This window comes from Bacillus sp. 220_BSPC (assembly GCF_001054655.1).
GTDB lineage: Bacteria > Bacillota > Bacilli > Bacillales > DSM-1321 > Peribacillus > Peribacillus frigoritolerans.
Window position 1 is genome coordinate 1 of sequence record NZ_JVPL01000100.1, and the last position, 57,671, is coordinate 57,671.

At 38.7% G+C, this 57,671-nt stretch carries 56 protein-coding genes, 2 pseudogenes and 1 riboswitch (1 of these 59 running past the window's edge); of the genes and pseudogenes, 48 read left to right on the forward strand and 10 right to left on the reverse strand.

What is annotated here, in order from left to right; genetic code table 11:
- Positions 1 to 148: 148 nt before the first annotated feature.
- Positions 149 to 1,216, reverse strand: coding sequence for an AI-2E family transporter (locus tag ADA55_RS06345; protein ID WP_048680736.1), 1,068 nt, complete (start codon positions 1,214 to 1,216; stop codon positions 149 to 151).
- 501 nt (positions 1,217 to 1,717) lie between these two features.
- Positions 1,718 to 2,986 (reverse strand): L-lactate MFS transporter, encoded by a 1,269-nt coding sequence (locus tag ADA55_RS06350; RefSeq protein ID WP_048680739.1) that lies wholly within the window; start codon positions 2,984 to 2,986, stop codon positions 1,718 to 1,720.
- A gap of 643 nt (positions 2,987 to 3,629) precedes the next feature.
- Between ADA55_RS06350 and ADA55_RS06355 the strand changes: the two genes are divergently transcribed.
- A complete protein-coding gene (locus ADA55_RS06355; RefSeq protein ID WP_034306982.1) occupies positions 3,630 to 4,718 on the forward strand; it encodes a branched-chain amino acid aminotransferase in 1,089 nt (362 codons plus the stop codon).
- A 38-nt stretch (positions 4,719 to 4,756) separates the two neighbouring features.
- On the opposite strand, the gene ADA55_RS06360 is transcribed toward ADA55_RS06355, so the two are convergent.
- Positions 4,757 to 5,443: a helix-turn-helix transcriptional regulator gene (locus tag ADA55_RS06360; protein WP_048680741.1), complete on the reverse strand. Its 687-nt coding sequence runs from the start codon at positions 5,441 to 5,443 to the stop codon at positions 4,757 to 4,759.
- Between the two features lie 138 nt (positions 5,444 to 5,581).
- Between ADA55_RS06360 and ADA55_RS06365 the strand changes: the two genes are divergently transcribed.
- Positions 5,582 to 6,469, forward strand: coding sequence for a R2-like ligand-binding oxidase (locus tag ADA55_RS06365; RefSeq protein ID WP_048680743.1), 888 nt, complete (start codon positions 5,582 to 5,584; stop codon positions 6,467 to 6,469).
- 127 nt (positions 6,470 to 6,596) lie between these two features.
- Positions 6,597 to 7,808, forward strand: coding sequence for an iron-containing alcohol dehydrogenase (locus ADA55_RS06370; RefSeq protein ID WP_048680748.1), 1,212 nt, complete (start codon positions 6,597 to 6,599; stop codon positions 7,806 to 7,808).
- 125 nt (positions 7,809 to 7,933) lie between these two features.
- On the opposite strand, the gene ADA55_RS06375 is transcribed toward ADA55_RS06370, so the two are convergent.
- Positions 7,934 to 8,188, reverse strand: coding sequence for an alpha/beta-type small acid-soluble spore protein (locus ADA55_RS06375; protein WP_048680751.1), 255 nt, complete (start codon positions 8,186 to 8,188; stop codon positions 7,934 to 7,936).
- Positions 8,189 to 8,323: 135 nt separating this feature from the next.
- Between ADA55_RS06375 and ADA55_RS06380 the strand changes: the two genes are divergently transcribed.
- The 8 genes from ADA55_RS06380 to ADA55_RS06415 all read left to right on the forward strand — a co-directional run bounded on the left by ADA55_RS06380 (position 8,324) and on the right by ADA55_RS06415 (position 19,921).
- Positions 8,324 to 9,058, forward strand: a complete 735-nt coding sequence (locus ADA55_RS06380) for a YqcI/YcgG family protein (protein ID WP_048680755.1) — start codon at positions 8,324 to 8,326, stop codon at positions 9,056 to 9,058.
- Between the two features lie 172 nt (positions 9,059 to 9,230).
- Positions 9,231 to 9,857 carry an FMN-dependent NADH-azoreductase gene (locus ADA55_RS06385; protein WP_048680759.1) on the forward strand — a complete coding sequence of 209 codons (627 nt, stop codon included), beginning with the start codon at positions 9,231 to 9,233 and terminating at the stop codon, positions 9,855 to 9,857.
- Between the two features lie 117 nt (positions 9,858 to 9,974).
- Positions 9,975 to 11,771: an oligoendopeptidase F gene (gene pepF, locus ADA55_RS06390; protein WP_048680910.1), complete on the forward strand. Its 1,797-nt coding sequence runs from the start codon at positions 9,975 to 9,977 to the stop codon at positions 11,769 to 11,771.
- A gap of 232 nt (positions 11,772 to 12,003) precedes the next feature.
- Complete coding sequence (locus ADA55_RS06395) at positions 12,004 to 14,250, forward strand: AAA domain-containing protein (RefSeq protein ID WP_048680765.1); 2,247 nt, start codon at positions 12,004 to 12,006, stop codon at positions 14,248 to 14,250.
- Positions 14,251 to 14,531: 281 nt separating this feature from the next.
- Positions 14,532 to 15,530, forward strand: coding sequence for an LLM class flavin-dependent oxidoreductase (locus tag ADA55_RS06400; RefSeq protein ID WP_048680768.1), 999 nt, complete (start codon positions 14,532 to 14,534; stop codon positions 15,528 to 15,530).
- A 93-nt stretch (positions 15,531 to 15,623) separates the two neighbouring features.
- Entirely contained in the window at positions 15,624 to 16,646 is a 1,023-nt protein-coding gene (locus ADA55_RS06405; protein ID WP_048680773.1) for an LLM class flavin-dependent oxidoreductase, read from the forward strand.
- A 93-nt stretch (positions 16,647 to 16,739) separates the two neighbouring features.
- The gene (gene pabB / locus ADA55_RS06410; protein WP_048680778.1) at positions 16,740 to 18,488 is read left to right on the forward strand and encodes an aminodeoxychorismate synthase component I; all 1,749 of its coding nucleotides are present in this window, start codon (positions 16,740 to 16,742) and stop codon (positions 18,486 to 18,488) included.
- 101 nt (positions 18,489 to 18,589) lie between these two features.
- Positions 18,590 to 19,921, forward strand: coding sequence for a D-serine ammonia-lyase (locus ADA55_RS06415; protein WP_048680914.1), 1,332 nt, complete (start codon positions 18,590 to 18,592; stop codon positions 19,919 to 19,921).
- A gap of 197 nt (positions 19,922 to 20,118) precedes the next feature.
- Here the strand turns inward: ADA55_RS06415 and ADA55_RS06420 are convergent, their stop codons facing one another.
- Together ADA55_RS06420 and ADA55_RS06425 are read right to left on the reverse strand one after the other, a co-directional pair.
- Entirely contained in the window at positions 20,119 to 20,298 is a 180-nt protein-coding gene (locus ADA55_RS06420) for a hypothetical protein (protein WP_048680783.1), read from the reverse strand.
- A 479-nt stretch (positions 20,299 to 20,777) separates the two neighbouring features.
- Complete coding sequence (locus tag ADA55_RS06425; protein WP_048680786.1) at positions 20,778 to 22,172, reverse strand: PLP-dependent aminotransferase family protein; 1,395 nt, start codon at positions 22,170 to 22,172, stop codon at positions 20,778 to 20,780.
- Between the two features lie 135 nt (positions 22,173 to 22,307).
- On the opposite strand from ADA55_RS06425, the gene pdxS reads away from it, so the two are divergent.
- The 25 genes from pdxS to ADA55_RS28290 all read left to right on the forward strand — a co-directional run bounded on the left by pdxS (position 22,308) and on the right by ADA55_RS28290 (position 46,909).
- Positions 22,308 to 23,195 (forward strand): pyridoxal 5'-phosphate synthase lyase subunit PdxS, encoded by an 888-nt coding sequence (pdxS, locus tag ADA55_RS06430; protein WP_034306956.1) that lies wholly within the window; start codon positions 22,308 to 22,310, stop codon positions 23,193 to 23,195.
- A gap of 4 nt (positions 23,196 to 23,199) precedes the next feature.
- Positions 23,200 to 23,796, forward strand: a complete 597-nt coding sequence (gene pdxT, locus ADA55_RS06435; protein ID WP_048680918.1) for a pyridoxal 5'-phosphate synthase glutaminase subunit PdxT — start codon at positions 23,200 to 23,202, stop codon at positions 23,794 to 23,796.
- A gap of 144 nt (positions 23,797 to 23,940) precedes the next feature.
- On the forward strand, positions 23,941 to 24,687 hold the full coding sequence (locus ADA55_RS06440; protein ID WP_181151560.1) for an SDR family NAD(P)-dependent oxidoreductase: 747 nt from the start codon (positions 23,941 to 23,943) through the stop codon (positions 24,685 to 24,687).
- 173 nt (positions 24,688 to 24,860) lie between these two features.
- Positions 24,861 to 25,448, forward strand: a complete 588-nt coding sequence (locus ADA55_RS06445; protein ID WP_048680793.1) for a TetR/AcrR family transcriptional regulator — start codon at positions 24,861 to 24,863, stop codon at positions 25,446 to 25,448.
- A gap of 187 nt (positions 25,449 to 25,635) precedes the next feature.
- The gene (ssuE, locus tag ADA55_RS06450; RefSeq protein WP_048680796.1) at positions 25,636 to 26,169 is read left to right on the forward strand and encodes an NADPH-dependent FMN reductase; all 534 of its coding nucleotides are present in this window, start codon (positions 25,636 to 25,638) and stop codon (positions 26,167 to 26,169) included.
- A gap of 280 nt (positions 26,170 to 26,449) precedes the next feature.
- Positions 26,450 to 26,558: riboswitch (SAM riboswitch) on the forward strand.
- A 156-nt stretch (positions 26,559 to 26,714) separates the two neighbouring features.
- Complete coding sequence (locus ADA55_RS27920) at positions 26,715 to 26,858, forward strand: YezD family protein (protein WP_072273036.1); 144 nt, start codon at positions 26,715 to 26,717, stop codon at positions 26,856 to 26,858.
- A 168-nt stretch (positions 26,859 to 27,026) separates the two neighbouring features.
- Positions 27,027 to 27,743 carry a phosphoadenylyl-sulfate reductase gene (locus tag ADA55_RS06455; protein ID WP_048680799.1) on the forward strand — a complete coding sequence of 239 codons (717 nt, stop codon included), beginning with the start codon at positions 27,027 to 27,029 and terminating at the stop codon, positions 27,741 to 27,743.
- Positions 27,744 to 27,795: 52 nt separating this feature from the next.
- Positions 27,796 to 28,944, forward strand: a complete 1,149-nt coding sequence (sat, locus tag ADA55_RS06460) for a sulfate adenylyltransferase (protein ID WP_048680804.1) — start codon at positions 27,796 to 27,798, stop codon at positions 28,942 to 28,944.
- A gap of 42 nt (positions 28,945 to 28,986) precedes the next feature.
- On the forward strand, positions 28,987 to 29,586 hold the full coding sequence (gene cysC, locus ADA55_RS06465) for an adenylyl-sulfate kinase (RefSeq protein ID WP_048680807.1): 600 nt from the start codon (positions 28,987 to 28,989) through the stop codon (positions 29,584 to 29,586).
- 16 nt (positions 29,587 to 29,602) lie between these two features.
- Positions 29,603 to 31,228: a nitrite/sulfite reductase gene (locus ADA55_RS06470; RefSeq protein WP_048680810.1), complete on the forward strand. Its 1,626-nt coding sequence runs from the start codon at positions 29,603 to 29,605 to the stop codon at positions 31,226 to 31,228.
- A gap of 20 nt (positions 31,229 to 31,248) precedes the next feature.
- Positions 31,249 to 31,464: a DUF3906 family protein gene (locus ADA55_RS06475; RefSeq protein ID WP_034306935.1), complete on the forward strand. Its 216-nt coding sequence runs from the start codon at positions 31,249 to 31,251 to the stop codon at positions 31,462 to 31,464.
- A 19-nt stretch (positions 31,465 to 31,483) separates the two neighbouring features.
- Positions 31,484 to 32,260, forward strand: coding sequence for a uroporphyrinogen-III C-methyltransferase (gene cobA, locus ADA55_RS06480; protein ID WP_048680812.1), 777 nt, complete (start codon positions 31,484 to 31,486; stop codon positions 32,258 to 32,260).
- Positions 32,260 to 33,021 (forward strand): sirohydrochlorin chelatase, encoded by a 762-nt coding sequence (locus tag ADA55_RS06485; RefSeq protein ID WP_048680816.1) that lies wholly within the window; start codon positions 32,260 to 32,262, stop codon positions 33,019 to 33,021. Before cobA ends, ADA55_RS06485 begins: the two co-directional genes overlap by 1 nt.
- Positions 33,002 to 33,634 carry an NAD(P)-binding protein gene (locus tag ADA55_RS06490; protein WP_048680820.1) on the forward strand — a complete coding sequence of 211 codons (633 nt, stop codon included), beginning with the start codon at positions 33,002 to 33,004 and terminating at the stop codon, positions 33,632 to 33,634. Before ADA55_RS06485 ends, ADA55_RS06490 begins: the two co-directional genes overlap by 20 nt.
- A 152-nt stretch (positions 33,635 to 33,786) precedes the next feature.
- Positions 33,787 to 34,686 (forward strand): sulfite exporter TauE/SafE family protein, encoded by a 900-nt coding sequence (locus tag ADA55_RS06495; RefSeq protein WP_048680824.1) that lies wholly within the window; start codon positions 33,787 to 33,789, stop codon positions 34,684 to 34,686.
- A gap of 792 nt (positions 34,687 to 35,478) precedes the next feature.
- Positions 35,479 to 35,997, forward strand: coding sequence for a mismatch-specific DNA-glycosylase (locus tag ADA55_RS06500; protein WP_048680826.1), 519 nt, complete (start codon positions 35,479 to 35,481; stop codon positions 35,995 to 35,997).
- A 743-nt stretch (positions 35,998 to 36,740) separates the two neighbouring features.
- Positions 36,741 to 37,754, forward strand: a complete 1,014-nt coding sequence (locus tag ADA55_RS06505; protein WP_048680830.1) for a glycoside hydrolase family 15 protein — start codon at positions 36,741 to 36,743, stop codon at positions 37,752 to 37,754.
- 246 nt (positions 37,755 to 38,000) lie between these two features.
- The gene (gene glgB, locus ADA55_RS06510; RefSeq protein ID WP_048680836.1) at positions 38,001 to 39,941 is read left to right on the forward strand and encodes a 1,4-alpha-glucan branching protein GlgB; all 1,941 of its coding nucleotides are present in this window, start codon (positions 38,001 to 38,003) and stop codon (positions 39,939 to 39,941) included.
- Positions 39,941 to 41,107, forward strand: coding sequence for a glucose-1-phosphate adenylyltransferase (locus tag ADA55_RS06515; RefSeq protein ID WP_048680838.1), 1,167 nt, complete (start codon positions 39,941 to 39,943; stop codon positions 41,105 to 41,107). The genes glgB and ADA55_RS06515 overlap by 1 nt, the downstream gene beginning before the upstream one ends.
- A 17-nt stretch (positions 41,108 to 41,124) precedes the next feature.
- On the forward strand, positions 41,125 to 42,231 hold the full coding sequence (gene glgD, locus ADA55_RS06520) for a glucose-1-phosphate adenylyltransferase subunit GlgD (protein ID WP_048680842.1): 1,107 nt from the start codon (positions 41,125 to 41,127) through the stop codon (positions 42,229 to 42,231).
- A gap of 16 nt (positions 42,232 to 42,247) precedes the next feature.
- A complete protein-coding gene (gene glgA, locus ADA55_RS06525; RefSeq protein ID WP_048680845.1) occupies positions 42,248 to 43,684 on the forward strand; it encodes a glycogen synthase GlgA in 1,437 nt (478 codons plus the stop codon).
- Between the two features lie 126 nt (positions 43,685 to 43,810).
- Complete coding sequence (cls, locus tag ADA55_RS06530; protein ID WP_048680849.1) at positions 43,811 to 45,316, forward strand: cardiolipin synthase; 1,506 nt, start codon at positions 43,811 to 43,813, stop codon at positions 45,314 to 45,316.
- A gap of 75 nt (positions 45,317 to 45,391) precedes the next feature.
- Positions 45,392 to 46,147, forward strand: a complete 756-nt coding sequence (locus ADA55_RS06535) for an exodeoxyribonuclease III (RefSeq protein WP_048680852.1) — start codon at positions 45,392 to 45,394, stop codon at positions 46,145 to 46,147.
- Between the two features lie 63 nt (positions 46,148 to 46,210).
- A complete protein-coding gene (locus ADA55_RS06540; RefSeq protein ID WP_048680856.1) occupies positions 46,211 to 46,615 on the forward strand; it encodes a hypothetical protein in 405 nt (134 codons plus the stop codon).
- Positions 46,616 to 46,630: 15 nt separating this feature from the next.
- Positions 46,631 to 46,909 (forward strand): HNH endonuclease, encoded by a 279-nt coding sequence (locus ADA55_RS28290; RefSeq protein ID WP_082162815.1) that lies wholly within the window; start codon positions 46,631 to 46,633, stop codon positions 46,907 to 46,909.
- 43 nt (positions 46,910 to 46,952) lie between these two features.
- On the opposite strand, the gene ADA55_RS06545 is transcribed toward ADA55_RS28290, so the two are convergent.
- Complete coding sequence (locus ADA55_RS06545; RefSeq protein ID WP_034306915.1) at positions 46,953 to 47,474, reverse strand: DUF2179 domain-containing protein; 522 nt, start codon at positions 47,472 to 47,474, stop codon at positions 46,953 to 46,955.
- Between the two features lie 241 nt (positions 47,475 to 47,715).
- Here ADA55_RS06545 and ADA55_RS06550 point away from each other — a divergent pair, with 241 nt between their 5' ends.
- The 3 genes from ADA55_RS06550 (at position 47,716) to ADA55_RS06560 (ending at position 49,434) form a co-directional block, all read left to right on the forward strand.
- Complete coding sequence (locus ADA55_RS06550) at positions 47,716 to 48,060, forward strand: hypothetical protein (protein ID WP_048680864.1); 345 nt, start codon at positions 47,716 to 47,718, stop codon at positions 48,058 to 48,060.
- Positions 48,061 to 48,087: 27 nt separating this feature from the next.
- Positions 48,088 to 48,657, forward strand: a complete 570-nt coding sequence (locus tag ADA55_RS06555; protein ID WP_048680920.1) for a histidine phosphatase family protein — start codon at positions 48,088 to 48,090, stop codon at positions 48,655 to 48,657.
- Positions 48,658 to 48,726: 69 nt separating this feature from the next.
- Positions 48,727 to 49,434 (forward strand): NAD(P)H-binding protein, encoded by a 708-nt coding sequence (locus tag ADA55_RS06560; RefSeq protein WP_048680869.1) that lies wholly within the window; start codon positions 48,727 to 48,729, stop codon positions 49,432 to 49,434.
- Between the two features lie 266 nt (positions 49,435 to 49,700).
- On the opposite strand, the pseudogene ADA55_RS06565 reads toward ADA55_RS06560, so the two are convergent.
- Positions 49,701 to 50,067: pseudogene (locus ADA55_RS06565) on the reverse strand (DUF4180 domain-containing protein).
- 500 nt (positions 50,068 to 50,567) lie between these two features.
- Here ADA55_RS06565 and ADA55_RS06570 point away from each other — a divergent pair.
- The 5 genes from ADA55_RS06570 to ADA55_RS06590 all read left to right on the forward strand — a co-directional run bounded on the left by ADA55_RS06570 (position 50,568) and on the right by ADA55_RS06590 (position 54,436).
- Positions 50,568 to 50,984: a BlaI/MecI/CopY family transcriptional regulator gene (locus ADA55_RS06570; protein WP_048680873.1), complete on the forward strand. Its 417-nt coding sequence runs from the start codon at positions 50,568 to 50,570 to the stop codon at positions 50,982 to 50,984.
- Positions 50,984 to 51,835, forward strand: coding sequence for a M56 family metallopeptidase (locus ADA55_RS06575; RefSeq protein ID WP_048680875.1), 852 nt, complete (start codon positions 50,984 to 50,986; stop codon positions 51,833 to 51,835). Before ADA55_RS06570 ends, ADA55_RS06575 begins: the two co-directional genes overlap by 1 nt.
- Before the next feature lie 72 nt (positions 51,836 to 51,907).
- Positions 51,908 to 52,336: a DoxX family protein gene (locus tag ADA55_RS06580; protein ID WP_048680878.1), complete on the forward strand. Its 429-nt coding sequence runs from the start codon at positions 51,908 to 51,910 to the stop codon at positions 52,334 to 52,336.
- A gap of 378 nt (positions 52,337 to 52,714) precedes the next feature.
- Complete coding sequence (locus ADA55_RS06585; RefSeq protein WP_048680881.1) at positions 52,715 to 53,140, forward strand: VOC family protein; 426 nt, start codon at positions 52,715 to 52,717, stop codon at positions 53,138 to 53,140.
- Positions 53,141 to 53,656: 516 nt separating this feature from the next.
- Complete coding sequence (locus tag ADA55_RS06590) at positions 53,657 to 54,436, forward strand: hypothetical protein (RefSeq protein ID WP_048680891.1); 780 nt, start codon at positions 53,657 to 53,659, stop codon at positions 54,434 to 54,436.
- Between the two features lie 233 nt (positions 54,437 to 54,669).
- Here ADA55_RS06590 and ADA55_RS06595 read toward each other — a convergent pair whose 3' ends face one another.
- Positions 54,670 to 55,323 carry a 2OG-Fe(II) oxygenase gene (locus ADA55_RS06595; RefSeq protein WP_048680894.1) on the reverse strand — a complete coding sequence of 218 codons (654 nt, stop codon included), beginning with the start codon at positions 55,321 to 55,323 and terminating at the stop codon, positions 54,670 to 54,672.
- 512 nt (positions 55,324 to 55,835) lie between these two features.
- Between ADA55_RS06595 and ADA55_RS28295 the strand changes: the two genes are divergently transcribed.
- Positions 55,836 to 56,117, forward strand: coding sequence for a hypothetical protein (locus tag ADA55_RS28295; protein ID WP_048680897.1), 282 nt, complete (start codon positions 55,836 to 55,838; stop codon positions 56,115 to 56,117).
- A gap of 30 nt (positions 56,118 to 56,147) precedes the next feature.
- Complete coding sequence (locus tag ADA55_RS30000; RefSeq protein WP_176702857.1) at positions 56,148 to 56,405, forward strand: hypothetical protein; 258 nt, start codon at positions 56,148 to 56,150, stop codon at positions 56,403 to 56,405.
- Here the strand turns inward: ADA55_RS30000 and ADA55_RS06610 are convergent.
- Positions 56,381 to 56,859: pseudogene (locus ADA55_RS06610) on the reverse strand (NUDIX hydrolase). The gene ADA55_RS30000 and the pseudogene ADA55_RS06610 overlap by 25 nt on opposite strands.
- Positions 56,860 to 57,191: 332 nt before the next feature.
- On the opposite strand from ADA55_RS06610, the gene ADA55_RS06615 reads away from it, so the two are divergent.
- Positions 57,192 to 57,431, forward strand: a complete 240-nt coding sequence (locus ADA55_RS06615) for a hypothetical protein (protein ID WP_048680902.1) — start codon at positions 57,192 to 57,194, stop codon at positions 57,429 to 57,431.
- Positions 57,413 to 57,671: the 5' portion of a hypothetical protein gene (locus tag ADA55_RS06620; RefSeq protein ID WP_142398506.1), read on the forward strand. Its footprint extends 104 nt past the window's final position; 259 of the gene's 363 nt are visible here — the first part of the coding sequence; it begins with the start codon at positions 57,413 to 57,415; its stop codon lies beyond the right edge, outside the window. The genes ADA55_RS06615 and ADA55_RS06620 overlap by 19 nt, the downstream gene beginning before the upstream one ends.

The window sequence follows — 57,671 nt, forward strand, 5'->3', positions numbered from 1 at the left end:
AACACCCCGTAAATGTTAGTTTGGTGTCTAACATTTACGGGGCAGTTCAATTCTCTTACTTAAGAGTTGGTCTACAGTCTGAAACGAGTGCTTTTTGTTTTTATTTTCAATCGTTCTTTTAATTAAGTGTGTATACAACTTTTCCTGTTTATGTAACCCTATTCCGTAACTTGTAAAACTTCCTGAAATTCCCTATAATCGTTTTTACTACGGAATAGGTAGGGATGGCGATTAAAATGCCAATGAATCCGTATATTGATCCAGCAGCAAGCAGCAATAGGATAATGGTAAGCGGGTGAATGTTAAGCCGTTTACCCATTATATTCGGTGTAACCAAGTGCCCTTCGACCTGTTGAACGACAGTAAGGACAATGAGTACCTTCACTGCCAGCCCAATGTCTTGCTGTAAGGCAATGAAAAGGGCGGGGATGATGCTTATTAATGGACCAAGGAATGGTACAACGGTAAAAATCATGGCGAATAAGGCCAATACGAGTGCATAATCGAGACCGATAATAAGGTAGCCAACATACATCAAAGTCCCTATGACGATTGATATGATGAATTGACCGATAATATAAGTTGAGAGGGCTTTATCGACGTCTTTTAAAATTGTGTTCCCCTCTGATTCTACATCGTTCGGTATGTATTTTAATAGAAATGGTCGTAATTTATCTCCATCCTTCAAGAAATAGAATAAAATGAATGGTGTAATGACCAATACTGTTAATACACTAGTTATCGTGGATAAAATGGTATTGACATTCACGATGAGTTTTTCCGAATAATCTTTCAAATGCGTGACCGCTTTTTCTTTCAACTCCTCCATATTTACCATGCCAAAATCATTTTTTTCAATCATGACTTCAGATTCTTTAGAGAATTCCTTGACTTTACTGGGGAGGTTTTCAGATAATTTTTGAAATTGGTCAACGATTACAGGACTGCCAAAGTAACCTACCATCCCAATTATGCTAAATATAATCAAAAACACGGTGAAGATGCTAGCTGACCTCGGGATAAATTCAGTTAACAAGTTAACGACCGGCCGTAATATATAGTATAAAAGCCCAGCCGCAATTATAGGAAAAAACATGGCAGCAATGATTTTTTGCAGCGGCAGCAGAACATAATCAATCTTACCCAGTAAAAAAATAATTAAAATGATCAAAATTATCGCGCAAGCATATTTGAAAAACGGTTTATTGATCCACAAGACAATCCCCCCTAATTCCATCTCTTACTTGATTCCCTGATTTAGCTTAATGTTAAACTAAATAACTTGTTCTAATTGTTTGGTGTAAAATGATCATTCAACTTTTTTCGATATGGCTGACCAGAATTAAATGGGAATACAGTCTGTTAATATAGCGGCAAGCAAACAAAAACATGACTTTCACTGAAATATGAAAGTCAACTTTTAAAAATATTTGGTCACTTTGATTTTTACCTGTCCTCACGTTCATAAGTCGATAAGCCCAATAAATGCATTTCCTAGACTACTGCGGTTAAGTTTACGCAATGCGCAAAACTGCACCAGCTAGAAATCCTGCTGGGATGATAAATCGTAAAAAGTTTCAAAAAGATATCGATCCGGAAGATATCCGAAAGTTTTTAAGAGCAGCCGCCGGTTAGGCCAAAACAAAAAAGGCATCACCAAGGTAAATTCCGGTTATGGAAGTTTACTTGATCATGCCTTTTTATAAAGGTTATTAAATTAGGATATTTTACTTAATGTGTTCGTTGCGCCTTGTTTCTGTTCTCTTTGCATTTTTTTGATGTCCAGACGCAACCAGATGGAAATGGCGAATGCTATCGCAATTAATGCTGCGAAAACATAGAATACCGGGATATAACTGTTCGTACTTTCCCTGATTGCGGTAACTAACATAGGTCCGCAAACTCCGCCTAGAGACCATGTAGTTAAAAGGTAACCGTGGATGGCCCCAATTTCCTTAGTTCCAAATAAATCCCCGGCAAACGCAGGGAGATTTGAAAATCCTCCTCCGTAACAACTCACGACCAGCAAGATGAGTCCTTGGAACAATAGTGTATTTGTAGTGGTAGGAAGTAAAAGGAACGCCCCGATTTGAATGATGAAGAAAATGACGAAAACATTTGGACGTCCAATATAATCAGATGCTGCTGCCCAGCCAAGTCTTCCTCCGCCATTAAAGATTCCCATAATACCAACTAATGTTGCTGCACCTGCTACAGACAGCCCGACAACGTCTTGAGCCATAGGTGAAGCTACCGAAATCATCATGATCCCTGCACTTGTATTGATCAGTTTCATGGACCATAACATCCAGAAGTGTTTAGTTTTAACCGCTTCTTTTGCAGTTAATTGCCTTAGGTCTTTCTTCAGTTCTTTCTTACCGGACTCAATATCTTTCTTCATTCCTTCAGGTAGCCAGTTGGCTTTTGGAGGTGCAATATAGGATGCCCCTAAGAACATCAGTATGAAATAGCCTGCGCCTAAAATATAATATGTAGTATAAATGCCAACGGATTCCATAAGGCTTGCAGCGACTGGGGCTGTAATGAGAGCTCCGGCACCGAAACCTAATACTGCCATTCCTGTTGCCAATCCCCTGCGATCTGGGAACCATTTGACTAAAGTGGATACTGGTGAAATGTACCCAATCCCCATACCAAGTCCACTTAACACCCCATATGTCAATAGGTAAAGCGGAAGTGAATCGACCATTACCGCTAAACCGGAACCGGCTTGTCCTAATCCGAATAATACGGCAGCGACCATAGCTGACTTCCTTGGACCATTTTTTTCTACGAATTTGCCAAAGAAGGCAGCAGAAGTTCCTGCAAGCGCCATCATTATTGTGAATGCTAACGTTACTTCAGTTTCTGACCACCCCATGGTCTCGACTAATGGTTTTTTGTAAACGCTATATGCGTATGCACCGCCAATGGAAAGGTGAATGGCGATGGCGGATAAAGCGATTAACCATCTGTTTTTTGTCATGTTGTTACCCCTTTTCGTTAAAGAATAAGAAAGTTGCATGCGTTTTATCTATAATATATCGTTTTGCATGCGTTTTATCTATCTCGTGGGATAAGTATATAAGAATATTATTTAGTAGTAAACTACTAAATTGAAATTCATGTAAAATTTTCCTCTGTGCTTAGAGTTGGGAAAAAACACTTTATGGATTCGGATTAAAAATGTTATATATTCTAAGGCTTTTAATATACATATAAGGTTTGCAGGTATTGCTTTGGTGCATTATTCACGAATCTGCCAAAAGTCTTTTCATTTATCGATTTTCCTGGTTACAAAAAGGGAAACGATTGAATTTACTCTTAAGGTGCGATGAACCAGAATTATTCTCATTGGCTTTATAGTGATTATTTTGATAAAATTAATCTAATATTCAAGACATATTAGCGTACCACTCGGAATTGATATTTTTAGTGGTTTCAGGAATAATTGATTCTTTTTTCAGGTATCATAGTCTGGAAATCAAAGAAAAACCAATTTATTTTAAAAAATTCCGAAAATTTCGTCTTAAAGGCTTGAACTATGATTCCTTATAGGAGTAAACTAATGAAAGATAGATTTTATGGAAGTGAAATCTTGTAAATTTAATCAACAAGGGGTTTTGGTAATGAAGGAACATGACATGCAAATCACGCTTAGTACAACAAAGAAAGAAAAACCACAAGCGGACCAGCTTGAGTTCGGTAAGCAGTTTACCGATCATATGTTTATTATGGATTACACACAAGGGCAAGGGTGGCATGATCCAAGAATTGTTCCTTATCAACCGCTCTCATTGGAGCCGTCAGCTATGATTTTTCACTATGGTCAATCCGTTTTTGAAGGATTGAAGGCATATGCAACACCTGAGGATGAAATTATCTTATTCCGTCCGGAAAAGAATTTCCAACGCTTAAATAGTTCGAATAGCCGATTATGCATACCGGATGTCGACGTTGATTTCGCGTTGAAGGCCTTAAAGACTTTAATTAGCGTTGATAAGGATTGGGTTCCCCAGGCAGAAGGGACATCTTTATATATCAGGCCATTCATTATAGCTACTGAGCCTTATCTTGGAGTATCTCCATCGAATAAGTATCAGTTCATCATCATCATGTCACCAGTGGGATCGTATTATAAAGAAGGCATCCATCCAGTTAAAATTGCAGTGGAGTCAGCTTTTACACGTGCAGTTAATGGAGGTACAGGTGAAGCCAAAACGGGCGGTAATTATGCATCGAGCCTAAAAGCCCAGGAAGTATCCGAAAAGATGGGTTATGCTCAAGTTCTTTGGTTAGACGGAGTGGAGAAAAAATATATCGAAGAAGTTGGAAGCATGAATGTTTTCTTCAAAATTAATGGTGAAATCATCACCCCTGCTTTAAATGGAAGCATCCTTCCGGGTATTACTCGTGATTCCATTATAGAATTGCTGAAACATTGGGGTCTTCCCGTGTCGGAAAGACGCATCTCGATGGAGGAAGTCCATGAAGCCTATAAATTGGGTCACTTGGAAGAGGCCTTTGGAACGGGAACAGCCGCGGTCATATCACCAATTGGTGAATTTTTGTGGAATGGTGAAGAAATGATTGTTCAAAGCGGAGAAACGGGCGAACTTTCCAGAAAGCTTTATGATACACTGACTGGTGTCCAAACAGGTAAAGTCACAGACGAGTTGAGCTGGACTACGAAAGTTGAAGAAAAAGTGACTCAATGATACTTAAAAAAACCTTCTTTGAAGGTTTTTTTTTGCTTTCAGATAATCATTTTGTGCCTTATGGCAACTGCGACGGCCTCGGTCCGATGATTCACTCCCAATTTCCTGATAGCAGAAGAAATATGATCTCTGACAGTAAATTCACTAACGCTCATTTTTGGTGCCATTTGCTTTAATCCCATCCCATTCGCTAAATATTGAAGGACCTCCACTTCACGTTTGCTTAGAAGGTAAGTGGGAGGGGCGGAATCGAATGTTGAACTGACAGCCAGTTTCAAATAATGGGAAAGCTTCATTAAATAATTCTTGGTAACGGGCTCGTTGGCGTGAATGGGGTCAACCAACACTATACCGATGGCCAAGTCATTCACAATTATCGGAATGATTGCCAATGAAGAGATGGAAAATCTTTTAACGTATTTTGCAGGGATGGAGGATTTCGCATGCTGAATGGTTAAGTATATGGGCTTGTTATGGATGACTGCTTGGTGGATCGGGTATATATCATGAATATTTTCTCTAACATTATGTAATGAAAAAGTATCTTCACTTGTACATGCACAAATTCCTTCACCCATTCCTGTTAAACATGAGTAACTGAATAAAGATGCTCGTTGAAATGAAAAAAAATCCACACAGCCCTTTACGATCATTTGTGATTTATTTGCCATATCTTTTTGTTGGGAAATCTTTTTTACATGATTCATCAGAGTTTCCTCAAGCATTCGACTTAATTCCTCCCTACATTTTCAGTACTAGGATAAATGCTACTAATATCTTACAATATAATGAAAACTCTTACAAATTTAAAAATCCTTAGAGATTCAAAAGTTTAAAGTTCATAATTTCAAGGAGGCATTACCATGAAAAGAAAGAGTTTAACGACCACAAGCAGGAGTTTTAGAGAAGATACCCTACCATTTAAACTTTACCAAAAGGCAAAGAAATTCGGTATATGGAATCCTCGAGACATTGATTTCAGCCAGGATAAAGAAGATTGGAAGTCATTTACTGACATTGAAAGGGAAGTGTTATTACGGATCATTTCCCTTTTTCAGGGCGGGGAAGAAGCCGTGACTTTGGATTTGCTGCCGCTAATAATGACGATAGCCAAAGAAGGCCGGATCGAAGAAGAAATGTACTTAACGACATTTCTGTTCGAGGAAGCGAAGCATATGGAGTTCTTTCGCTATACATTAGATCAAATTGGTGAAACGGGTGATTTGACGGTGTATCACTCAGACACTTATAAATCGATTTTTTATGAAATATTGCCTGAAACGATGGAGAAACTTTTAACCGATCAATCACCAGAAGCCTTGGCAGAAGCAGCCACTGTTTATAATATGTTTACCGAAGGCGTTCTTGCAGAAACTGGATATTTCGGGTTCTATCAGACTCTCGAAGCTAATAAAATGATGCCTGGTTTATTAAAAGGTGTGGGTTTTTTGAAGAAGGATGAATCACGCCATATTGCATATGGAACTTTCCTGCTGCAGCGAATCATTAGTGAACATCCACATATCTTTAAACAGGTTGAAAAGAGGATGGAGGAGCTTTCACCACTGGCCATCACGTTAAATACGGAGGGATATGATCGGTTAGGAAATCCTTTTGGTAATGACCAACAAGCTGTATTGAATTTTACCCTGAAACAATTATCAGTGCGGATGGAGATATTAGCCAGGGCAAAAGGGAAAGGGATTGAAGAAATCTATCAAAGTAATGAAAAGGAATATGGGGTTTTGTAATGCTGAAATAAGATACAAGCATACTGCGAGTTTACATTCGTTAATGGATGGCCGTCAGGAACTTGAATGCAGCGTATGAAGGATCTTAAACTCCGAATATTGACTATTAAATCCGAGGTGAAACGATATGAAGGTAAATGCTCATTCGAATTTTTGGTTAAGGTCTTCGGTTTACAGTGGCACTAACACTCGTTCACTCATACCGGGCCTATTCAATGGTCTCGGGGCAAGAAGGATTCTGCTCGTGAGTGATGCTGGCTTGGAAAATGCAGGCGTCGTTAAAAAAGTTGCCGAAACTTTTGAACAGCAGAAATTGGGTGCCAAAGCTGAAATAGTTGGACAGTTTCTGGGTGTAACACAAGACGCAGCGAGTAAATGTGTAAACGAAGCATTGAAATATGCACGCGAAGTTCATGCCGATGCCATCCTTGCCATTGGTGGAGGGAGCGTCATCGATACCTCAAAAGCATTGAAATACGGATTATATAAAGGAATTACGGATATAAATGATTCAATACCAAGCGGTTTTCTATATGAGGGTTTTCCAAAAGCACAATCCATGAATATCCCGCATATTTCCGTAGCCACAACAGCAGGAACCGGTTCTGAAGTGTCCCCGATCGCAGTCATATATAATGAACATAAAAAAGTCAAAATGAATATTTACAATGTTTTTTTAAGTTCGGATGTTGCGATTCTAGATCCCGAGTTAACAGTCGGACTGCCGTCTGACATTACGGCGTTTACTGGTGCCGATGCATTGACACATGCAATTGAAGCGATCATTTCACCTGCTGCGACATCAATAACCGATGCATATGCATATCAGGCCATTCGAGTTATTGAAAGAAATTTACCGAGGGCCGTAAATGATGGAACGAATATTGAGGCTAGAATGGAAATGCTGCATGGAAGCATGATGGGAATCACTGCATTTTGTAGTGCATTGAATGCGATTCCGGTTCATAATTTTGCCCACGCATATGGGGCGTTATTCCGTATTCCGCATGGACTGGCAAATGCCGTATTATTACCGGTCGTCATGGAATCAATCCCGGATTTATATCTTCAAAAGGCCCATTTGATAGCTGAAGCCTTTAGTGTGAAAATACAGGATGAAGATTCAAAAAGGATCTTAGCGAAAGTGGTAGAAAAGCTACGTGTTTTCCTATCTGGCCTTGGGCTGCCTTCCGACTTCAGCGCCTATGAAATTAACCAGTCGGATATGGAAAGAATTCTGAAAGCAGTAATGACCGATCCAGCTGCCGCTAATTACCCGATGTCGGAGGAAGTAATAATGTCAGTTGTTTCAAGAGTTTCACCCGTGAAAATTAACTGATACTAAAAAAGCCAGCCTGTAAAGGTTGGCTTTTATTGCGTTGTAACGTGTTAAGCCCCAAAATTTTTCATTCAAACAGTTCATTTCGTTATCTGATGTCTAAGAACAACAGTGATAGACTCTGGTTAATGTTTTTTTCCTAAGTTTTCCTGTGCCATCTTTATAAGTTCCTTGACCATGCCTCCGCCTAACTTTCCCCCTATTTTTCCATTCTGCTTGGATGTCAGTTCACCGTTATAGTCTTTTTTCAACGGTACGCCAATTTCTTTTGCTACTTCAAACTTTGCCTCTTCGGAATTCTTTGTACCAGCGATTTTGGCTTTTAAATCATCAAGGCCTTGTCGAGCTTCAGATACTAATATTTTCCTTCTCCTTGCCATTCAGCAACACTCCTCCTATTTTTTTCTTAGGTTATCCTAATGAAATGAAAATGATAAACCTGATTTGCAATTCGAAGAAGTTTTAGTTTATTTAAAGCGGGTAACATATAATAAAACGATTTAAGGAGAAAAATGATGCTGACTGCGAGTTCAAGCTTGTTAACAAAAGAAGATATGACAAATCCCGATCGAGTGCCGCAATGGCTGATCAAGGAATATCAAACATTCCATGAAACAGTGACCGATAAAACCTTTCCTTGTTATTTTGGTATGAAAGCTGAAAATAAAGGGGAACTTCGTTATGCTTATATCACACAGGAAGATTGGTCCAATCTCCCAAAAGCAGTGGAAAGCTTTCTTGATTTATTTCAGGAACCACCATATATAAGACATGGCCTTTTCGTTTTTATGGAGCCTGAATCGATGGAGGGTGATATAGAATTTTACCGTAAAAGGTTTTGGGAGATCCTGCAATACCTGCATCAAGAGGATGTAAAACCTTGGCCAATTGAAAAGCCGAAAGATCCGGATCATTATTTATGGGACTATCATTTTGCCGGGGAACCAATCTTTGTATTTGGTAATGCACCTGCTTATAAACAGCGTAAAACTCGCGATTTAGGAAATAGCCTCGTCCTTGGTTTCCAGCCCCGGATGATCTTTGAAGGCTTGGAAGGAACGGAAAAAGGCGGAATCATGTCGCGTGAAAAGGTCCGGGAACGAGTGGAGAAATGGGATAATCTCCCGAAGCATCCTGATATCAGTCACTTTGGCGATGTAAATCATAATGAATGGAAACAATTTTTCATAGGGGATGATATAGAACCGATAAAAGGTAAGTGTCCCTTCCATCATAAACAATTAACGTAACCGTGAGCAAATTGCTCTCGGTTTTTTTGCGTTTGAAAATAATAAACTTAATCCTTGCCTTATTGGATTTTCAGTTTTATAATGTGAAAGTAGAAATTGCAGTTAATTCGAGATATATGGATTAAATGCTATTTTTATAAAACATACAAAATTAACAATTGGGGGAACGAAAATGTCTAAAGTATTGTTTGTTAAATCAAATGACCGCCCAGCGTATCAAGCTATCAGTGTCAAAATGTATGAAACGTTTTTGAACGCATATAAGGAAGCAAATAGTAGCGATGAAATAACTGAATTGGATTTATTTGCACTGAACTTGCCTTACTACGGAAACACTGCAATCACTGCCTTATATAAACGCAACCAAGGCTTTGAATTGACTGAAGAAGAAGTGGAAATTGCTGATATCGTGCAACAATACTTGAATCAATTCCTTGCTGCCGATAAAGTAGTATTTGCCTTCCCGCTATGGAACGCAACGGTTCCGGCACCATTGGTAACTTATATTTCTTATCTTGCCCAAGCGGGAACTACATTCAAATATACTGCTGAAGGTCCAGTTGGTTTAGCTGGAGATAAAAAAGTGGCTTTACTTAATGCACGCGGATCCGATTATGCATTGCCTGGAATGGAAGCTGGCGAAATGGCTGAGAAATACGTAACGATGAATTTAAACTTATGGGGCATTAAAAACCCAGAAACGGTCGTAATCGAGGGACATAATCAATACCCAGATCGCTCACAGGATATCGTTGCAGAAGGATTGGCGAAAGTTGCTGAAACTGCAGCAAAATTCTAATTTTTAAAAAGGTAAACCAGTATGTATTTTTAGCATACTGGTTTTTCTATGCAGATTTTTCTGAAAGTCGATTATAATAAAGGGTAAGCTATAAGCATGAAAGGAAGTGCAGACGGTATGCAAACGTTTAAATCACGTGACGAAATAAAGATAGAAGAAACTTGGAATTTAAAGGATATTTACGAAGATCAGGCTAATTGGGAAAAAGATTATCAAGAAGTCATGAAGATGACAGAAAAATTAAAAACTTATGATGGCCATATTCAGTCAGCTCAAGATTTATTCGAGTATTTACGGTTAAGTGAGGAAGTTGGGTACATTTATAACAAATTATATGTATTTGCCATGCTTCAAGCCGATTTGGATACACGGGTCACCTCATCACAAGCATTGCTGGATCGAGCTGGTAAGTTAGGGCAGAAAATAAGTAATGCTTCTGCATTCTTCATGCCGTTTCTTCTAAGCTTGGAAGAACAAACATTAAAAGGGTACATAAATGAAGTCGAGGGTTTGAAATATTTTGAAGAGGATCTACTGGATTCCTTCCGCTATAAAGCTCATGTATTAACGAAAGAACAAGAAGAGGTGCTTTCCCAAATAGGCGAAGCCTTTTCAGCTCCACAAAAAACGTTCGGAATGATCAACAATGCGGATATAAAATTTGGGGAAGTTACGAATGAAGACGGCGAGAGGGTAGAGCTGACGCGAGGAATGTATTCCAAATTGATTGAAGATGATGATCGGGATAAAAGAAAAGAGGCTTATTTCGCATATTATCAGCCATATGTACAATTGAAGAATACAATCGCTTCCACACTTGCCACGGCAATCAAAAATAATGTGAATCTTTCAAAGCTGAGAAATTATCCATCTGCCTTGGAAAAATCATTATTTGGTGATCAAGTTCCAAAAGAGGTTTATGATAATTTAATTATGTCTACTAAGCAAAATATCGGACCCATGCATAAATACATTCATTTAAGAAAAAAATTGCTGGATGTAGAAGAATTGCGTGCTTATGATTTAAGTGTACCACTAGTCGAAGGGGCTAAAGAGGAGATTTCTTACGATGATGGTTTTTCTTTGATGGTGGAGGCACTAAAGCCACTTGGCGAAGAATATATCACAATCCTGAAAACCTTTAAGGATAACAGGTATATCGACGTCAGGGAAACACCTGGAAAACGTTCAGGTGCTTACAATTTAGGACTTTATGGTGTTCACCCTTTCATCCTATTAAATCACCGTGATGATTTAGACAGTGTATTTACACTTGCACATGAATCTGGACATGGCATGCATTCATACTATAGTTCAAAATACCAACCGCAAATAAGTGCTGGGTATTCCATTTTTGTCGCTGAAGTTGCTTCAACTGTGAATGAAATCCTTTTGATTCGCCATTTAATTAAGACAACAAAAGACGTACAAAAGAAAAAACATTTACTTAACCATTTCATAGATAGTTTTAAAGGAACATTCTTCACACAAGTGATGTTTGCGGAGTTCGAAAAGATTGTACATGAAAAAGCTGAAAATGAAGAACCTCTAAATGCCGAGGTTTTTAATACAGCCTATGAATCGATATTTCGTGCATATAATGGAGATGAAATAAGTTTCGATGAAGAAGTGAAGTATGGCTGGTCACGCATCCCACACTTTTATCGTCCGTTTTATGTCTATAAATATGCTACTGGTTACGTTTCAGCCATTACGATCGCTGATAAGATCCTTTCTGGGGACAAAAAAACACTTGAAAGTTATTTGACTTTCTTGAAAAGCGGGAGTTCCGATTTCCCATTGGAGCTGCTTAAGAAAACAGGCGTAGATTTAACGAAACCTGATCCGATCGAAAATGCAATGAAGATTTTCAGTGATCTCGTCGACCAATTCAGTGAGTTGACAGAAGGCTAATCTAAACCATTTCTTCCAAAAGAGCCCATGGTAGGATGTTATAAAAAATGCTATAGTTAAAACATTGGCGTATGAAAGGCCCAATCAATAGATTGGGCCTTATTTTATATGCAAAAGAAACAGGTAATTCGCGAAAAAAGTCATGATGACAGCGTTATTTTCAACATCGGAGCCTAGCCAATGGGCCAGTTTCTTTGTACTACAATGGCATATTTTGTGAGGAAAGTGGAAAATGAATTCGACAGTTAATTATATAAAAGAATGGCAGCAGGCACTTCAACTTGAAATCCTGCATTTGAAAAAATATGGCAGCACAAAATACTTGGTTTCGAACGGGCATCTGCTTACAAGCGACGGTTCCTTCAACTATTATTTTGAAACAGGTTCATCGGTAAAAATCCCTGTCGGTTCCCTCGTTCGACTTGAATGGGGAGGGATTAAACAGGATGGAAGGATCCTCTCATCGGAAGGGAAAAGTATAATCATTGTTTTTGATCGCTCGTTAGGCGATATCATCGGTGAAGCCTTTTTATTCCATGATCCCTGGGAATTGCTGGAGCAATTGATCATCCGCTTGGATGAAATCAAGAGAAGTAAAAGGAAAAGGCTTCGAATCAAGCGCCTGATGGATCCGTCCATGCCTCAAAAACATCCTTTAACTGAAAAACAAAGCAGTGTGAAAGAATTATATGCCCGCTCGAAGTTCAATCCTGTCACTTATGTTTGGGGACCGCCTGGAACAGGAAAAACCTATACTTTGGCTCGTACAGTAGCCAATCATTATTTACAAGCTAAAAAAGTTCTGGTTTTGTCCCATAGCAACCAGGCTGTCGATGTTTTGATGGCTGAAATTTCATCATTCATTAAAAAGAAAGATCGTTTCAAAGAAGGCGATGTGCTTCGCTATGGATCTCAAATCGGTGAATCACTAGCTATCCATGATGATATTGTTACGGGGCAATTATTAGGTAAACATGAACCGACATTAATTAAAGAAAAAGAAGAACTTGGCGAAGAGAAACGTCTTTTAAAATATGACTTGGCAGGTTCCTTCAGTAAAAGGGATACAGATCAGTTAATTGAGATAGAGAAAAAGCTGGCCAAAGTATTGGAGAAAATCCGCCAAAAAGAGATTCAATTCGTAAAAGAAGCAAAAGTAATCGGGACGACCTTAGCTAAAGCCGCAAATGACGAAACGGTTTATCAAAAGGAGTATGATCTGGTCATCTTGGATGAAGCGAGTATGGCTTACGTTCCTCAGGTGGCTTTTGCTGCAGCGTTAGCCAAGCATATTATCGTTTGTGGTGATTTCAAACAATTGCCGCCCATTGCTTCGGCTCGTGATTCCCTCGTGAAACTTTGGCTGAAGGAAGACATATTTCATCGGGCCGGTGTCGCCCAGTCTGTTGAAGAAGGAGAACTCCATCCCCATTTATTCCTATTAAAGGAACAGCGCCGCATGCATCCGGATATTTCGGCATTCACTAATCGTGTCGTCTATAACAATTTTGTCGGCGATCATAAAAGTGTTGCGACTAGCAGGGAGGGCATAATGCTGGCGGAACCGTTTGCCAATAGGGCAGCGGCACTTCTTGATACTAGCCTAGCGGGGGAATATTGCATCACTGAACGGACATCCCACTCGAGAATGAATTTATGGCAATTGCTTTTATCTTTTCAGTTGATTCATGAAGCTTATGTGGGCGGTTCAAGGTCAATTGGTTATGTCGCCCCATATCGTGCCCAGGCAGAATTGATGGAAAAACTATTGGATGACTTATATGAAAAAGAACGGCAAACTGCGGATATCATCGCTGCAACTGTACATCGTTTCCAGGGAAGTGAACGTGAGATGATGATCTTTGACACAGTAGATAGTTATCCGCAAAACAGGGCTGGAATGTTATTGACAGGTAGAGAAAGTGAAAGGCTGATTAACGTGGCCATAACAAGGACTAAGGGTAAGTTCGTACATGTATGTGACACTTCGTTTGTTAACAAACACGTTTATCGCAGTAAAACACTTCGTCAGCTTGTCGATCACCAAATTCAAAATGATCAGATTGTATCAAAGAAAGACATTGGAAAATGGGTTAAACATCAGCACCCGAAATTACGATGGATGCATGCCCGTAAATTGGGGGACTTTCAGGAAGATATTGAATCAACAAAACATGACATAGTTATCGCTGTACCGGATTTGAACAGTTTGTCAGAAGAATGGCAGCAATATTTAATGAGACGGAACCCTGCAGTGAAATTGACGATCATATCAGCAAAAAGAAATCCTGATATCAACTCGGATCATTTTATTTGTTCCCCTGTTTCCTTTTCGTTTATTATCTTGGATAAACGAGTTGTCTGGCTAGGTTTGCCCGTAGAGTCCAATAATCGGGTCCAGCCCCCATATATAGCGGCTCGTTTGGATTCAAAAATCATGGCAGATGAATTACTATCTCAATTCAAAAAAAGTGAATAGCTTTGAAAAGCCCCTTAAAAGGGCTTTTCTTTTTTACATATATCCCTAAAAAAGACCTCGATAGAATAAGTGACGACCATTTGAGCCACTAGCGTCCCTGATGTATTAAAACAAACACCTCGCTAGAATATACTATTCACTTATACTCCCCAATTTTAATTCAACTCCTTATATTTTTTGCTAAAGGCAGCAAACTAAAATAACTAAGCAAGCGTTTCAGGCGACTTTCAAATAGTTATGATTTACTATTAAGTTACGAAAGACAAGAAAGGGGGGATAAAATGAAACTTGGCATTTTGGATCAATCCCCGATTGCATCCGGACAATCAGCACAAGAAGCTTTGCAGGCTTCACTTCAACTAGCGCAAGAAGGAGATAGGCTGGGTTATAGCAGAATCTGGTTAACTGAACATCATGATCTGCCTGGCTTGGCCTGTTCCGTTCCAGAGGTTTTGATAAGCTATATTGGTGCACAAACAAAAAATATCCGGATTGGATCAGGGGCAGTGCTGCTTCCACATTATAAGCCATACCGAATAGCAGAGACATATAATATGCTAGCCACACTTTTTCCAGGCCGGATTGATATAGGAATGGGACGTGCTCCTGGTGGATCTGCCGAAGCAACGATGGCCTTATCCGATAATTTCCTTCAGAATGTATACAAAATGCCCGAACTTGTTCAAGAATTGTTGAATTTTCTAAGAAATGAGTTTCCGAAAGAACATCCGTTTTCAAATGTCTCTGCTGCTCCTATCCCAATGGTATCCCCTGAACCATGGATATTGGGAACAAGCGGGAAAAGTGCAAAACTTGCCGCTGAGAATGGAACTGCATACGCGTTTGGTGAATTCATGAGCGAAAATGATGGCGTGCAGAGTTTTAAACAGTACCGTGAGCACTTTCAAACAAAAGGGATACTCAAAGCACCTAAAACGATTATTACGGTATCGGCCATTTGTGCTGAAACGGAAGAATATGCGAAAGAAATCGCCCTCAGCAACACCCTATGGAAAATTCAAAGTGGACATGGGGAAAGAAAGCCGGTTCCAAGTATAGAAGAGGTAAGGAATCATGAATGGACTGAAAAAGAAAAAACACAAATGGAAACCATGCATAAAAAACTGATTTTTGGTACCCCTTCACAAGTTAAGGATCGGCTATTGAAGATTCAGGAGAAATATCAGGCAGATGAGATCATGCTGATAACCATCACTCATACGTTGGAGGATCGGCTTAATTCGTTTCGTTTGATTGCCAGGGAAATCCTTAACAGTTAATCCCCTTAAGCATTTTATGTGCATTTTTTGTGTATTTTCTATATGATGGCTTTGCGTCCGATTTATCATAATTGAAAGAAAGAAGATGAAGATATGAATGCTGATCAACATGCAAAAAAACTTGGCGACATTTCTTTTTCCGTTCTGGACCTGGCTTCTATTGTTGAGGGTGGTACAGTTTCGGGAGCTTTTAAAAATACAGTAGAATTAGCTAAACATGCGGAGCAATGGAATTACAACCGTTTCTGGGTAGCGGAACATCATAGCATGCCTGGGATTGCAAGCTCTGCAACATCAGTGCTTATAGGTTATGTTGCAGGCAGGACGGAAAGAATTCGGGTGGGTTCTGGAGGCATAATGCTACCGAATCATGCACCGCTGGTTATCGCAGAACAATTTGGAACATTGGAAGCAATGTATCCTGGCAGAATAGATTTAGGACTGGGGCGTGCTCCCGGAAGCGACCAATATACAGCAATGGCACTTCGGGGTGATGTACGTAATAACGGTCAGGATTTTCCTGAACAATTGGCGCAGCTCCGCAGCTATTTAGATGCGGATTCTAAACATAATCGTGTTCGCGCCATTCCTGGAGAAGGGCAGGACATCCCGATTTGGCTGCTTGGTTCAAGTGGGTTCAGTGCTGCATTATCAGCACAGCTGGGATTGCCATTTTCATTTGCAAGCCATTTTTCACCTGAAAATACTCAACCAGCTTTAGCCCGCTACCGCAATAATTTCCAACCATCCGACGTTCTGGATAAACCTTATGTCATGGTTGGTATCAATGTTTTTGCTGCCGATACTACGGAAGAAGCGCAAAGGATTGCTACATCTTACCAACAGCAGTTCTTGAATTTGATACGGAACACACCCGGTCAACTGGCTCCTCCAGTTGATACGATGGAAGGCCTTTGGACAGAATATGAAAAAGCCATTGTCATGAAGCAGCTGAACGCTTCCATTATAGGTAATCCAAAAGAGGTAAAAGAGCAGTTACAGGCATTTTTAAATGAAACACAGGCGGATGAAATGATTATAAACTCTGCCATTTATGATCAGGATGCACGCCTTCGTTCTTATGAAATCATTGCAGAGGTTACTGGAATGAAATAATTGTTAAAGAATGAGCTTGCAGATCCCGTGTCTGCAAGCTTTTTTATAAAAATACATACCGATTGGCTTCATTAACAAAGTTAGGAGAGAGTAATGAAACGAGAAGATCCTTTATCCTTAATATTTCACTTCACAGATAAACAAGGTGACAGCAGGCCACTATATTTTGCGAATCCGAAAAAAGTGATCACCGCCCATTCAATTGATGATGTCCTTCCCCAATTCCAAAAAGTGCAGGAAGCGATCGAACAGGGGAATTATGCAGCGGGATATGTTTCCTATGAAGCGGCACCTGCTTTTGAACAATCCTTTAAAGTAAAAGATGGAGCCAAAATGCCATTATTATGGTTCGGGATTTTTGATAAACCGGAAGAGGAAATACCTGAAAAAATGACCGGGGCTTTTAATTTAGGTGAATGGCAATCAGAAACGGATTCAAATGCCTATCGTTCTGGATTTCAAAGAATAAAATCAGAAATCAAGAAAGGCAACACATACCAAGTCAATTATACGATGCGTTTGCAATCCCAGTTCGAAGGAGATGACTTCGCTTTTTTTGAACGTTTGAAGAGAGCCCAACGCTCGAACTATAGTGCATATTTGAATGTGGGTTCACATCGAATCCTTTCGGCTTCACCCGAGTTGTTTTTCCGTTGGGAAGATGGTCAGCTGATTACTCGGCCAATGAAGGGGACTGTAAAGCGGGGAACGACACTGAAAATGGATCAGCTTAATGCAGACTGGTTAGCAGCCTCGGAAAAGAATCAAGCTGAAAACTACATGATTGTAGACCTGCTCAGAAATGATTTGGGAATGATTGCAGAACCAGGAAGCGTCAAGGTTCCACAGCTAAAGGCAATTGAAAAATATCCGACCGTTTGGCAAATGACATCCACGATTACGGCCGATACGAATCCAGGAACAACAATCATTGATATATTCAAGGCTCTTTTTCCTTGTGGATCGATAACAGGGGCACCTAAAATTAAAACGATGGAGATCATCGCTGATATCGAGAATTCACCACGTGAAGTTTATTGCGGTGCCATCGGGTTTATCACTCCTGAATCCGAAGCCGTTTTTAATGTGCCGATTCGTACGGTCGTGATCGAAAAGGAAACAGGGAAAGCCGAGTATGGGGTTGGCGGGGGGATCACTTGGGATTCCGAGTTATCGGAAGAATATGACGAAGCCTTTTTAAAAGCCAAATTATTGACGGTGGAAAGGCCTGCTTACAAACTATTGGAATCGATAAAGCTCAGCGATGGCGAATATTATTTGTTGAATGATCATATCGACCGGATGAAACAATCCGCTGAGTACTTCGATTATCGGTTCTCTGAATTGTATCTTAGAGATCAACTCCAAAAGTATGCGGAAATAAATCATGGGACGTTGCAAAAGGTAAGGGTACTACTACATGAAAATGGTGAAATTGAAGTTTTGGGACAAGCAATCAAGCCCCTTGGTCCAGAATTCACGGCCATACTGGCTGAAGCTCCAATATCAAGTGCAAATCCATTTCTATTTCATAAGACCACCAATCGTGATGTCTACGAAGGCTTTCAAATGAATAATCCCGACTTCCAGGATGTTCTGCTTTGGAATGAAGAAGGATTCATCACCGAATTCACGAACGGAAATGTAGTGGTGAAGATAAATGGTGACCTCTATACCCCTCCGGTGGAATCAGGTCTGCTTGCTGGAACATTTCGTCAAGAATTGATCAGGAAGAAGGAAATCAAGGTAAAAAACATTTCAAAGGCAGACCTCAATATTGCTGAGGAAATTTGGTTCATTAATAGTGTGCGAGGGAAATTAAAAGTGAATTTAACATTCTAAGCTGATAATTCGTAAAAAAGTGAAAAATGTAATCTTTATTGCAGTTTGTTGAGTTATAGTAGATGATGAATACTACATTTCCGGAAGGGACTGCTGTGGAGATGCATAAAATCGCAGGTTTATCGATTAACGCATGGAAAGCGAAAGATCCTGTACTTAATAATGTGATGAAGATGAATGAAGTCTTCTGGACGAATCCGCATTACGGTAACAAACAAGAAAATCCAATCGTCAAAGCTGAACAAGTTAAATCGGCTGAAGAAAGATTGAATAGATTTGCCAACTATATAATTAAAGCATTTCCAGAAACCGAACCAATGAAGGGTATCATTGAATCACCCCTAGTCGAGATTCCTTTCATGCAAAAAAACTTGGAAAAATCCTATGGAACTAAAATTGCGGGAAAACTTTTGCTGAAATGTGACAGTCATTTACCTATATCAGGTTCAATCAAGGCACGCGGAGGTATTTATGAGGTCTTAAAACGTGCTGAGGAAATAGCAATGAAGCATGGCGGTTTAAAGCGGACTGATAATTATGGAGTACTTGCGAGTGATGAATATAAGGAGCTTTTTTCAAAATATTCGATTGCTGTCGGTTCAACCGGCAATTTAGGAATGAGTATTGGAATAATAAGCGCGAAGCTGGGATTTAAAGTAACGGTCCATATGTCTGCAGATGCCAAACAGTGGAAGAAGGATAAATTAACAAGTCTGGGTGTCATTGTAAAGGAATATGATGATGATTATAGTAAAGCTGTAGAAGAAGGCCGTAAAGAAGCATCACTTGATCCCGATTGCCACTTTATTGATGATGAAAATTCCATGGATCTGCTGCTAGGTTATGCGACGGCTGCAACGCGCCTGAAGAAACAATTGAAGGATATGTCCATTACAGTAGATGAAGATCATCCTTTGTTTGTGTACTTACCATGCGGAGTCGGCGGCGGGCCCGGCGGCATAACATATGGGCTCAAGTTAGCCTTTGAAGATGATGTACATTGTTTTTTTGCAGAGCCGACACATTCACCATGCATGATGCTAGGATTGATGACAGGCCTTCATGACAAAGTTTCGGTTCAGGACTTTGGTATCGATAATAAGACTGAAGCGGATGGTCTTGCAGTAGGAAGGCCTTCAGCATTGGTTTCCAGTATGATGACGACCATGTTAAGCGGCAGCTATACCATAGAGGATAGAAGGTTATTCGAATTGCTCAAGGAAATGGCAGAGACGGAAGGCCATTATTTAGAGCCATCTGCCCTAGCAGGAGCATTTGGTCCGATACAACTTTTGTCAGCTCCAGAAGGAAGGGAATATCTTATGGATCAAAAACTGTTGGATAAAATGAACCAGTCGACGCATGTCATCTGGGCGACCGGCGGGAGCATGGTACCAAAAGATATGATGGAACTGTATTTATCTAAAAGTTAAAAAAATCCACAAGAGTGAAATTCTCAGATTGCAGGCAAACTCCTAGAAAATTGAGTATGCCTGCATTTTTTGTTTTTGAAAAACCTTTCGGTCGTTTTCAGCCATAACCGTTTTTCGTCCAACCGCGCTTTATTTGACCGCCAAGACATCATCCGGACCCCGGAGCATACTTTGCGGTCCGGATGATTCCGTTCCCTTTAGGTCGACGGCCTGCCAAAAACCCTCACCGCGAGCATCAAGCGGGGTCTTGGCTCAAGACATTCAATGCAAATTTCATCACAAAGAAAGTCTTGTATTAAAATCATGGTAATCATCCCGATACAATCGTGAGAGGGAATCAGGATGAGCCCATTCCGAACTCCTTTTGGCATTTCCATTGAAATATCTCCTAAGTTAAGAAATTGGGGCTCTACAAACCACTATGTAAAGCCACTTTTGGACCTAACCATGTCCAATTGGCCATATTCTTTAAATTAATGGCAGAAAAATAAGCAGGGTATGCATCGGCTTACAGCAGCCCTACGCATACCCTGCTTTTCTTTTGCATATACGAATACACGCTCAATCGTTTTTTTATGTTTCGCATATATAGGTTTTACATCCTAATAATGACGCTAATGATCTGCATCTTCCACGATATGCTTGTCAGAAATGTCGTGTCACTACTAAAAGCGCGTCTAGGGGAGACCCCCGCAGGCGAAGCCGGGGAGGCTCCCCGACCGCCCTCGGAAAGCGAGTGCCTGAAGTGGAAATCAACGTTCAATATGTACAAGCTAAAAAAACTGTAGACAAACTCGATTTTATTCGAAAGTTTGTCTACAGTCTGTGAAGTTCAAAACAGTGAACTTCTTTTTATTTATAACCCCCATGAGTTCAATAAAAGGTGAATGGCTTTTTCCAATTCGGATTCAGGAATCCCCGCAAAGCCCAATATAATTTTTGGAGGATGTTCGTCAATTTTCTCGATTGAATATGTTGATAATCCATAAATTTTAATATGGTCTTCGTTTGCCTTTTGAATAAGTGTCTGTTCATCCATGCCGTTCTTGACGATGAGGACGATATGCAAACCTGACCGCTCTCCAATGATTTTTATTTGTTGATATGGTTTAAATAGATCGATCACTTTATCCAACTTCCGACGGTACACTTTCCTCATGCGATTCAAATGCTTTTCGAAATCACCTTCCTTCATGAACTGTGTCAACACATGCTGATCAATCCGAGAAACGGTTGAATGGTAAAAAGACAATTCCTGTTGGTGCATTTGTAACAAAGGAGCGGGAAGAACCATATAACTGATCCGAATTGATGGCATCAATGATTTGGAAAATGACCCTAAATAAATCACCTTATCACCAGCATCCATACTTTGTAAGGAAGGAATTGTTTTTCCACTATAACGAAATTCACTATCATAATCGTCTTCGATAATATAGCGGTTTGCTGCCCCTTGAGCCCAGTTCAACAATCGCGTCCGTCTGTTAACGGATAGGATCGTCCCATTGGGGAAGTGATGTGAGGGAGTGACATACACAACGTCGATCTTTGAATCTTCAATTTGGTTCACCTTTACGCCTTCTTCATCAATTTGCAGTGGATGGACTTCATTTGGGTAGCTGCGTAAAATCCGATGAATCAAGTGATACCCAGGATCTTCAACACCATAGATGGCATTTTTATCGAATAGTAGGACAAGCTGCTGCAATAAAATTTCCATTCCTGCACCAATGATGATCTGTTCTGGAACACATTGTACACCACGTGCATGATACAAATAATGGGCAATTTCACATCGTAATTCATATTCCCCTTGAGAATCCCCAAGTAAAAGAAGATCTTGATGTGATTCATCGATTTTGCTTTTCATGTATTTTCTCCATTTTTCAAATGGGAAATGTTCCGTGTCAATTTGGCTGGGATGAAAATGATATAGCAATTCCCCTTCTTTATGATTGCTTTGTTCCAAGGATACTTGGTTAGTTTGTGTATACTCTAAATCCTCGAATGTTTGAATATAGTACCCTTTTCTTGGTATGACTTCAACGTATCCTTCAGCAGTCAATTGTTCATATGCAGTCTCGACAGTATTTTGACTTATTTGAAGGAACTCTGCCAATTTCCGTTTGGAAGGCAGTTTTGTGCCGTAAAGAAGACGGCCATCAATAATTTCTTTTTTAATATATGAATATAATTGTTCGTACAAAGGTACTTCACTTAACCGATTTAAATCACAAGAAAGCATATTCATTTTGTTGCCACCTTTTTGAAAAAAAATTACTGACCCTATTAAATTTATTAAAACTGACACTTTCAATGCGGTCAACTCTTTTTTATACTAAGCCTAACAAATCTAAAAAATGCAAATATTAGGGGGAAGAAAAAAATGGAAAAATTATTAGGAACTGACACAGTAAAAAGAGGAATGGCACAAATGCAAAAGGGTGGCGTAATCATGGACGTCATTAACGCAGAACAAGCAAAAATCGCAGAAGCATCCGGTGCGGTCGCTGTCATGGCTTTGGAAAGGGTTCCTTCCGACATCCGTGCGGCTGGCGGCGTAGCAAGAATGGCAGATCCGCGAATTGTCGAGGAAGTAATGAATGCAGTGTCAATCCCGGTCATGGCTAAAGCAAGGATTGGCCATATCGTTGAATCAAGGGTCCTGGAATCCATGGGAGTGGATTATATCGATGAAAGTGAAGTGCTGACTCCTGCGGATGAAGAATACCATATTCTAAAAAGTGATTTCACAGTACCTTTCGTTTGTGGCTGCCGTGATTTAGGCGAAGCTGCGCGCCGTATTGGTGAAGGAGCATCCATGCTTCGTACAAAAGGAGAACCAGGAACAGGTAATATTGTGGAAGCTGTGCGTCATATGAGAAAGGTACAGTCACAAATTCGCAAAGTGAGCATCATGAGTGATGATGAATTAATGACAGAGGCAAAAAATCTTGGAGCCCCTTTTGAAATTTTAAGAGAAATCAAACGCACAGGTAAATTGCCTGTAGTTAACTTTGCAGCCGGCGGAATTGCCACTCCAGCAGATGCTGCATTGATGATGGAATTGGGAGCAGATGGCGTTTTCGTTGGGTCTGGTATTTTTAAATCTGAAACTCCAGAAAAATTCGCATCCGCAATCGTTCAAGCGACTACATATTTCACCGATTATGAATTGATTGGCAAGTTGTCAAAAGAATTGGGCAGTGCAATGAAAGGCATTGATATTTCCAAACTAGCTCCGGCAGAACGGATGCAGGAACGTGGATGGTAATATGATAACGATCGGTGTTTTGGGATTACAGGGAGCGGTTGAAGAACACTTGAACCAAATCAAAGCTGCCGGCGAACAAGCAATTATAGTAAAAAAACCGGAGCAGTTGCAGGAAATCGATGGCTTGATCATTCCAGGCGGAGAAAGCACGACGATGAGGAAGCTAATGGATCGTTATGGATTTATGGAACCGGTCAAAACTTTCTTCGAAGATAAAAAACCAATTTTCGGTACATGTGCTGGGATGGTATTGGCGGCAAATGAATTGACTGGCGATGAGAAGGCCTATCTTGGACTAATGGACATTTCCGTGAAAAGGAACGGATTTGGACGTCAAAAGGATAGTTTCGAGGCTGAACTTTCAATCAAAGGAATGGAAACCCCTTATAAGGCAGTTTTCATCCGGGCGCCATTTGCTGATGGAATTGGAGAAGGTGTAGAAGTATTGGCTGTTTATGAAGAGAATGTAGTGGCTGCAAGACAAGACCATGTCCTCGTTAGTGCGTTTCATCCAGAATTAACAGGTGATGATCGTTTTATGCAGCTTTTCATTGAAATGGTGAAGACATCCGTAAGTAAGGCCGAATTGAAAACCTGCTAATCAAATGAAGCTGTCCTATTAATAGGACAGCTTTACTTTTGAAAGCTCAAAACTCTATAAAACTACATATTGCTTGAATTTACTATTCTTAACTTTTATAATAAAAAGTAAGTGATCACTTACTTAGTTGAAAGGGGAATGTATATGACAGCAAGAGTTGCAGTTATTACAGGGGGAGCAAGCGGTATAGGCCGAGCCACATGCCTGAAATTCGCAGTAAAAGGGGACAGGGTCGTTGTTGCGGATTTTAATGAAGAAATGGGCCGGGAAACCGTTGATCAGATAACAGCTAATGGTGGAGTGGCCATTTATGTTAAAACGGATGTTTCTAAGCAGGAAGATGTTGAATCGTTAATCAATAAAGCAGTGGAAACATACGGAAGGCTCGATATCATGTTTAATAATGCCGGCATTGGTGCGGGCGGTATGATCCTAGACCAAGATATGGAAGGTTACTACAAAACGATTGGAGTGAACCAGCACGGAGTGGCCTTTGGAATCATGGCAGCAGGACGGAAAATGAAGGAACTGGGTAACAAGGGAGTCATTATAAATACCGCTTCTGTGTTTGGCTACTTAGCTTCCCATGGGACTTTTGCCTATCAGGCGACTAAAGGCGCTGTAAGAATGATGACACAGACAGCAGCTTTGGAATTGGGTGCTTATGGCATTCGCGTTGTGGGCATTGCGCCGGGCGGGGTTGACACTCCTTTCATACAAGGTTATAAAGACTTGGGAATCATTGATAAATTGAGTGCAAGTCAAATGCGCGGTGAATTGATTAAGCCAGAAGCCATTGCAAATGCCGTCTATCTATTATCGTTAGAGGAAGCGGATGCGATCAATGGAAGTGTAGTCATGGTCGATGATGGCTATGCATCTTTTAAGTGATTTTCATAAATAGAAAACATCGTCCCAACCAGACGATGTTTTCTATTTATGATATATGGGAATATTGAATTCTAATAGATCAAAGGTAATATTGACCGATTGGTACCAGCGATATATCATGGGAAATAGATGGGTGAAACCGGTCTTATCTTTATAAAAGAAGGTTGATATTTTTGAAAAAAGGGCAGCAAACCAAAGAACGAATCATAAATGTAGCCCGGACTCTTTTTGCCACTAAAGGTTTTGACATGACAAGAACGAATGAAATTGCCTCTGCTTGCAATGTTTCCGAAGCTACTATTTACAAATACTTTGACAGCAAAAAAGATTTGCTTTTGGCTACAATTACCCCTAATGAAAAAGAGGAATCTGAAGATGGGACTAGCCATCTATCCACGGATGATCTAGTGGAGAATCATGTTACTACCATGATAAAAAAAATTCTTGAAAATAAAGAACAGTTTTCGATATTATTTAGGGAAACACAATTCGATCAAGATATTTCAAAGCAATATGTAGATCAGATTTTCAAGCCAAATGCCAGGCATATTGAAATACAGAAGAGAATAGATAGCGGAGAGATACAATATATCTCTGATATTGTTTTATTCAATGTAGGGATCATTTCTTTCACATTGGCTTTATCTACACATTATGAGATCCATCAACAAAAAAAGGAGCCATATTTTACTTCTGAACGAATTAAGAGCATTGCTCAACTTTTGGTATATGGTATTCATGGGAAACAAAATCATACATAATGAAACGGTCATATTTAAGGGCATGAGCATCAAGCCGTAAATATGACCGTTTCTTTTTTCATTCAGAGTAGATGTCCAGAGTGTAAGATTTGACTTATATTTTTCAGACAATTACGATAAATGTATACTTCACGAAATGCTTTAAGAAAATTATATCTGGAAATCTTGTAACATTGGAGGGTATCAAATGAGCGATATCGTAATTTTATCAGGAAGTCCGGCTATTCCATCAAGAACGGACATTTCACTAAAACATATTCAATCATTAGTCGAAAATGCAGGATTTACTACAGCTTATTTCTCGATTACGGATTTCTCAGCAGATGATTTATTCCAAGGGAAATATAATAGCGAGGATATCTCAAAGCTTTCAGAGAGAATTCAAGCGGCCAGAGGAGTCATTATAGGTTCACCGGTTTATAAGGCTTCTTATACAGGTGTATTGAAAGCATTGATTGATTTGCTGCCAGAAGGTGCTTTTAAGGGGAAGCCGGTGCTGCCAATCATGATTGGTGGAAGTAACAGGCATCTATTGGCGATTGACTATGCGCTTAAACCATTAATTTCAATATTAAAAGGCGAGCCGCTGCAGGGGATTTATTTTGTTGATAAGGAAATAGATAAACAGAATCCAGAAAACCCGATCAATGATTTGCATTTAATTGATCGCGTCCAGAGTCAGGTTCAAGAATTTGTAGAAGCGATACAGTTAAGAAATTAATGACTTCAATAAATTAATTCCTTCTATAAAAAGACTGGAATCCTAGAAATTTTTTTTAGAATAACACGCGTCAATAATAGGCCTAATAATGAAAATAGACTCATTTTTTTGGAGACTTTATCTAAAAAGACGAGTCTATTTTCGCATTTATATGAACATAAAATCATAAATTGAATAGTGTGTATAAAAATAACAGTTCATCCATAATATTAAACCAAGTTATTTTATAAGAAAACTCCATTGACAAGGATTAAATATATGTTAATATTTAAAATAATAAAACTTATCCAGAGCGACGGAGGGAATTGGCCCTTTGAAGTCCAGCAACCTGCATGATGGATGCAAGGTGCTACCTCCAACAAAATGTTGATCATTTTGGAAGATAAGGTAAAGATATTTACCTTGCGATCTTTCCATCATGGAAAGATTTTTGTTTTTTGTGAAAATTTTAGGCAGACCATAACAATGTAAGGTTGTATGGAATTATATAAATCTAAGAAATTTAAAATAAAATATTCGCGGATTTTCTTAAAGGAGGAACTGGTTTGGATAAAGAGAATCAGCTTGAAGAAATTTTTGAACGACTTCAAGAAATGCTTAATTCAATGAAATATGGATCCATTACACTTATTGTCCAGGATGGTAAAATCATTCAAATGGAAAGAAATGAAAAACTAAGAATTAAATAAGGTATCTGCTGACTAGAAAAACTAGAGGCGGGTTTAACTGATATAAAGAGAGTATTGGTTAGATTCGTCTCTTTTTCCTAGATTCAAATAACCGGGGGATATAACAACGGGAATTGATCAACAGTTACTCAAACCTGATACAGCAAGTTTTTAGAGGGGGCTACAAAGTTGGCTGCATTAATAAACTATGAAAATTTCAATACAGGGGACTTCCCTGTATTTCCTGCAGACAGTGAGACAAAAGGTGCTTTGGAAGTTCTGCAATGGGCGAATGACCATTATGGAGACAAACTGATTTATGCTTGCAGTTTTGGTATTGAAGGCATCGTGCTTACGGATTTATTGGCGAAGGTCAATCCTTCGGCTAAAATAGTTTTCCTTGATACAGATGTTCATTTTGAGGAAACTTACCAATTGATCGAGGAAGTGAAGAAGCGATATCCGAAGCTTTTGATCGAAATGAAGAAACCTGACTTGACGCTTGAGGAACAAGCGGCGGAATATGGCGATGAATTATGGCTTAGTGATTCCAATAAGTGCTGTAACATCCGTAAAATCGTTCCGCTTACAGATGTGCTTTCATCGGCAACAGCCTGGCTTTCGGGACTGCGGAGGGAGCAATCCGAAACAAGGGCTAAGACCGAGTATATCAATAAGGATAATAAGTTCAAATCAGTTAAAATATGCCCACTCATACATTGGACATGGAAAGATGTTTGGCGCTATGCCCACAAGAATGGACTTCCATATAATGTCCTGCATGATAATGGATATCCGAGCATTGGATGTAAAACGTGTACTGCACCTGCCTTCAATGCAGATGATTTACGCTCAGGCCGTTGGCAAGGAGCTCAAAAAACGGAATGCGGATTGCATTTATCTTAAATAAATAGAAATTATAGGCTTAAATAAATAGAAACCATAGGGGGAAATTAGCATGACCATCAGTTTACCGCACGGAGGAACATTAATCGATCTTTGGGAACCAAAATATGATTTTAGTAAAATAACGAAGTCAATCGAAATCGATGAAATTGCTTTAAGCGATCTTGAATTGATAGGCACTGGTGCCTACAGCCCGATTAAAGGATTCTTTACAAAAAGTGACTATGAGACAGTGGTGAAGGATATGAGGCTTAGCAGCGGACATGTATGGAGCATCCCGATTACGCTGCCTTTGACCGAAGAAACTGCAGAAAGCCTTACTATAGGTGAAGAAGTAACATTAACCCATGAAGGTGAAACTTACGGGGTTCTCTCCGTTTCCGATATTTACACTCCAGATAAGCAATTGGAAGCGACATTGGTATATCAAACAGATGATGAGAAGCATCCTGGAGTGAAAAATTTATATAACCGCGGGGATGTATATGTCGGCGGGGAAATAAAGTTGATCAAGAGAATAGAGCGTCCGCTATTTCAAGCTCATTATTTGGACCCAGTCGAGACAAGGAAGGCTTTCGCTGAAAAAGGATGGGAAACGGTTGTCGGTTTCCAAACGAGGAATCCTGTTCACCGTGCACATGAATATATTCAAAAGACAGCATTGGAAATCGTCGACGGTTTATTCTTAAATCCTCTAGTCGGTGCCACTAAATCAGATGACATTCCGGCAGATGTAAGAATGGAAAGCTATAAAGTGCTGCTTGATAAATATTATCCTAAGGATCGCGTCTCCCTTGCAGTTTTCCCTGCTGCCATGCGTTATGCAGGACCTAGAGAAGCCATCTTCCATGCGATGGTCCGTAAAAATTATGGTTGCACCCATTTTATCGTCGGACGTGATCATGCGGGTGTGGGCGATTATTATGGCACATACGATGCTCAAAAAATCTTTGGGAATTTCAGTGCAGATGAGTTAGGGATCACGCTATTATTCTTTGAACATAGTTTTTACTGTAAAGCATGTGGCAATATGGCTTCCGCTAAAACTTGTCCACATGGCAAGGAAGACCATGTCATCCTGTCTGGAACGAAGGTAAGGGAAATGTTGCGTAATGGGGAAATTCCTCCAGCTACCTTTAGCCGTAAGGAAGTCATCGAGGTGTTGATCGAAGGTCTAAAAAAAAATGAAGTTTATAACTGATTGGACATAAATGGAAGGATCACATAAGAGGGGGATTATCAAATGAGTAAAAGTACGAATGTCACATGGCATGAGACGTCATTGACCAAGGAGCACCGACGGAAGCAGAACGGCCATGAAAGCACGGTTCTATGGTTTACAGGACTATCGGGTTCCGGAAAATCAACGATTGCAAACGCGGTCGCTAAAGAGTTATACAATCGGAATATTCGAAGTTATGTTTTGGATGGTGATAATATCCGCCATGGCTTAAATAAAGATTTAGGTTTTTCTGAGGAAGATAGAACCGAGAATATTAGGCGGATTGGTGAGGTTTCCAAGTTATTCGTGGATAGTGGGCAGTTCGTATTGACCGCTTTCATATCACCTTTCAGGGCAGATCGGCAAATTGTACGTGATTTACTCGAAGAAGGGGAGTTTATTGAAGTATACATAAAGTGTCCGATCGAAGAGTGCGAAGTGCGTGATCCAAAAGGGCTTTATGACAAGGCCCGTAAAGGCATCATTAAAGATTTTACCGGAATCGACTCTCCATACGAAGAACCTGAACAACCGGAAATCATTTTAGAATCCGACCAATACAGCATTGAAGAGTGCGTTGAACAGGTAATCGGCTATTTAACAGCAAAGAAAGCGATTTAATCAAGGAGGAAATGTAATGGTTTACGAGAAATTTTGGTCGGAAAATCCACTAATCGCTAAAAATAAAACGGAAATCTGGAAATTGGAAAAAGACGGCTTGAAGATATTTGATGATATTCCACATTACGCAGCAAATGGGTTTGATTCCATCCCTAAAGAGAAATGGGATATGTTCAAGTGGGCAGGTTTATACCTGCAACGGCCAAAAGAAGCTGGTTATTGGATGATGCGAGTCGTTATTCCCGGAGGTATCCTGACTTATGATCAACAAATAACTCTAGCTAACATCGCTAAAGATTACGGGAGGGACGTATATGACATTACAACCCGTCAAGCCATTCAATTCCATTGGCTGACCATCGAACAGGTCCCGGACATATTGAACCGTTTAGAAAAGGTTGGAATGACTACGGCTGGGGCTTGTGGTGATATAACCCGTAATATCATCGGTAATGCATTGGCAGGCATCGATCCTGATGAACTTTTTGATACACGCGAGGTACTTTATGATGTATTTGAGTATTTCCGCCTTAACGAAGACTATTCGAACCTTCCGAGGAAATATAAAATGTCCATAAGTGCCAATATCCATAATGCTTCAAATGCTGAAATCAACTGTGTTTCATTCAATCCAGCTACTAAAGTAATGGATGGAGTAACGGAAGTCGGTTTTCACGTAAAAGTAGGGGGTGGGCTTTCCTCCGTTCCGATGCTGGCAGAAGAACTTGAATTATTCATTTTACCTGAAAAAACTGTGGAAGTGGCTGCCGCCATCACGACGATATTCCGTGACTTTGGGTACCGTGAAAAGCGTCATCGCTCACGTTTGAAATTTCTTGTCGCTGACTGGGGTCCTGAACAATTCAAGGAAAAATTGATGGAATACACCGGTCCGCTTCCTGATAAGGGAGAAAGTGCGGTGAAGGGATGGAATGCAGGGTATTTCTACGGCATCCATAAACAAAAGCAAGATGGTCTGAACTATGTTGGCGTCAATATACCAGTTGGTCGTCTAAACCCAGACGAAGTAATCGAGTTTGCCGAACTTGCAAAAAAATATGGAAATGGTGAAATCCGCAACTGTAATTCTCAAAATCTAATCATTCCTAATGTGCCGGATGCAAAACTTGAGGAATTAAAGCAGGAATCCATCTTCGAAAGATTTCCATATCAACCAAAGAAATTCATTGGGTATTCCGTTTCGTGTACAGGCATCGAGTATTGCAACCTGGCTCTAGTTGAAACGAAAAACCGAATGAGGACCATTTCTGAATCACTGGACAAGGAAATAGATCTCGATGTGCCTGTAAGGATGCATATGGTCGGCTGTCCGAATAATTGCGGTCAAAGAGCCATCGCTGAAATAGGGCTGCAAGGCATAAAAATGAAAAACCAGGATAAAAAGATGGTCGAGGCTTTTGAGATATACGTTGGAGGAACGCTGAATGAGGGCGGGAAGTTCAATGAAAAGCTTAAAGGAAAAGTGGAAGCTGAAAAACTCCATCATGTTCTGAAAGAAATGATCCTATTTTTCAAAGAAACAAAACTACAATCCGAAACCTTTCTCGATTTTGTGGAAAGGGTAGGGGTAGACGAATTACAAAGTAAACTTGATGATATATTAGCGGAAGTGGCCGTTTAATAGGGGAAGGTAAGCATTCCATGAATCTATACCGTTTTGAAGTCACTATCAAGGAAAAACCAATTCATGTCATCATTGTTGCCGATTCAGATGAAAAGGCGTTTGAACTTGTTGATATCGAGCTGGAAAAGCATTATTTGAAAATGCCTGAAGTGGATGACATCTCATTATATGAAAAAAGGAAAATTAAAAATGGAGCAGGTTTCGTTTTATCGGAATTCGAAACAATTCTCTAAGGGAAGGCAGGATGCAAAAATGGGGAAAGTATATCTAGTAGGAGCCGGTCCCGGAGATCCAGATTTAATTACATTAAAAGGATTAAAATGCATCCAAGAAGCTGATGTCATTTTATATGATCGACTTGTCAATAAAGAACTTTTGAATCATGCAAAAGACGGTGTCGAGCTGATTAATTGCGGTAAACTGCCGGATTATCATTTGTTGCAGCAGGATACCATCAATCGGTTCCTCGTTAAATATGCAAAAAAGGGAAAAATAGTCACCCGTTTGAAAGGCGGCGATCCATTCGTCTTTGGAAGAGGCGGTGAGGAAGCGGAAGCCCTTGCCAAAAGTGGCGTAAGTTTTGAAATCGTACCTGGAATTACGGCTGGAATCGCCGCTACAGCCTATGCTGGAATTCCAGTTACACATAGGGACCATGCGTCATCATTTGCAATTGTTACCGGTCATCGAAAAAAAGATGAAGAGGATAATATCAAGTGGGAATCCCTTGCAAAAGGAATCGATACATTAGCCATTTATATGGGTGTTAAAAACCTGCCATATATTCAAGGAAAACTTTTGGAACACGGAAAAAGCCCAGAGACTCCGGTAGCCCTTATTCATTGGGGTACATTAACAACGCAAAAAACAGCTGTCAGTACGTTGGCTAAAGTAGTGGAAACCGCCAATAACGAACAAATTTCGAATCCTTGCATGATAGTCGTGGGAGATGTCGTTAATTTACGGGAAAAAATCAAATGGTTTGAAGGAAAACAAACCGAAAATTTGTTGACGAATGAGGCCTTTTAATGGAAGCCATTTTATATATTTGCCATGGCAGCCGTGTTAAAGAAGCTTCAGCCCAAGCCATTGATTTTATTAAAGTTTGTATGCAAGCACAGCCATATTCCATTCAAGAGTATTGCTTCTTGGAATTGGAAACTCCTACGATTGAAGAGGCCTACGAACGATGCATTCAAAAAGGTGCGACGAGAATATTGGCCATTCCAGTTCTATTGCTGACAGCTGTACATGCAAAACATGATATTCCAGTCATATTGAATAAAATGAAAGAACGGTACCCTGCCGTTGACTTGAGATACGGAAGGCCGATTGGTGTCAGCGAGAAAATGGTTGATATTTTAGTGGAACGGTTGGAGGAAACAAATGTAAGTGTTACGGAGGGTTCCTTGGTATTATTGGTTGGAAGGGGCAGCAGTGATCCCGACGTGAAAAGGGATTTGTCTCGATTGGCCGATTTGCTAAGGAACAGGTTTCCAAAAATACGGGTGCAAGAGTGTTATTTGACGGCTGCCACACCAAGCTTTGGAGAAGCGTTGGAATTTGCGGTGGAATCTCGATCAAACCAAGTATTTATCATTCCATACCTATTGTTTACAGGTCTCTTAATGAAGTCGATTGAAAATAGTATAAAAAAGATCCAAAAAAAGGGGAAGCAAAGAATCATACTTTGCCGATATTTAGGTTATCACCCAAAGATTGAACAAGCAATTTCGGAACGAATTCATGAAGTGAGTGGGGAGGCAGCCTATGTATCCAATTACGCTTAATATCGAGAACAGAAAGTGTGTCATCATCGGCGGTGGTAAAATAGCTTACTTTAAAGCGGGCCCGTTATTGGAAGCTGGTGCTGAAGTTACCGTCGTAAGCCCCGAAATATGCACAAGTTTTCAAGTGTTGGAGAAAGAAGGTAAGATTCGGGTCTTACTTAAAGAAGTGGAAGAAACTGACTATAAAGATGCATTTTTAATCATTGTTGCTACCAATTCTACTGAAGTAAATGAACGAGTTTACGAGAACGCATCCGAAAGTCAGTTGGTTAACGTAATCAGCAATCATGAGTTGGGCAATTTTCATATACCGGCCACATTGAATAGAGGCATGCTTTCCATAAGTGTTTCTACCAATGGAGCAAGTCCAACGCTCGCAAAAAAAATACGGAATGACCTAGGTAAAGTATATGATGAATCATATGAAGAATATCTTGAATTCCTTTTTGAAGCAAGAATGATTATAAAGAATGGGTCATTTTCAAAAGAAGAAAAATCTAAATTATTGAAAGATTCAATAGAGGATATTTATAAATATTCCTTAAAAGAAAGATATCGTTTTTTAGCTAGGCTTTTACCAGTAGAAGCTGAAGAAAATATATCATTGGGCTGATCAGAAAAACTGAAGGCACCTAACCAACATGTCATTTCATTTTGGTTAGGTGCCTCTTTGTGTCTTAAAGGAAATCTAAATGATTTATACAGGCAAACGGTACCATCGGGTCGATGATATAGGTTCTATTTTAGTGAAAAAAGGGGAATGTCATGAAAAAGTTAATCGTTTTGGCCTTTATCGGGTTTTTAGCCCAATTAATTGATGGTTCGCTTGGAATGGGGTATGGAGTGAGTTCCACTTCCTTATTGTTGACATTCGGGATTGCCCCTGCAGTTGCATCAGCATCCGTTCATTTATCGGAAGTAGTGACAACAGCAGTATCCGGAGCTTCACATATAAAGTTTGGGAACGTGGATAAAAATATGGTCTATCGCTTGATCATTCCAGGTTCTATAGGTGCATTTGTAGGTGCATGTTTTCTGAGTAACCTGCCAGCCGAATTAGCAAAACCGTATATTGCCATATTTTTATTTGGTCTTGGTGTATACGTTTTATTCCGCTTTTTATTTATTTTTAAACCGTCAAAGGAAAATGAAACCGTAAGGCCATTGACCGCAAAACAATCCATTCCGTTAGGCCTTTTTGCAGGCTTTTGTGATGCAACAGGCGGAGGCGGTTGGGGACCGATTGCAACACCTGTTTTATTGTCAAAAAAAGGCATGACGGCGAGAAAAGCTGTAGGAACTGTAGATACGAGTGAATTTGCCATTGCTTTCTTTGGAAGTCTTGGCTTTATCATTTCTCTTGGATGGGAAGCTGTCAATTGGCTTTGGGTCGTAGCGTTGATAATTGGTGGAGTGGTTGCCGCACCAATTGCAGCCTGGCTCGTCAGGATGCTTCCTGCTCAATTAATGGGTGTTTTAGTGGGCGGTTTCATTATCTTAATCAATGTAAGAACATTATTAGCTACATGGATTCCGATTGAAGCCCATATATACATCTATACTGGCATCGTCATAATATGGTTTTCTGGAATTCTTCTTACCATCAATAAGATGGCCAATGCGAGAAAACATGATCATATCGAACACCGCCAGAATGTTTCCTGATTCCCGAGTTTGAAAGAAGCGAATGTACACAAGAAGCATATTCCGATGCGTAAATAAACTCGTAGGTATGTATGTACCTACGAGTAAAGTCTTTTGCCAAATGGAATTCCGACTATAAATTTGGTGCGGTTTTAATAAAGGATCTTGATCTCATTTAATAGATTCATTACCCTTTTTTGCTTTCCTAGGGAACTATTACTTTTACTCTATCGAATTTAAATCCCTGCCTGTTTGGATATCAGCATTTGATTGATGGAGGATAATTCAGCGTCCCGAAAGACCCGTTATTTCCACCAGAAATAACGGGTCTTTCGCTTGTCTCCGTGCCTACAATTGGTCTTCAGTTCACTACCAGTAAATGAATGGGCAAATTGAATGCACTCAGCTACATTCTTAATGTCCTTCAGCTGTCTGTCATTTCCGACGATGAGTACATGAAAATCGCGGATATCCTTTAATTTAAATCCCTGCAAGCTTTGAAAAGCATGCAGATTTTTGCTTTATGCCGGGACATCGGAAAAATCGGTTTATCAATTTATTCCTTGGAAAAAAATCTTTACCTGCTGCTGTGGTATCCTTTTCATAGCTAATTTCTGGTAGTGTGTCCGGTGAATGCGAACGTAATGTTTTAGGAGCTATAGGACTTCAATATACAATTTGTCAGGTCTTCACCCATATTATGGAGCCATCATCGTTCATCCATTTAAACCGTTATTTTAGTTTTTAAAGGTAGTTAAATATTTTTCAGTTTTGTACAATGATTAAATAGCAAATTTGAAAAGGAGTTTTAAAATGGAAGGCATCTCTGATCATTTAAAGGAAAATTTGGATATTTTGTTCGTAGGTTTCAATCCGAGCATTCGTTCAGGTGAGACTGGTCATCATTATGCGAATCCAAACAATCGCTTTTGGAAAATCCTCTTCGAGTCCGGGCTGACACCAAGGAAATATGAACCGACTGAAGACTCGTCATTACTGGATTTAGGTTATGGTTTTACCAATATCGTTTCCAGGCCTACAAAAGGAGCGGACGATATCACTAAAGATGAGTACATAAAAGGAAGGAAACAATTAGAAAGGAAAATAAAAAAGTATAAACCTAAACTTGTCTGTTTTGTAGGCAAGGGTGTCTATCAGGAATATCGTCAATTACGAAAAATCTCTTGGGGGCTGCAAGAAGAACCTACATCCAGTGAGACCATGGAATTCGTTGCCCCTTCTTCCAGCGGTTTAGTTAGAATGCCGATAAATGAGATCATCGAAATATATAGTGAGTTGCCCATTCTGCTTGGCCAGCTGAAAAGCACTTGAAGAAACTTATTAAAACTACGGTGAAATTATATGAGTCAGGATAATGGAATGGAAAAGCGATGGCTTTTTTCAGAGGTCAATGAAGGTGAAGGCTTTTGCCAAGGAGTAAAGGATTGTATACCTATTTTATGGGATACCTAAGTATCGGTTTTGCTAACAGGGTCGTAGATGCTTTCATACCTAGAATCGTTCCTTTGTCGCTCTTAGTACCTGAATGGGGCATCGAATGCTAAAGCATGAGCAAGCGGCCTTAATGGCGGCGCTGTTTGCACATATAACAGGTCTTTTCACTTTAGGATAATGGGTTGAATTTGGCCGCAGCTTTTCCAGCTTTTCTGGTTGCCGTTTTTACGAGAAGATATTGGGTACGGTTATGATTGGCTTGCTTTCCTTTATGAAATTACGAAATTTCTTTTAATCATTACTAAACATTTTAATGATAGGCCGATATAACCAGTAATGGCTTGCCATTACTGGGTTTTTATTTCCCAAGTACATATTTCATAAACCGCAACTTTTTGAGTTCGTTACCGTTAGGCAAATGACGCTTTTTAATGAACATTGGAAGCTTGATTATCAAAAAGGCCAGTGATTACATAAACTAGGGTGAATGTACTTCTGAAAGGTCGTTTTGGTTAGCAGAAATGAAAGCGCTTCTAATTGAAAATGAAACAACCAACGTTTAGAAAACGGGAGTCTGTCTACAATGGGAATAAGCAAATAACTATGGAGGTGCTCAATTGATGAATGTTAATGGTGCCCTAGAGGTTCTTGATCGCATGCGGCTTCCTAATGGTGCATATACTGCAAGCGTTTCCGATGATTATAATTATGTCTGGATAAGGGATGTCGTTTATACAGTAATACCTTTTATAAATGATCCGTCCAATCGTTACGAAAAAGCATATCATGCTTTATTCGACTTATTTCAAACCTATGAGTGGAAGATAGATATTCATACGGTGCAGAAACCCCAGTTTCTATTTGAACATATCCATGCAAGGTATTCCACTGAGCTTAAAGAACTGCCCGATGAGTGGGGGCATGCCCAAAATGATGCGGTAGGTGCCTTTTTATGGGGTGTCGGTGAAGGATATAGGCATGGTAAAAAGGTGATAAGAAACCAACGTGATTTAGAAATTGTCCAAAAGCTGGTCAATTACTTGGAATGCCTGCAATATTGGCAGTCGGAAGATAACGGGATGTGGGAAGAAAATATAGAAATCCACGCTTCAAGCATAGGTGCATGTGTTGCTGGATTGAATTCGGTCAAAATGCTGGTAAACGTCAAGGAAGAACTGATTAAAAAGGGAGAAGAAACACTTCGTTTCCTGCTTCCAAGGGAAAGTTATACAAAAGAGACGGATTTAGCCCTTTTATCGTTGATTTATCCGTATCGGCTGGTAGACCGTGAAATAGCACTTGAAATATTGAAGAATGTCACAGAGAGACTGGAAAGAACAAATGGTTGCATTAGATATGAGAAGGACCTTTATTATAATGACGGTCAAGAAGCGGAATGGTGTTTCGGGCTTCCATGGTTGGGCTTATGCTACCTTGAACTTGGCATGATGAACAAAGTTAATGAATATATATATAAAACAAAAATGATCATTCCGGAAAATTGGGAAGTTCCTGAGTTATATATTGGAGGCAGTAATATACCAAACGGGAATACTCCTTTGGCATGGTCAGTCTCATTATCCTATTTATTCTTGACGAAGACTTCCATGATTCGAACTGAACAAATAACATGAAGCATTCATACTGGATACCTTAAAACTCTTCCTAAAAAAAGGGAAGAGTTTTTCTTGGTATAATAATATTTTTACAATAAATGTCTTTTTTCTTTAAAAAAGTGTTTAAATTTACAAAAAAACGGCTATTTATAACAATAACTTCACCTCCATTTGAAGGATTAATATCATTTTCATCGAATATATATAATAACTGGGGAAGGATGGGTAAAATACTATCGAGTTAATACTGATGGAGGGGTTTTATTGAGTACAATTATTGACCAGCTACAAGAGATTTATCCAAGCGATTTCGATTTGTATTTGTTTCATGAAGGCACCCTTTATGAAAGCTATAAAATGCTTGGGGCACACATTGTGACAACATTAGGTAATGAAGGAGTACGCTTCACCGTTTGGGCCCCCCATGCCAAGCAAGTTTCAGTAGTCGGTAATTTTAATAATTGGGACGGAAAAGATCATGAGATGAAACGGATCGAGCGTTCAGGTATCTGGGTGTTGTTCGTACCAGGATTACAAGAAGGGGAACTCTATAAATATGAAATACATACACCCGGAAATAAACGTATCCTAAAAGCCGATCCATATGCCTTTTATTCGGAGGTCAGACCAAATACTGCTTCGGTCATTAAAAGGCTGGATAATTTTGAATGGCAAGATTCGAAGTGGATAGCCGATAGGAAAAAGGAAAACATTTATCAAAAACCCATGTCCATTTATGAAGTGCACCCAGGAACATGGAAACAGAAAGAAGATGGTGAATTTTATTCGTACCGTGAATTGGCTGATAGATTAGTTGAATATGTGATTGATAATAGTTTTACACATATTGAAATCATGGCCATAATGGAACACCCTTTTGATAAATCGTGGGGATACCAGGTCACGGGTTATTATTCCGTAAACAGTCGGTACGGTTCACCGGAAGATTTTAAATATTTAATTAACCTTTGCCACCAAAAGGGCATAGGAGTAATCCTTGACTGGGTTCCCGCCCATTTTTGTAAAGACGCGCATGGACTTTCCCGTTTTGATGGTACACCTCTCTATGAACCAATTGATTACACGAGAGCAGATCGCCCGTTATGGGGGACATACAATTTTGATTTTACTAAACCAGAAGTAATCAGTTTCCTTATATCAAATGTAATGTTTTGGATGGATGTATACCATATTGATGGGGTCCGTGTCGATGCGGTATCGTCAATGGTTTACTTGAATCATGATAATCCATTGCCGGTCAAGCTGAAAAACCAGTTTGGCGGTGAGGAAAACCTGGAAGCCATACAATTTTTACAAAAACTTAACGAAGTGGTTTTCAAGAAATTTCCCAATGCATTAATGATGGCAGAAGAAGCGACAGACCGGCCACTTATAACTTCTCCTACCGATATAGGCGGCCTGGGCTTTAATTACAAATGGAATATGGGATGGACTAACGATATCCTTCGTTATATGAAACTTGAAACAAATGAAAGGCCATATCATCATAACCTCTTAACCTTTTCATTTTTCTATGCTTTTTCAGAAAATTTCGTCTTGCCCTTTTCACATGATGAAGTGGTTCATGGCAAGAAGTCATTATTGAATAAAATGCCAGGTGACTATTGGCAGAAGTTTGCAAATTTACGGTTACTTTTTGGGTATTTCATGACGCATCCTGGAAAGAAGCTTCTATTTATGGGAGGAGAATTTGGCCAATTCATAGAATGGAAAGATGAGGAACAATTGGATTGGCTGCTTTTGGAATATGAATCCCACGAAAAGATGGCATATTACTTCCGTACCCTTCAGGATTTTTACAGCCAAACTTCCTCCCTTTGGAGACTGGATCATGTCCAGGAAGGTTTTGAATGGATCGATCCGAACAATAGTGAACAAAGTATCATCACCTTTATGAGAAAAGGTAAACGCAAAGGCGATTATTGCATTGTTGTCTGTAATTTTTCTGCACAGGCTCATGCTCACTATCAAATAGGTGTACCATCCCAAGGCAAATATATAGAAGTTTTCAGCAGTGATTCAGCAGCTTTCGGAGGATCGGGTCAGATCAATGAAGAACCCATTAATGTCAAAAAGATACCATACCATAATCAACCATACAGCATGGAAATAACTGTACCTCCATTAGGCATTTCTATTTTTATGAAGCAAACAAAAAAAAGACGGGGGAGAGTGACCGAATAATGGGAGCGAAAAAATGGATAGCAATGTTATTGGCAGGAGGCCAGGGTTCAAGGTTAGGTGAATTGACGATTGGTTTGGCAAAACCAGCTGTTCCCTTTGGCGGTAAATATAGAATCATCGATTTTCCATTAAGTAACTGCACTCATTCTGGTATAGATACGGTTGGGGTACTGACCCAATACCAGCCATTGATTCTAAATGATTATGTTGGTAATGGCAAAGCTTGGGACCTTGATTTGGATGTTGGCGGAGTTTCCGTACTTCCCCCTTATCAAGGGAAAGAAGGCGGTGAATGGTATAAAGGGACGGCAAATGCTGTTTATCAAAATATCCAATACATTGATAACTATGATCCGGAACATGTACTGATTCTCTCTGGTGACCATATTTATAAGATGGACTACAGTAAGATGCTGGATTATCACATTGAAAAAAATGCAGAGGCAACAATAGCGGTCATTCAAGTGCCGTGGCAGGAAGCAAGTCGTTTCGGAATCATGAATACCAATGATGATGATAAAGTCACACAATTTGACGAAAAACCAAAGTATCCAAAAAGTAACCTCGCTTCCATGGGAGTTTACCTTTTCAATTGGAAAACCCTAAGACGTTATTTAATCAATGATGAAAAAGACGAAAATTCTTCCAATGATTTTGGCAGCAACATCATTCCAAAAATGCTAGAAGATCGAAAGAAGCTATATGCCTACCGTTTTAATGATTATTGGAAAGATGTTGGAACGGTCGAAAGCCTTTGGCAGGCACATATGGACTTATTGGAGGATACACCAAATTTCCAGTTGGATGATCAGCAATGGAAAATTTTTGCACGCAATGCAAATCATCCGCCGCAATATATATCACCGGATGCCGAGGTCAGTCAGTCGCTTATCAATGAAGGATGCATGATTCATGGGAACATTGAACATTCGGTTTTATCCTATAATGTACAGGTGGGCTATGGGTCAACCATAAAAGATTCAGTCATCATGCCTAATGTCACGATTGGTGAAAACGTTCATATAGAAAGAAGCATCATAGCCAGTAATTGTGTTATAGAAGATGGTGCCGTAGTTGGCGATTCAGCTGTTACATCCGATATTACCTTAATTGGTGAAAATCAGACCATTCTCAATCCAAACAAAAAAAAGATCACTCTTAACTAGAAAAAGGGGAAGATGCTATGGAAAATGTGTTGGGTATTATTAACTTAATCAATGAAAGACAACATTTAAAAGATCTGACTGCTCACCGTAATGTGGCATCTGTGCCATTTGGTGGACGCTACCGCTTGATTGACTTTACTATGTCGAATTTCATTAATGCAGATGTATCAAAAGTAGCCGTTTTTCCAAAAGAAAAGTATCTTTCAGTTATGGATCATCTTGGCTCAGGTAAAGAATGGAACTTGGATCGGCGTTCAGGAGGCTTATACATCTTGCCCCCTATCCATCCGGATGAAACGGTAACAGGCGATATGAAGCAATTTTATGATCATCTCAGCTTTTTCGAACGTGCAGAGGCAGATACTGTCATCATTTCCCCAGGAAGCCATGTATGCAAATTGGATTTTAATGAAGTGCTTGATTATCACAAAAAACATAAAGCGGATATCACGGTGGTATATAAGGATTATGTAGGGGAATTGATTGAAAAACCAATTTATCACACCTGCTCGGTAGATTCGGATGAAGACATAACTGACATTAGCTTTTATACCATCCCTAGACCTGGTGACCATGTTTGTCTAGAAACCTTCATCATAAGTAAAACGCTATTGGTGAACTTGATCAAAAGCTGTGTTGCCAGTGGGGAATATGACTTTTTGAAAGACGCTGTGAAAGCAAATCTTCATCGTTTTACCGTTAAAGGTTATAACTTTACTGGTGATATGCCATTCATCCATTCCATTGAAAGCTTTCATGCCAGTAATATGAATTTCCTGAACCCTTCGGTAATTCGTTCTTTCTTCGGGAATACTTGGGATGTTTATACGAAAATCAAACATGAGGCACCGACCAAATATTCAAGTTCTTCGAAGGTTACCAATTCATTGATAGCCAACGGTTGTGATATTGAAGGGATTGTCGAAAACAGTATACTCTTCCGTGGTGTAAAGGTGAAAAAGGGTGCGATAGTAAGAAATAGCATCATCATGCAAAAAGGCGTGATTGAAGAAGGAGCCATCGTTGAAAATATCATAACTGATAAAGAAGTGAGAGTTACTAGTGAAAAATCAGTAATTGGTTTAAAACAGCCTACTGTAATAAAAAAAGCGGAAGTAATTTAATAGAGGAGGTGCGGCAATGAATGTTGTATTTGCTGCTTCAGAATGCGCCCCTTTTATAAAAACGGGAGGGCTCGGAGACGTTATAGGCGCGCTCCCGAAAGCGCTGAAAAAACAGGGAGTCCATGTAAGTGTCATCCTACCTAAATACGGGGATCTTCCTAACCAATTCAAACAGGAATTGGAACATATGACGAGTATTGAAGTTCCAGTTGGTTGGCGCCAGCAATTTTGTGGCATCGAAAAGCTTGTTGCTAACGGAATTACATATTATTTTCTGGATAATGAATATTATTTCAAAAGGCATGGTAGTTATGGTTTCTTCGATGATGGCGAAAGGTTCGCCTTCTTTTCCCGTGCAATTTTAGAGGCATTACCCTATTTGGAAGAAAAACCGGATGTTATACACTGCCATGATTGGCAAACGGGCCTTGTCAGCGTTTTGATGAAAGCCCATTATCATAACCATCCATTCTATCAGGATATTAAAACGATATTTACGATACATAATTTACGCTATCAAGGAGTTTATCCTAAAGCTGTATTAGCTGAATTACTCGATTTGAGTGAGTTATATTTTAATATCGATGGTCTTGAATTTCATGGGAATGTAAGTTATTTGAAAGCGGGCCTGGCTTTTTCTAACATAGTCACAACGGTAAGCCCAAGTTATGCGGAAGAAATTCAGATACCTTATTTCGGGGAAAATCTGGATGGGTTTTTACGTAAGAGAAATGGTGACCTTAAAGGGATTATCAACGGAATCGATTATGAGGAATATAATCCTGCAGCAGATGAACATCTTGCTGTTCCATTCGATTCTTATGAGGGTAAGATGGAGAATAAACGTCAGCTACAGGAATCGCTGGGTCTTCCTGTCAATGATGACGTACCGGTTTTATCAATGGTAACTAGGCTTGTTGATCAAAAAGGAATAGATCTTGTTCTCCATGTTTTTCATGAAATGATGAACCAAGGAGTTCAATTCATTCTTTTAGGTACGGGTGAAGAGCAATATGAATCGGCATTTCGTCATTTAGCTGACCAATATCCAAATCAGGTTTCAGTCCATACATATTTTGATGAGGGGCTGGCAAGAAGGATATATGCAGGTTCTGATTTATTCCTGATGCCATCACAATTCGAACCATGTGGTATCGGCCAACTCTTGGCACTGCGTTATGGTACACTGCCTTTAGTGAGGGAAACTGGCGGACTTCGTGATACGGTCATACCGTATAACCAATTTACTGGTGAAGGCAATGGCTTCAGTTTTACGAATTATAATGCACACGATATGCTCCATACAATTGAGCAATCTGTTGGTCTGTACAAATTCCAGCCGAAAAGATGGAGGAAAATGGCCGAAAATGCAATGAAGTTAGACTTCAGTTGGACATCATCGTCATTAAAGTATATGGAGCTGTATGAAAGTTTGATTCCTGTCATGAAGTGATAACTGGATAGGTAATACACAAAGCACTTGCGAACATTGTTTTCGTAAGTGTTTTGTTTCTTTTACCATCAAATATGGGTATATGATATTTATATATAAAATATTGCTGTGTAGGAGAATGAAAAGATGAAAAGAAGAAGGATGGAAATTGTATTTTTATTTATATTAATTGCTTCAGTTTATATGATCCTGTTCACTCAAGTTAGCTTCGACGTGAAGCTATTTTTTATTGGATTATATATTTTGGTCATGTTTATCACCCTATTTTCACTCATGCTCGAAAATAGATTTGCCCACGAGACACTTTTATGGATGTATGTGCTTTTGTTTTTCCCGGTATTTGGATATGTGTTTTATCTATTCTCAGGTCAGCTCTATTTAAAGGGGTATTTATTCCGAAGTAAAAGGAAAAAAGATCGAGAAGAATGGAAGAGTCTTGTTACACGGGTATCCTCTCCAGATTTATCGTTCTTGAATGATCATCAGCAATCATTCGCAGCTTTTGCCAAAAATGCATCTGAGACCACCATTAGTACATCGTCGAAAACGGAAGTATTAAAAAATGGCAACGAAACGTTTACAGAAATCATAAGACAGTTAAAAAAAGCTGAGAAATTCATACATATTGAATACTATATTTTTCGTTCCGACAGGCTTGGTACTGAAATTATAGATATCCTTATTGAAAAAGCAAAAAATGGTGTGGAGGTTTTATTCATTTTTGATGCGGCAGGAAGCTTAAGCCTATCAAATAATGAAGTTAAACGGATGAAAAATGCAGGGATTAAAGCCTATCCATTTTCGCCATTGAAACACGGTTTTTTCAATCAAAAATTTAATTTTAGGAATCACCGTAAAATCATCATCATAGATGGGGAAGTTGGCTTTGTAGGAGGTTTAAACGTAGGAGAGGAATATTTAGGCCGAAATAAAAGCATTGGTTTTTGGAGAGATACACATATGGTCCTTAAAGGTGAAGCGGTATATATGCTTCATACCGTTTTCCTTTTGGATTGGGAATATGTCAGCGGTGAAGATGTATTGCAAGGACGTCCAGAATTCAAGAATAAAGTGGTACAAGGGGATGGAGCTGTCCAGGTGGTAGCAAGCGGACCTGATACACAACAGGGGATCATGAGTGATTTTTACTATTCACTCATCACGAACGCCACAAAATCAATCTGGATTGCAAGTCCATACTTCGTACCAAATCAAGCGATTAAAGCAGCAATTAAACATGCCGCAATTAAGGGGATACAAGTCAGGGTTATGGTTCCGGCAGTAAATGATGGGTTTTTAACCCAATATGGCAGTCGCTCCTATTTCGGTGAGCTGCTTCAATTCGGCGTAGAGGTATACACGTACAAAAAAGGTTTTCTACATCAGAAACTTATTATCGTAGATGGTGATATGGCATCCATAGGAACGGCAAATATGGATATGAGGAGTTTCCATCTGAATTTTGAAGTGAATGTCTTTCTTATGGGCAGCCGTACCATTGAAGATCTCATCACTCATTACAAAGAGGATATGATGGATAGTGACAAACTAGATCCTATCGGGTATAACAATCGTGGTTTACTGGAACGTTCAAAAGAATCATTTGCCAGATTGTTTTCGAATGTACTCTAATGGGAAAAAAAGCAGATAAATAGTATAGTTGAAATGTAAAGAAATTAATTGGCCATAAGGAGAATTTAAGAGATTATGAAATTGGTTTCCTGGAATGTAAATGGAATTAGAGCTTGTGTTAAAAAAGGATTTTTAGATTACTTTAAAGATGTGGATGCAGATATTTTCTGCCTTCAAGAAACTAAGCTTCAAGAAGGTCAGATTTCACTTGAGTTGGAAGGATACCATCAATATTGGAATTATGCACTGAAAAAAGGATATTCAGGTACAGCCATTTTCACGAAGGAAAAACCGCTTTCAGTGAAATATGGTGTAGGAGAGCTGGATGAGGAGCCGGAAGGCAGGATCATAACACTGGAATTCGAGAGTTTTTATATGGTGAATGTTTATACCCCCAATGCAAAAAGGGATTTATCAAGATTGAATTACCGTCTCGAATGGGAAGATGAGATGATAAAATATCTTAAGGAACTGGACTTGGTGAAGCCGGTTATCTTTTGTGGCGACCTCAATGTCGCACACCAGGAAATCGACTTGAAAAACCCAAAACCCAATATAGGGAATTCCGGTTTTACAAATGAAGAACGTGGAAAGATGACTGAATTACTTGATTCAGGGTTTATCGATACATTTCGTCATTTTTATCCAGACCAGGAAGGCTCTTATACTTGGTGGTCATATATGGCAAAAGTCAGGGAGCGGAATATTGGGTGGAGAATCGATTATTTCATTGTTTCAAAACGTCTGGCGGAATCTTTAATAGAGGCAAACATTCACTGCGATGTCATGGGCAGCGATCATTGCCCGGTCGTTTTGGAAACAAACCTCTAAATGGAATAAATTCGGTTAAATGGGGATACTAATGGTTATCCATATTCAACAGGAGGTTTGATTATGAACACATTTATCGTGGGCTTTCATCAAGAAGATAATGTAGACAGCATGCAAGTGCAAAAATTGACGTCGGCTGAGTTTGAAAAAGCAACATCACGCGGTTTTCGCAGGTTATTTGAACTGGATACAAATATCGGTTATTTCGTATTTTTTGATGCTGAAAATGATGAGGGTGATCTATCCCATCTAGTTTTACAGTATGAAGAAGATAATCAGGATCCAAGTGATTGTTACTCCTTTACTAAAAATGATTTTTATGAGTTCATGGCACTTTATTTACAAGGGATGGATGAAGTGGAAGTGGAGGATGAAGAAGATGATGACAATGAAGAGTACGGACCAATCCATCATCTTGCCCATTTGATGTTTCATATTGTTGAAGAAGGAAAATCCGTTAAGCCATAATGGCCGAGTAATGAAATGATAGGTACATGTGAGCTTTGTGATAGGGATGAGATAGAACTGACCATCCATCATTTAACACCTAGAGAATTAGGCGGAAGCCATTTACCGATAGCCTATCTCTGTAAATCTTGCCACAAACAACTTCACGCACTGTATTCAAACCGAGAACTGGCCATCCGACTAAATACCGTGCTTTTGTTAAAAGATGATGAAGCATTAAGAAAATATTTAAAGTGGATTAAAAAACAACCGGTAACGAGGGCAGTGAGAATAAGAAAATCTAAAACGAAATAAAGCAAAAGCCCATCTTAATAAGATGGGCTTTTGCTATTCATTTTCAGCTTGCTTTATTTTTCAACCGATCCAATAAAAATCCACCTTTAAAATAACGTGGTTCATATGAAATGATAAAAGCCTTTGGTTCAAACTTTTCAACGGTTGCTATCAATTCTTGTTCCCGATTGCGTTTGGTCAGGATTTCCATACGATAACGGTTGCTATCCCTGCCCTCGCCCGTATAAAGAGTTACACCAAATCCGTTGTTCCTCAATGTATCTACCAAATGTTCATTTTTGGTTTGAGTATTAACGGTTACATTAATAAAGCCGATGGCAAGTTTTTGCTCAATTTTCGTACCAAAAATTATTCCGATTCCAAAACCGACTGCATATACAACCATGGCGAGTATGCTTTGGTCACCGCCAAATACGAGGGATAATCCAAAAACGTATATTAACATTTCTGCGATACCCAGTATTGAGGCGAGTATGGTAATATTTTTCACTAAGAAAATGGTTCGCAATGTGTAAATCGGAACATAAATAAGTTGTAATAGTAGAATCAGAAGTATTTCTTTCACTTGAGCACCTCACCAAAATCTTCCAGTTTGATTAGACGTTTCAAATGGAGATTGTTCATTCCATAAGTAACATCTTCCCTAATATAACCACATCATAATAGGGGAATTCAATGGGGAATATTATGTATTTTTTGTGTCATTTCCATGGACACAGAATTAAAAATCCCATAAGATTTTTCAATATTCTTTTTTTAATTAATTTGGTATCATTATCCTTATTAATTCATATGGGGGAATGATGATGTTTAATTATGATGGTCGGATATTCAAAGCTAAAATCAATTCTGAAAATGGAGAAGTGTCAGGAAACACTACCTTCCACTATTCACAAGACGGCTCAATTCTTTCAGCAAGTTATCAGGGGGGAGAGATTGTTAAAGGGACTTTAATAGGGCTGGTCAATCTGGATGGAACTCTGGAATTCAGGTATAATCATATCAATGAAAAAGGGGAAATTAGAGGAGGCAGCTGCCTTTCCACCCCTGAAATGCTGCCTGATGGAAGGTTGCGCTTGCATGAAAAATGGAAATGGTCAGATCTCGAACGGACTGAAGGACATTCCATCATTGAAGAAGTGAGAAAATAACAATCTACTTAGAGGGGTTTGAGGACAATTACTACTATTTGTTTAGTGCGGCATGGTCAAACAGATTGGAATGCACTAGGAAAGCTGCAAGGGCAGACTGATATTCCTTTAAATGAACTTGGAAAGATACAGGCAGGGCAATGTGGTGAATTTTTGTCAAAAGATGATTGGGATGTAATTATTACAAGCCCCCTGAAGAGGGCAAGGGAGACGGCGGATATCATTTCGCACTATATTGAAGTCCCGGTTATTGAAAAAATGGAATTCATTGAAAAGAATTTTGGCGTCGCTGAAGGAATGACTGCAGCGGAAAGGAAGTCTGCATTCAGGGATAAAGATTATCCTGGTCAGGAAAATCAGGAATCTCTACGAAACAGGCTGATGAATGGGCTCCAGGAAATTCAGAAGGAGTATCCTGAGAAGAAAGTTATACTTGTTGCACATGGAGCCGTCATTCATTTTATTTTACGCTTGATGTCAAATGAGTCAATCGTATCCAACGAAATGCGCTTGTTCAATGCATGTTTGAGTACGATTAGATTTGAAGTTGATTCTTGGATAATTGATGATTTCAATCAAGTGAATCATTTATCTTAGTCCTATTAAGCTAGGTTAGTTAAAAAGGAAATGGTTGATTGAAAAGCTAATTATAGAAAGAAGGAAATCATGACTAATAAGAAGGCATTGATTTTAGGCGCTACAGGTATGGTAGGCACCCAGTTGGTTAAAGAGCTAGGCAAAAGCAAAATCTATAGTGAAATCCATTTGCTGACAAGAAGGGCACTGAAACTCGCCTATCCCAAATGCATAGGACATGTTGTGGATTTCGATAATTTATCCAAGTATGCCGATTTGTTCAAAGTCACCGATGTGTTCATTTGTTTGGGTACAACTATTAAAAAGGCTAAATCGAAGGAAGCATTTCGTAAAGTGGATTATGACTATGTAATTGAAGCAGCTAGATTGGCAAAGACATCCAATGTTGAAAAAATACTCGTCATAACGGCCATGGGTGCCAATTCCAAATCAAAGTTCTTCTACAGCCGTGTTAAAGGTGATGTGGAAGGTACACTACAACATCTGGCATTGAATACTGTACATATTTTCCGTCCTTCCTTACTTCTTGGAGAACGAAAGGAATTCAGGGCAGGTGAAAAGATTTCTGGGCTGCTAAGTACTTTTGCAAAATTTGTCTTTGTAGGCCCTTTACGTCCATATCGTGCAATAGAAGCAAACAAAGTAGCTGCTGCAATGTACGTTGCGGCCCAAACGACGGCAAAAGGATATCATTTTTATGATTCTGCTGAAATAGAGGAACTTGCACAAAGAGTTACGATTAATAGTGATCATCCGGATAAAATAGTAAAAAAATAGATACAAGTTTCCTGTAAAAATGAAGGTTTGGGAAGACCCATGCCGACGATATACTGAAAACGAGCCCCAATAGGCCCGTTTTTAAATTCCTAGACAAATTTTGATCCCCCTTAAAAGAAAAAAGGAATTGGAGTGTAATAAAGGTGGAGAACCAGAAGGTCTTGGTAATGCCAAAAGGTTTTTAGTTGTTTCTATAGCTGAGTTAGCTCAATAAGAAAACCGAGTATAAAGATCCAGGTTTTTTTAAGAAATTTTTCTGGTAATGTTTATAGTGCTTTAGACAAGTTATCGATCGCTTCTTGTTCTGATGGGACAAAAAAACATTGTTCCCTTTATTACACTCATAAATGAAATCTTTCAGTGGCTTACTGGTATAAGATGAAAAATCCCCTATGATTGCAAATTTAATATGGTAGTTGGCGAATTTTTGAAGGATCTCTCCTGCAAGTTTTGTACTAAGCTTAAAAAAATCTTCTGAAATTGCTTCTTTGTTTAGTGCTATTCGACTGCCCCCGGTTTTGCTACTAATCGTCATAATAATATCCAATGCACTTTGCTCATCTGTTAGACGATTGAATCCGTATTAGCTGTTGCAATGATATGTCCATTCGCTTCTGTCGTTTTTATAATCATCTTCACTCCTCCATTCAAATTTAAGTATATATTTCTTATCATTTAAATCAAGACTGCTTCAGTAGCCTTTATTCATCTAATTATAACTGACATTTGGCTTAAATACCCCAGCAGTGCTGCTCCATAACCTGGCCCTATAATTGAATCAATAGTACTGTGTGTTCCTTTTAGCTGGTTATCTAAATAATGAAGCCCTAGATAAAATTGACTTCCTTTTTTAAAAGCATTTATAAATTTGAGGAAATGGAGGACAAAGGATTACTATTTATTATTAAAACGTGCCTGTAAAAGGCTCGTTTTAGACTGTAGTCAAACTCGAAGAAAAGCCAGTTTACCTACATTTTTTTATTTATAAACGTTTCAGTTGATTGGAACGGAAGTTAGGAGACACCTGAGGTGAAAGCTAGTACCTGGAGTGGAAATCAACGTTCAAATCTTCCGGATGAAACTTGATTGTAACAGTGATTTCCACTACAATTTGTAGTGGGAGGTGGAAAAGGATGAATATTAAAAATTTTAAATATGATGAAGTTGGACTGAATCGTTTCTTTGGTCCATTGGAAGCAAATATCATGGAGTATTTATGGGATAAAGATGAACAAAGCATTAAAGCGGTTCAACAATCATTGGAACTTGACAAACCTATCAATTTCAACACAGTAATGACCGTCATGAATCGTTTAGTCGAAAAAGGCATTCTTGAAAAGAGGTCTGAAGGAAGGCTTTCATTATTTCGCCCGGTGCAGTCCAAAGAGGAGTTTTTTGAAGAGCAGTCAAAGAAACTGACTGAGAACTTGCTGGATGAATTTGGTGGAGCGGTCATAAGCCATATGCTGGATGCCATGAAAGACGCTGACCAAGGTTTAATTGAAAAATTGGAACAAAAAATTCAATCGTTAAAAAAGGATAAATTATAATGTGGAAGAGAAAGTCTTATTTTGTGATAAGCCTGAGTCTTTTAATTGCCTGTTTGGTATGGTGCCAAATGGGAGCTTTTTTAGTACACATCTTTTTTGGCGTGAATATTAAAGCTAATTTCTTTAAATTTTGTTTTAGTTTATTCAAGGAAGATTCAGTATACTACTTTGTGGTCGTCACACTGCTCAGTATAATAATATCCTATAGTATATTGAGCACCTTATTCAAAATTGCAGAGCAATATTTCTTATCCAGAAGGTTTAAACAAAAGCTTTTTCTTTCAAAAAACGTTGATATGACAAGGAATGTAAATGAAACATTCAATCGGGTCAACAATGATATCTTAGTTGTGAACGCTGAACAGCCTCTTGCGTTTACGCTTGGTTTCAGGCGGCCTTTCATTGTGTTCAGTACTGGTTTAATTCGATTACTGGACTTCGATGAACTAGAAGCGGTAGTGGAGCATGAGGCCTTTCACCAAAAGAAATATGATCCACTGGTCATCTTTATTTTACAGTTGATTTCAAATGCATTATGGTTTGTCCCATTGACAAAATGGTGTCATAAAAATTACAAAATAATAAGTGAATTATCAGCCGACGAAAATGCGGTTCATAAAATGGGGACTGAATTAGGAATAAGTACTGCTTTATTGAAGTTAATTAAACATGGGTGCACTGATAAATCCTCTCCTATCCTTGTTCATTTCTCGAATGAATCAGTTAACTATAGACTTCAGCAATTAATTGATCCCCATAAGACAATTCCTTTAAGGGCTGAAACTACCACGATTTTTGTTTCCATTTATGTTTTGGTTATCCTTATAGGAATGACTATAGTGATTGTCTGATGACTTTCACTTGATTTTTTTACCACTTTACACTACACTTTGTAGTGTTAAATAAAAAAAAGGAGATGTGTCATGAATAAACAAGAAATCGGTACCTTTTTATTAAGAGTTATGTTGGGAATTTCATTTTTCTTACATGGTTTGTCAAAATTCAAAGGTGGATTGGAAAACACTTCAGGGTGGTTTCAAAGTATAGGCATTCCGGGATTCATGGCCTATGTAGTCGGTATGATTGAATTGGTTGGAGGAATTGCTTTAATAATAGGTCTTGGAACAAGAATAATTTCTGCCCTCCTTGTATTCATCATGGCTGGTGCAATTGTTTATGTGAAATTCCCAGCAGGTTTTATGGGGAATGGGGAAGGCTCAGGGTATGAACTGGATCTCGTTCTTATGATTATTGCCCTTCACCTAGTATTGAATGGAAGCCGCTTCCTATCTATAGACTCTAAGTTACCAAAACTAAAAAAAACACAGGATTCAGAAATGATAGCAAGTTAATAAGATTAAGCGACATTACAAAAATTCCAACACTTTTTAAGCATTCTTGAGGCATGATACCGGTAATCTACTAGGGTCATGCCTTTTTCATTTGAACCTATTCTTATTTTTTGAAAAACCAGGAATAAAAGAAGTTTTCCATAACTGCCATAACGTGACATACTTTGTCTATACATCAATAAGCTTGGAATTTTCAATTCAACATTTAGAAAATTTGATAGTTTTCTGTAAATTTCCGTTGACGAACGCATGTTCCGTGTTATAAAATTCAATCATGGGTAATAATGGTATAGTGATTATTGCCATTGACAGTTCAAAAGCAAGCTTGGAAATTTCCAAGCTTAGTAAAAAAATCAAAGCAAAAGGAGTTATCTAATTATGACCATGCGATTATCTCCATATTTAATGATGAACGGAAATGCGAAGGAAGCGATTCAATTTTACGAAAAAGCATTGGATGCAAAAGTCCTCTTTAATCAAACTTTTGGAGAAATGCCAGAAAATCCTGAATTTCCTCTGCCAGAAGAAGCAAAGGATCTTGTGGCACACGCAATGTTAAAGGTTGGGGAAACGGACTTCATGTTTTCGGATACGTTTCCAGGTCAAACCAGTCAATCTGGAGATCAAGTCACGATCTGCATTTCAATTAACGAAATTGAAAAATCAAAACGAATCTTTGAAACTTTGTCGCAAGGTGGAGAAGTGAAAATGCCTCTGCAGAAAGCTTTTTTCAGCCCTGCTTATGGGATTGTAACAGACAAATTCGGTGTAACCTTTCAAATTTATACAGAGGGTGAAAAATGATTTGTTAAATAATAACAGCTGTTTTGGTGAATAGTTGCAGCTGTAATGTGTGAATAAATAAATCCCGATTTCTCATTAATATCACTGAGAGACCGGGATTTTTAAGTATGACTCTTATCTCATTTCATAGGGCATCAAAAGATCCCCCACGGAAGCATATAAGGTAACATCACGTTTATAGATTAAGTAGGCATTCTCACTGTCACTGGATTCTAGATTCAATCTGAATGTATATAAATTGCTCGGAACTCCACCAATGATATCATGAATACGCAGTTACCGATATTTTTTTCTGGTTCCACAATTTTACTCTGATACATTATCGTTATCTCCCTGTGATATTCGTCATATATTCTTCATCTATTTGTTCTTTGTTTAGAATATGCCTATGCTATTATTTAAAACATTGACATACAAATTAGGCTCCTTCTTTGTAAAAATTTTTCCTTTTAATAAGGTACTATCATATCATTCGAAGTACGATTCATTGCTTAATAAGGGGAAAGGGGGAACAATGTGAACACAGATCAAGCTTTCGACCTGCTAAAGGATGCAGGAGTAACAGAAAGCAGTAGTATACAAACTGTCAGACGCTGGCTTCGTGAAGGTAAGATTAAATATGAGGGAGGCAACGGGAATAGGAAAACCGGATACATAATGGATGACACAGATCAAGCATTTGAAATGTTAAAAGATGCAGGAGTAACAGAAAGTAATAGTGTACAGACTGTCAGGCGCTGGCTTGGCGAAGGTAAGATTAAATACGCCGGGAACGGAAAGAGGAACACCGGATACATAAGCGATGAAACAGCTTCAAAGCTGGCTATAAATGATAGTATAAATCAAAATAAGGACGAAATCATACACCGATTAAAATTAAAAATACAAGCTCAAGAAAAGCATATAGAAGGTATCGAAGAGCTTCATGAGACAGCAAAAAGAATATTGATTCAGCAAAGGGATATGTTCAAAAAGGAAGTTGCCATTCTAAAGAATGAGAAAAGTGAATTACAAAATGAATCAAAGGATTTATTAAAAGAAAATATTGAATTACGTAATGAATTGATAAAATTAAAAGAAAAAATCAGAAACAATTACATGATTGACTCCACTATTCAATCTAATGATTATAGTGAAAAATTAGGGCTTTCTAAAATGGCGAGCGATAAAGAAGTATTGGCAGAATATAAAGGGTTACTAAAAATAACTCATCCAGACCATAATGGCAACGCGAAGGTATTTCATTACATTAAGACTGATTACGATAATTTTAGAAAGAGCAACAAAGGTAAATGAATAGTGAATGCATGCAAAGGTATTTTTACATCAAACCTAAAGAAAAACCTAGGGTAAAAGCGTAATTTGAAACGTCGGAAATAGTATGATGGGACGAAACAGTGCCAATTTAGACTATTGATCATTATTTTTTTGTTTGGCGATTTTAAATAGGAGATTTTTAAATGAACGAATAGGTGCCTTTGTTCATTAGGCACCTAAAATTGAGGCTTTTAAAGTCTATCGTTTACACATCATGAGCGGCTACTCTGTCTCCTCATCCATTGTGTTGCAACCCATTTTTCCCCAGTGATAACGGGCGCCCCACCGTGTAAAGTTAGTTCGTTTAGGTTTTTATCGTTGTAAAAATATTCGAAATACACAGCCATTCCCTTTCGCGGGGATACTGAAAAATTCAATTTAGGAAAAAAAGTTTCCCCTCCATGCTCCACATCATTTAAGTACAAGATGATTGTGCTAATTCTATTATTTTTTGCTGCAATACTTGAAGATGTAAAAAAATCAAAATGAGCTTTATACTCTTGTCCAGGAGTGTATTTAAGAATTTGAATACCCTCTCCATGTTCAACGGGTATATTCATGATTGTTGATATCCTTTTTTCAATTTTGGTAAGGATGTCATATTCATTTTCTTGAAAAAACATACTGCTGCTTGTTCTTATCTCATTTACTTCGTGCGTAACTCCAATTTTGGAACGATTCATTTTGTCTTTTGACAATTCAATAAGTCCGTCACATTCTTCGTCACTCAAAACATTTTCTAAAACTACAATTAGAGGTTCTTCTAATCTAGCAACTACATTGATTTCTCTGTCTTCCGTTTTGATTTTATTTCCAATATGATTAAAAATCGTTTGTTCTTTACTTGTTTTATTATCCACTGTCAACTTTCATCGACTCCCAAAAGAATGAATTTTCAGAACAAAAAGTTTGGATTATTCTGTAAGCGTTTTCCCATGTTAATTATACCATTAACATTGTTATGTATCTGTGACTTATTTCCGTCGACAAGTAAAAATTACTGGATGAACTGGCGCTTGACTATAGCAAACTTTAATCTTTTACATAAAATATAGGAAGCTCACAATATGAAAAAGTCTCTTTGCATGGATTTTCATGTGTGTATTTTCACTAAAATCCTTACGTGAATTTTTCTTCTGTTCAAATAAGAGTAAAAATGATGCTTGCTTGTTCACATTTTGTGAAAGGTATATCATTCCTCTTTTATTATAGAAGGGTTTATATAAGCTATTCTCTTAACCCTATAATCCAAGCCGTTTTCTTTCAGAATGTGCACAATGACAAGGGGACGGAGGATTCATGACCAAGAGTCTTAGAGAAAAAGAGACAAAGGATAAAAAGTAATAGTACGATAGGGAATGTTAAGGAGTGATTGAAAGTGGAGGACTTTAAATCTATCTGTGTTACTGAAGGAATTAAAAAAGTGGATGTGATAAAAAATCCGACGTCGTTTCCACTGATCGGAAAGGGGGCGCAAGGGGACGTTTTTAAAATTTCTTCAGATAAATGTGTGAAAATTTGTGCAAAACCAGAATTTGCGGCTAAAGAGGGAAATGTATTAAAAATTACACAGGAGTCTCCCGCTATTCCACGGCTTTATGAGGTGGGGCATAACTATATTATTATGGAATATCTTGAAGGGCCAACTTTATTTCAATAATTAGAATCTGGGGGGATCCTATCCGAAAAATTGATGAGGCAAATTCTTTTTGTTTTAAAAGAAATGAAGCGATTAAAGTTTACCAGATTGGATGCCGATTTGCGCCACATTATTGTAACTAAGGAAGATGAATTAAAAGTAATAGATCATTATAGCTCCTTTACACGGATTCGAAACAAGCCAGAGTTGATATTCAAAGGTCTAAAAAAGTTAGGTTTATTACCAATGTTCTTGGAAGAGTTAAAAGAAATGGATCCCGAATCCTATATAGAATGGAAAAATTTATAAATAAAAAAAGTAACTCCTTTAAAGCAAATAAATATTTGTCGATCTCGTTCAGAAAGATCTTTCGGAAAAGCGGACCATTTAAAAAATTGTACTTTTTGTATTTCTATATCATCTGGTTTTAAATCTCCGCTGAGTATTTCTTCGGTAACGTAAGCAATGTTGACTGAAAAGTATTGATCACCATTAGGCAGCTTCGTAAAATAGTCCTTCCCTGAAAAAACGCCTCGATTAATTGAAGGTTGCCGATGTTAATTCCTGTTTCCTCCAAAATTTCACGTCTGCATGCCTCTTCCGCAGATTCTCCTAATTCGATGAAGCCGCCCGGCAATTTCCACATCTTTTCGGATTGTACCATCAGAAAACGGCTGTTCTGATCGATAACCAAAACGGTGACCCCAGTAAGTATCAAAGCTCTGGTTCCAACGAGAGCACGTAAATCTTCAATGTATCCCATCTCAAGTCTCCTTTCTGATCTTTTCTGGTTAATCCACTTTTATAGTAAATGCAAAATGGAAAATATTTGAAACGGACAAGCACATATATTTGTTTGTTTTTTGTAAAGTTCTTAATTGTATGTGTATGAGCATAAGACACTGAAGAAATGCTAGGAAAAGCTTTCCTTAAGAGAATTATGCATCAATTGCTAATATCTCGTACTTAAGAACTCAGTAAAAGTAGGTATGACTTAATTTTGCGAAAAAGTGTTATTACCCTAAAGCAATTATTAATGATTACATAGTATAGATATTATGGTTATTAATAAGCAGCAAAGAGGTGGTAGATTAGATGAATGATTTTAAATTAATAAGGGTTGAAAGAATAGAAAAGAACGGTAAAAAGGAACTTCTTATTCATAATCCAACCACATTAAAACTAATTGGGGCAGGAAGTCAAGGTGCAGTTTTTCAGCTTGATGAAGATATTTGCGTAAAAATTTATGTCAATCCCAATGCAGCAAATAAAGAGGGGAAAGTGCTTGAAGCAGCGTTGTTCCGAGGTTATATGAAGTGGGTCCGAACTATGTAATTATGGAATATTTAAAAGGTCCTAATCTAAAAGATTATTTGAAAGGGAAGCAAGATATTCCCGAATCGATTACAGAACAAATCATAATGATTCGAAAGGAACTGAAGAGAGTTGGATTTATTAGAATCAAGACCTCAATCGGATATTTTGTTGTAACAAAGGGAAATGTACTGAAAGCAATCGATCATTCAGACGGGCTCACAATGAATGATCCATATAATCCAAAGATGTTTCGTGATC

What these genes read in the sequence shown, in the direction of transcription:
- ADA55_RS06515 (WP_048680838.1), top strand. Translation starts at nt 39,941, where the DNA reads ATGGGAGCGAAAAAATGGATAGCAATGTTATTGGCAGGAGGCCAGGGT.
- ADA55_RS06585 (WP_048680881.1), top strand. Translation starts at nt 52,715, where the DNA reads ATGACCATGCGATTATCTCCATATTTAATGATGAACGGAAATGCGAAG.
- ssuE (WP_048680796.1), top strand. Translation starts at nt 25,636, where the DNA reads ATGAGCGATATCGTAATTTTATCAGGAAGTCCGGCTATTCCATCAAGA.
- ADA55_RS06615 (WP_048680902.1), top strand. Translation starts at nt 57,192, where the DNA reads ATGAATGATTTTAAATTAATAAGGGTTGAAAGAATAGAAAAGAACGGT.
- ADA55_RS06440 (WP_181151560.1), top strand. Translation starts at nt 23,941, where the DNA reads ATGACAGCAAGAGTTGCAGTTATTACAGGGGGAGCAAGCGGTATAGGC.
- ADA55_RS06560 (WP_048680869.1), top strand. Translation starts at nt 48,727, where the DNA reads ATGACTAATAAGAAGGCATTGATTTTAGGCGCTACAGGTATGGTAGGC.
- pabB (WP_048680778.1), top strand. Translation starts at nt 16,740, where the DNA reads ATGAAACGAGAAGATCCTTTATCCTTAATATTTCACTTCACAGATAAA.
- ADA55_RS06490 (WP_048680820.1), top strand. Translation starts at nt 33,002, where the DNA reads ATGTATCCAATTACGCTTAATATCGAGAACAGAAAGTGTGTCATCATC.
- ADA55_RS06405 (WP_048680773.1), top strand. Translation starts at nt 15,624, where the DNA reads ATGAATGCTGATCAACATGCAAAAAAACTTGGCGACATTTCTTTTTCC.
- ADA55_RS06370 (WP_048680748.1), top strand. Translation starts at nt 6,597, where the DNA reads ATGAAGGTAAATGCTCATTCGAATTTTTGGTTAAGGTCTTCGGTTTAC.
- ADA55_RS06580 (WP_048680878.1), top strand. Translation starts at nt 51,908, where the DNA reads ATGAATAAACAAGAAATCGGTACCTTTTTATTAAGAGTTATGTTGGGA.
- glgA (WP_048680845.1), top strand. Translation starts at nt 42,248, where the DNA reads ATGAATGTTGTATTTGCTGCTTCAGAATGCGCCCCTTTTATAAAAACG.
- ADA55_RS06505 (WP_048680830.1), top strand. Translation starts at nt 36,741, where the DNA reads ATGAATGTTAATGGTGCCCTAGAGGTTCTTGATCGCATGCGGCTTCCT.
- cls (WP_048680849.1), top strand. Translation starts at nt 43,811, where the DNA reads ATGAAAAGAAGAAGGATGGAAATTGTATTTTTATTTATATTAATTGCT.
- ADA55_RS06485 (WP_048680816.1), top strand. Translation starts at nt 32,260, where the DNA reads ATGGAAGCCATTTTATATATTTGCCATGGCAGCCGTGTTAAAGAAGCT.
- ADA55_RS06500 (WP_048680826.1), top strand. Translation starts at nt 35,479, where the DNA reads ATGGAAGGCATCTCTGATCATTTAAAGGAAAATTTGGATATTTTGTTC.
- ADA55_RS06550 (WP_048680864.1), top strand. Translation starts at nt 47,716, where the DNA reads ATGTTTAATTATGATGGTCGGATATTCAAAGCTAAAATCAATTCTGAA.
- ADA55_RS06400 (WP_048680768.1), top strand. Translation starts at nt 14,532, where the DNA reads ATGAAACTTGGCATTTTGGATCAATCCCCGATTGCATCCGGACAATCA.
- ADA55_RS06570 (WP_048680873.1), top strand. Translation starts at nt 50,568, where the DNA reads ATGAATATTAAAAATTTTAAATATGATGAAGTTGGACTGAATCGTTTC.
- ADA55_RS06350 (WP_048680739.1), bottom strand. Translation starts at nt 2,986, where the DNA reads ATGACAAAAAACAGATGGTTAATCGCTTTATCCGCCATCGCCATTCAC.
- cysC (WP_048680807.1), top strand. Translation starts at nt 28,987, where the DNA reads ATGAGTAAAAGTACGAATGTCACATGGCATGAGACGTCATTGACCAAG.
- ADA55_RS06415 (WP_048680914.1), top strand. Translation starts at nt 18,590, where the DNA reads ATGCATAAAATCGCAGGTTTATCGATTAACGCATGGAAAGCGAAAGAT.
- ADA55_RS06380 (WP_048680755.1), top strand. Translation starts at nt 8,324, where the DNA reads ATGCTGACTGCGAGTTCAAGCTTGTTAACAAAAGAAGATATGACAAAT.
- ADA55_RS06395 (WP_048680765.1), top strand. Translation starts at nt 12,004, where the DNA reads ATGAATTCGACAGTTAATTATATAAAAGAATGGCAGCAGGCACTTCAA.
- pepF (WP_048680910.1), top strand. Translation starts at nt 9,975, where the DNA reads ATGCAAACGTTTAAATCACGTGACGAAATAAAGATAGAAGAAACTTGG.
- glgD (WP_048680842.1), top strand. Translation starts at nt 41,125, where the DNA reads ATGGAAAATGTGTTGGGTATTATTAACTTAATCAATGAAAGACAACAT.
- cobA (WP_048680812.1), top strand. Translation starts at nt 31,484, where the DNA reads ATGGGGAAAGTATATCTAGTAGGAGCCGGTCCCGGAGATCCAGATTTA.
- ADA55_RS06360 (WP_048680741.1), bottom strand. Translation starts at nt 5,443, where the DNA reads ATGCTTGAGGAAACTCTGATGAATCATGTAAAAAAGATTTCCCAACAA.
- ADA55_RS06365 (WP_048680743.1), top strand. Translation starts at nt 5,582, where the DNA reads ATGAAAAGAAAGAGTTTAACGACCACAAGCAGGAGTTTTAGAGAAGAT.
- ADA55_RS06470 (WP_048680810.1), top strand. Translation starts at nt 29,603, where the DNA reads ATGGTTTACGAGAAATTTTGGTCGGAAAATCCACTAATCGCTAAAAAT.
- ADA55_RS28290 (WP_082162815.1), top strand. Translation starts at nt 46,631, where the DNA reads ATGATAGGTACATGTGAGCTTTGTGATAGGGATGAGATAGAACTGACC.
- ADA55_RS06475 (WP_034306935.1), top strand. Translation starts at nt 31,249, where the DNA reads ATGAATCTATACCGTTTTGAAGTCACTATCAAGGAAAAACCAATTCAT.
- ADA55_RS06420 (WP_048680783.1), bottom strand. Translation starts at nt 20,298, where the DNA reads ATGGAAATGCCAAAAGGAGTTCGGAATGGGCTCATCCTGATTCCCTCT.
- ADA55_RS06575 (WP_048680875.1), top strand. Translation starts at nt 50,984, where the DNA reads ATGTGGAAGAGAAAGTCTTATTTTGTGATAAGCCTGAGTCTTTTAATT.
- ADA55_RS06535 (WP_048680852.1), top strand. Translation starts at nt 45,392, where the DNA reads ATGAAATTGGTTTCCTGGAATGTAAATGGAATTAGAGCTTGTGTTAAA.
- ADA55_RS06495 (WP_048680824.1), top strand. Translation starts at nt 33,787, where the DNA reads ATGAAAAAGTTAATCGTTTTGGCCTTTATCGGGTTTTTAGCCCAATTA.
- ADA55_RS06355 (WP_034306982.1), top strand. Translation starts at nt 3,630, where the DNA reads ATGAAGGAACATGACATGCAAATCACGCTTAGTACAACAAAGAAAGAA.
- ADA55_RS06375 (WP_048680751.1), bottom strand. Translation starts at nt 8,188, where the DNA reads ATGGCAAGGAGAAGGAAAATATTAGTATCTGAAGCTCGACAAGGCCTT.
- ADA55_RS06540 (WP_048680856.1), top strand. Translation starts at nt 46,211, where the DNA reads ATGAACACATTTATCGTGGGCTTTCATCAAGAAGATAATGTAGACAGC.
- ADA55_RS06425 (WP_048680786.1), bottom strand. Translation starts at nt 22,172, where the DNA reads ATGAATATGCTTTCTTGTGATTTAAATCGGTTAAGTGAAGTACCTTTG.
- sat (WP_048680804.1), top strand. Translation starts at nt 27,796, where the DNA reads ATGACCATCAGTTTACCGCACGGAGGAACATTAATCGATCTTTGGGAA.
- pdxS (WP_034306956.1), top strand. Translation starts at nt 22,308, where the DNA reads ATGGAAAAATTATTAGGAACTGACACAGTAAAAAGAGGAATGGCACAA.
- ADA55_RS06385 (WP_048680759.1), top strand. Translation starts at nt 9,231, where the DNA reads ATGTCTAAAGTATTGTTTGTTAAATCAAATGACCGCCCAGCGTATCAA.